Annotated in this window: 52 protein-coding genes, 1 tRNA gene and 1 pseudogene (1 of these 54 running past the window's edge); 30 read left to right on the forward strand and 24 right to left on the reverse strand. The window is 64.2% G+C overall.

The features are described 5' to 3' along the window. Window positions 1–90 precede the first annotated feature (90 nt). Window positions 91–1,302: an MFS transporter gene (locus ACIGGF_RS18600; protein ID WP_397522638.1), complete on the forward strand. Its 1,212-nt coding sequence runs from the start codon at window positions 91–93 to the stop codon at window positions 1,300–1,302. A 43-nt stretch (window positions 1,303–1,345) separates the two neighbouring features. Further along, window positions 1,346–2,830 (forward strand): amidase, encoded by a 1,485-nt coding sequence (locus ACIGGF_RS18605; RefSeq protein ID WP_397522639.1) that lies wholly within the window; start codon window positions 1,346–1,348, stop codon window positions 2,828–2,830. On the opposite strand, the gene ACIGGF_RS18610 is transcribed toward ACIGGF_RS18605, so the two are convergent. Continuing rightward, window positions 2,827–3,879 (reverse strand): NAD(P)H-binding protein, encoded by a 1,053-nt coding sequence (locus ACIGGF_RS18610; RefSeq protein ID WP_397522640.1) that lies wholly within the window; start codon window positions 3,877–3,879, stop codon window positions 2,827–2,829. The two genes, ACIGGF_RS18605 and ACIGGF_RS18610, sit on opposite strands and share 4 nt — an antisense overlap. A gap of 87 nt (window positions 3,880–3,966) precedes the next feature. On the opposite strand from ACIGGF_RS18610, the gene ACIGGF_RS18615 reads away from it, so the two are divergent. Beyond that, window positions 3,967–4,767 carry an alpha/beta fold hydrolase gene (locus ACIGGF_RS18615; RefSeq protein ID WP_397522641.1) on the forward strand — a complete coding sequence of 267 codons (801 nt, stop codon included), beginning with the start codon at window positions 3,967–3,969 and terminating at the stop codon, window positions 4,765–4,767. After that, window positions 4,767–5,897 carry a PP2C family protein-serine/threonine phosphatase gene (locus tag ACIGGF_RS18620; protein WP_397522687.1) on the forward strand — a complete coding sequence of 377 codons (1,131 nt, stop codon included), beginning with the start codon at window positions 4,767–4,769 and terminating at the stop codon, window positions 5,895–5,897. The genes ACIGGF_RS18615 and ACIGGF_RS18620 overlap by 1 nt, the downstream gene beginning before the upstream one ends. Here the strand turns inward: ACIGGF_RS18620 and ACIGGF_RS18625 are convergent. The 3 genes from ACIGGF_RS18625 to ACIGGF_RS18635 all read right to left on the reverse strand — a co-directional run bounded on the left by ACIGGF_RS18625 (window position 5,889) and on the right by ACIGGF_RS18635 (window position 8,865). Continuing rightward, complete coding sequence (locus tag ACIGGF_RS18625) at window positions 5,889–6,245, reverse strand: STAS domain-containing protein (RefSeq protein WP_397522642.1); 357 nt, start codon at window positions 6,243–6,245, stop codon at window positions 5,889–5,891. The two genes, ACIGGF_RS18620 and ACIGGF_RS18625, sit on opposite strands and share 9 nt — an antisense overlap. Window positions 6,246–6,311: 66 nt before the next feature. After that, window positions 6,312–7,643, reverse strand: a complete 1,332-nt coding sequence (locus tag ACIGGF_RS18630; RefSeq protein ID WP_397522643.1) for an MCE family protein — start codon at window positions 7,641–7,643, stop codon at window positions 6,312–6,314. A 238-nt stretch (window positions 7,644–7,881) separates the two neighbouring features. Further along, window positions 7,882–8,865, reverse strand: a complete 984-nt coding sequence (locus ACIGGF_RS18635; protein WP_397522644.1) for a sugar-binding transcriptional regulator — start codon at window positions 8,863–8,865, stop codon at window positions 7,882–7,884. Window positions 8,866–8,987: 122 nt separating this feature from the next. Here ACIGGF_RS18635 and ACIGGF_RS18640 point away from each other — a divergent pair, with 122 nt between their 5' ends. Genes ACIGGF_RS18640 through ACIGGF_RS18650 form a run of 3 tightly spaced genes read left to right on the forward strand, consistent with a single transcriptional unit; the run spans window position 8,988 to window position 13,059 of the window. Further along, window positions 8,988–9,842 carry an MIP/aquaporin family protein gene (locus ACIGGF_RS18640; RefSeq protein ID WP_397522645.1) on the forward strand — a complete coding sequence of 285 codons (855 nt, stop codon included), beginning with the start codon at window positions 8,988–8,990 and terminating at the stop codon, window positions 9,840–9,842. After that, a complete protein-coding gene (gene glpK / locus ACIGGF_RS18645; RefSeq protein WP_397522646.1) occupies window positions 9,839–11,356 on the forward strand; it encodes a glycerol kinase GlpK in 1,518 nt (505 codons plus the stop codon). Before ACIGGF_RS18640 ends, glpK begins: the two co-directional genes overlap by 4 nt. After that, entirely contained in the window at window positions 11,353–13,059 is a 1,707-nt protein-coding gene (locus ACIGGF_RS18650) for a glycerol-3-phosphate dehydrogenase/oxidase (protein WP_397522647.1), read from the forward strand. Before glpK ends, ACIGGF_RS18650 begins: the two co-directional genes overlap by 4 nt. 378 nt (window positions 13,060–13,437) lie before the next feature. On the opposite strand, the gene glgX is transcribed toward ACIGGF_RS18650, so the two are convergent. Beyond that, window positions 13,438–15,480: a glycogen debranching protein GlgX gene (gene glgX / locus ACIGGF_RS18655; RefSeq protein ID WP_397522648.1), complete on the reverse strand. Its 2,043-nt coding sequence runs from the start codon at window positions 15,478–15,480 to the stop codon at window positions 13,438–13,440. Between the two features lie 125 nt (window positions 15,481–15,605). Between glgX and ACIGGF_RS18660 the strand changes: the two genes are divergently transcribed. Beyond that, a complete protein-coding gene (locus ACIGGF_RS18660) occupies window positions 15,606–17,993 on the forward strand; it encodes an ATP-binding protein (RefSeq protein WP_397522649.1) in 2,388 nt (795 codons plus the stop codon). On the opposite strand, the gene ACIGGF_RS18665 is transcribed toward ACIGGF_RS18660, so the two are convergent. Further along, the gene (locus ACIGGF_RS18665) at window positions 17,987–18,367 is read right to left on the reverse strand and encodes a DUF5313 family protein (RefSeq protein ID WP_397522650.1); all 381 of its coding nucleotides are present in this window, start codon (window positions 18,365–18,367) and stop codon (window positions 17,987–17,989) included. The genes ACIGGF_RS18660 and ACIGGF_RS18665 overlap by 7 nt on opposite strands. After that, window positions 18,364–18,816: a MarR family winged helix-turn-helix transcriptional regulator gene (locus ACIGGF_RS18670; protein ID WP_397522651.1), complete on the reverse strand. Its 453-nt coding sequence runs from the start codon at window positions 18,814–18,816 to the stop codon at window positions 18,364–18,366. The genes ACIGGF_RS18665 and ACIGGF_RS18670 overlap by 4 nt, the downstream gene beginning before the upstream one ends. Before the next feature lie 243 nt (window positions 18,817–19,059). Here ACIGGF_RS18670 and ACIGGF_RS18675 point away from each other — a divergent pair, with 243 nt between their 5' ends. Beyond that, the gene (locus ACIGGF_RS18675) at window positions 19,060–20,049 is read left to right on the forward strand and encodes an alpha/beta hydrolase (protein WP_397522688.1); all 990 of its coding nucleotides are present in this window, start codon (window positions 19,060–19,062) and stop codon (window positions 20,047–20,049) included. Between the two features lie 11 nt (window positions 20,050–20,060). Here the strand turns inward: ACIGGF_RS18675 and ACIGGF_RS18680 are convergent. Continuing rightward, window positions 20,061–20,258: pseudogene (locus ACIGGF_RS18680) on the reverse strand (aminocyclopropane-1-carboxylate deaminase/D-cysteine desulfhydrase family protein); the annotation flags it as partial. A gap of 800 nt (window positions 20,259–21,058) precedes the next feature. Between ACIGGF_RS18680 and ACIGGF_RS18685 the strand changes: the two are divergent. Next, entirely contained in the window at window positions 21,059–23,323 is a 2,265-nt protein-coding gene (locus tag ACIGGF_RS18685) for an MMPL family transporter (protein ID WP_397522652.1), read from the forward strand. A gap of 81 nt (window positions 23,324–23,404) precedes the next feature. Here the strand turns inward: ACIGGF_RS18685 and ACIGGF_RS18690 are convergent, their stop codons facing one another. Further along, window positions 23,405–24,193 (reverse strand): hypothetical protein, encoded by a 789-nt coding sequence (locus ACIGGF_RS18690; RefSeq protein WP_397522653.1) that lies wholly within the window; start codon window positions 24,191–24,193, stop codon window positions 23,405–23,407. Window positions 24,194–24,288: 95 nt separating this feature from the next. Here ACIGGF_RS18690 and ACIGGF_RS18695 point away from each other — a divergent pair, with 95 nt between their 5' ends. Next, window positions 24,289–24,498, forward strand: a complete 210-nt coding sequence (locus ACIGGF_RS18695; RefSeq protein ID WP_094678404.1) for a hypothetical protein — start codon at window positions 24,289–24,291, stop codon at window positions 24,496–24,498. Here the strand turns inward: ACIGGF_RS18695 and ACIGGF_RS18700 are convergent. After that, window positions 24,470–24,874 (reverse strand): GAF domain-containing protein, encoded by a 405-nt coding sequence (locus ACIGGF_RS18700; protein ID WP_397522689.1) that lies wholly within the window; start codon window positions 24,872–24,874, stop codon window positions 24,470–24,472. The genes ACIGGF_RS18695 and ACIGGF_RS18700 overlap by 29 nt on opposite strands. Window positions 24,875–24,894: 20 nt before the next feature. Then, complete coding sequence (locus tag ACIGGF_RS18705; RefSeq protein WP_397522654.1) at window positions 24,895–25,824, reverse strand: pyridoxal-phosphate dependent enzyme; 930 nt, start codon at window positions 25,822–25,824, stop codon at window positions 24,895–24,897. Between the two features lie 89 nt (window positions 25,825–25,913). Here ACIGGF_RS18705 and ACIGGF_RS18710 point away from each other — a divergent pair, with 89 nt between their 5' ends. The 4 genes from ACIGGF_RS18710 (at window position 25,914) to ACIGGF_RS18725 (ending at window position 30,246) form a co-directional block, all read left to right on the forward strand. After that, entirely contained in the window at window positions 25,914–26,795 is an 882-nt protein-coding gene (locus tag ACIGGF_RS18710) for a dioxygenase (RefSeq protein ID WP_397522655.1), read from the forward strand. Window positions 26,796–27,069: 274 nt separating this feature from the next. Next, window positions 27,070–28,410 (forward strand): lipase family protein, encoded by a 1,341-nt coding sequence (locus ACIGGF_RS18715; RefSeq protein WP_397522690.1) that lies wholly within the window; start codon window positions 27,070–27,072, stop codon window positions 28,408–28,410. Between the two features lie 53 nt (window positions 28,411–28,463). Then, the gene (locus tag ACIGGF_RS18720) at window positions 28,464–29,105 is read left to right on the forward strand and encodes a TetR/AcrR family transcriptional regulator (protein WP_397522656.1); all 642 of its coding nucleotides are present in this window, start codon (window positions 28,464–28,466) and stop codon (window positions 29,103–29,105) included. Window positions 29,106–29,136: 31 nt separating this feature from the next. Beyond that, window positions 29,137–30,246, forward strand: a complete 1,110-nt coding sequence (locus ACIGGF_RS18725; RefSeq protein WP_397522657.1) for a CaiB/BaiF CoA transferase family protein — start codon at window positions 29,137–29,139, stop codon at window positions 30,244–30,246. A gap of 84 nt (window positions 30,247–30,330) precedes the next feature. Here ACIGGF_RS18725 and ACIGGF_RS18730 read toward each other — a convergent pair whose 3' ends face one another. Together ACIGGF_RS18730 and ACIGGF_RS18735 are read right to left on the reverse strand one after the other, a co-directional pair. Beyond that, on the reverse strand, window positions 30,331–31,059 hold the full coding sequence (locus ACIGGF_RS18730; protein ID WP_397522658.1) for an SIMPL domain-containing protein: 729 nt from the start codon (window positions 31,057–31,059) through the stop codon (window positions 30,331–30,333). Between the two features lie 54 nt (window positions 31,060–31,113). After that, on the reverse strand, window positions 31,114–31,665 hold the full coding sequence (locus ACIGGF_RS18735; RefSeq protein ID WP_397522659.1) for a YceI family protein: 552 nt from the start codon (window positions 31,663–31,665) through the stop codon (window positions 31,114–31,116). An 86-nt stretch (window positions 31,666–31,751) separates the two neighbouring features. On the opposite strand from ACIGGF_RS18735, the gene ACIGGF_RS18740 reads away from it, so the two are divergent. After that, complete coding sequence (locus ACIGGF_RS18740) at window positions 31,752–33,410, forward strand: dihydroxyacetone kinase family protein (RefSeq protein ID WP_397522660.1); 1,659 nt, start codon at window positions 31,752–31,754, stop codon at window positions 33,408–33,410. Here ACIGGF_RS18740 and ACIGGF_RS18745 read toward each other — a convergent pair. From ACIGGF_RS18745 to ACIGGF_RS18765, 5 genes are read right to left on the reverse strand one after another with little or no spacing between them, the layout of a single operon-like run. Beyond that, the gene (locus ACIGGF_RS18745) at window positions 33,394–33,879 is read right to left on the reverse strand and encodes a GAF domain-containing protein (RefSeq protein ID WP_397522661.1); all 486 of its coding nucleotides are present in this window, start codon (window positions 33,877–33,879) and stop codon (window positions 33,394–33,396) included. The genes ACIGGF_RS18740 and ACIGGF_RS18745 overlap by 17 nt on opposite strands. Next, window positions 33,840–34,544 (reverse strand): DUF998 domain-containing protein, encoded by a 705-nt coding sequence (locus tag ACIGGF_RS18750; protein WP_397522662.1) that lies wholly within the window; start codon window positions 34,542–34,544, stop codon window positions 33,840–33,842. The genes ACIGGF_RS18745 and ACIGGF_RS18750 overlap by 40 nt, the downstream gene beginning before the upstream one ends. A 9-nt stretch (window positions 34,545–34,553) precedes the next feature. Further along, window positions 34,554–35,603 carry a hypothetical protein gene (locus ACIGGF_RS18755; protein WP_397522663.1) on the reverse strand — a complete coding sequence of 350 codons (1,050 nt, stop codon included), beginning with the start codon at window positions 35,601–35,603 and terminating at the stop codon, window positions 34,554–34,556. Between the two features lie 58 nt (window positions 35,604–35,661). Then, entirely contained in the window at window positions 35,662–36,093 is a 432-nt protein-coding gene (locus ACIGGF_RS18760; protein WP_397522664.1) for a very short patch repair endonuclease, read from the reverse strand. Beyond that, on the reverse strand, window positions 36,090–37,238 hold the full coding sequence (locus ACIGGF_RS18765) for a DNA cytosine methyltransferase (RefSeq protein ID WP_397522691.1): 1,149 nt from the start codon (window positions 37,236–37,238) through the stop codon (window positions 36,090–36,092). Before ACIGGF_RS18765 ends, ACIGGF_RS18760 begins: the two co-directional genes overlap by 4 nt. Before the next feature lie 180 nt (window positions 37,239–37,418). Here ACIGGF_RS18765 and ACIGGF_RS18770 point away from each other — a divergent pair, with 180 nt between their 5' ends. Both ACIGGF_RS18770 and ACIGGF_RS18775 read left to right on the forward strand, forming a co-directional pair. Further along, the gene (locus ACIGGF_RS18770) at window positions 37,419–39,212 is read left to right on the forward strand and encodes an ABC transporter ATP-binding protein (RefSeq protein WP_397522665.1); all 1,794 of its coding nucleotides are present in this window, start codon (window positions 37,419–37,421) and stop codon (window positions 39,210–39,212) included. After that, window positions 39,205–41,028: an ABC transporter ATP-binding protein gene (locus ACIGGF_RS18775; RefSeq protein WP_397522666.1), complete on the forward strand. Its 1,824-nt coding sequence runs from the start codon at window positions 39,205–39,207 to the stop codon at window positions 41,026–41,028. Before ACIGGF_RS18770 ends, ACIGGF_RS18775 begins: the two co-directional genes overlap by 8 nt. Here the strand turns inward: ACIGGF_RS18775 and ACIGGF_RS18780 are convergent. Then, on the reverse strand, window positions 41,025–41,366 hold the full coding sequence (locus ACIGGF_RS18780; protein ID WP_397522667.1) for a hypothetical protein: 342 nt from the start codon (window positions 41,364–41,366) through the stop codon (window positions 41,025–41,027). The genes ACIGGF_RS18775 and ACIGGF_RS18780 overlap by 4 nt on opposite strands. Window positions 41,367–41,554: 188 nt before the next feature. Between ACIGGF_RS18780 and ACIGGF_RS18785 the strand changes: the two genes are divergently transcribed. Next, the gene (locus tag ACIGGF_RS18785; protein ID WP_397522692.1) at window positions 41,555–42,070 is read left to right on the forward strand and encodes a putative glycolipid-binding domain-containing protein; all 516 of its coding nucleotides are present in this window, start codon (window positions 41,555–41,557) and stop codon (window positions 42,068–42,070) included. On the opposite strand, the gene ACIGGF_RS18790 is transcribed toward ACIGGF_RS18785, so the two are convergent. Then, window positions 42,043–43,020: a prephenate dehydrogenase gene (locus ACIGGF_RS18790; RefSeq protein ID WP_397522668.1), complete on the reverse strand. Its 978-nt coding sequence runs from the start codon at window positions 43,018–43,020 to the stop codon at window positions 42,043–42,045. The genes ACIGGF_RS18785 and ACIGGF_RS18790 overlap by 28 nt on opposite strands. A 57-nt stretch (window positions 43,021–43,077) precedes the next feature. Here ACIGGF_RS18790 and ACIGGF_RS18795 point away from each other — a divergent pair, with 57 nt between their 5' ends. The 4 genes from ACIGGF_RS18795 to ACIGGF_RS18810 all read left to right on the forward strand — a co-directional run bounded on the left by ACIGGF_RS18795 (window position 43,078) and on the right by ACIGGF_RS18810 (window position 44,586). Next, window positions 43,078–43,617 carry a tRNA adenosine deaminase-associated protein gene (locus ACIGGF_RS18795; protein WP_397522669.1) on the forward strand — a complete coding sequence of 180 codons (540 nt, stop codon included), beginning with the start codon at window positions 43,078–43,080 and terminating at the stop codon, window positions 43,615–43,617. A 3-nt stretch (window positions 43,618–43,620) separates the two neighbouring features. Further along, window positions 43,621–44,076 (forward strand): nucleoside deaminase, encoded by a 456-nt coding sequence (locus ACIGGF_RS18800; protein ID WP_397522670.1) that lies wholly within the window; start codon window positions 43,621–43,623, stop codon window positions 44,074–44,076. 93 nt (window positions 44,077–44,169) lie between these two features. After that, window positions 44,170–44,367, forward strand: a complete 198-nt coding sequence (locus ACIGGF_RS18805; RefSeq protein WP_397522671.1) for a CsbD family protein — start codon at window positions 44,170–44,172, stop codon at window positions 44,365–44,367. 129 nt (window positions 44,368–44,496) lie between these two features. Next, window positions 44,497–44,586, forward strand: a tRNA-Ser gene (locus ACIGGF_RS18810). Between the two features lie 170 nt (window positions 44,587–44,756). On the opposite strand, the gene ACIGGF_RS18815 is transcribed toward ACIGGF_RS18810, so the two are convergent. The 3 genes from ACIGGF_RS18815 to ACIGGF_RS18825 are packed head-to-tail and all read right to left on the reverse strand — an operon-like array spanning window position 44,757 to window position 47,199. Further along, window positions 44,757–45,242: a hypothetical protein gene (locus ACIGGF_RS18815; RefSeq protein WP_397522672.1), complete on the reverse strand. Its 486-nt coding sequence runs from the start codon at window positions 45,240–45,242 to the stop codon at window positions 44,757–44,759. A gap of 35 nt (window positions 45,243–45,277) precedes the next feature. Next, complete coding sequence (locus tag ACIGGF_RS18820) at window positions 45,278–46,192, reverse strand: alpha/beta hydrolase family protein (RefSeq protein WP_397522673.1); 915 nt, start codon at window positions 46,190–46,192, stop codon at window positions 45,278–45,280. Continuing rightward, window positions 46,189–47,199, reverse strand: a complete 1,011-nt coding sequence (locus ACIGGF_RS18825) for a PHP domain-containing protein (RefSeq protein WP_397522674.1) — start codon at window positions 47,197–47,199, stop codon at window positions 46,189–46,191. Before ACIGGF_RS18825 ends, ACIGGF_RS18820 begins: the two co-directional genes overlap by 4 nt. Before the next feature lie 120 nt (window positions 47,200–47,319). Here ACIGGF_RS18825 and ACIGGF_RS18830 point away from each other — a divergent pair, with 120 nt between their 5' ends. Then, window positions 47,320–48,009, forward strand: coding sequence for a YceI family protein (locus ACIGGF_RS18830; RefSeq protein ID WP_397522675.1), 690 nt, complete (start codon window positions 47,320–47,322; stop codon window positions 48,007–48,009). On the opposite strand, the gene ACIGGF_RS18835 is transcribed toward ACIGGF_RS18830, so the two are convergent. Beyond that, the gene (locus tag ACIGGF_RS18835; protein WP_397522676.1) at window positions 47,990–48,895 is read right to left on the reverse strand and encodes a sterol desaturase family protein; all 906 of its coding nucleotides are present in this window, start codon (window positions 48,893–48,895) and stop codon (window positions 47,990–47,992) included. The two genes, ACIGGF_RS18830 and ACIGGF_RS18835, sit on opposite strands and share 20 nt — an antisense overlap. A gap of 107 nt (window positions 48,896–49,002) precedes the next feature. On the opposite strand from ACIGGF_RS18835, the gene ACIGGF_RS18840 reads away from it, so the two are divergent. From ACIGGF_RS18840 to tgt, 6 genes are all read left to right on the forward strand, one after another. After that, complete coding sequence (locus tag ACIGGF_RS18840) at window positions 49,003–49,461, forward strand: RrF2 family transcriptional regulator (protein ID WP_397522677.1); 459 nt, start codon at window positions 49,003–49,005, stop codon at window positions 49,459–49,461. 86 nt (window positions 49,462–49,547) lie between these two features. Then, window positions 49,548–50,198, forward strand: a complete 651-nt coding sequence (locus ACIGGF_RS18845; RefSeq protein WP_397522678.1) for a TetR family transcriptional regulator — start codon at window positions 49,548–49,550, stop codon at window positions 50,196–50,198. A gap of 2 nt (window positions 50,199–50,200) precedes the next feature. Further along, entirely contained in the window at window positions 50,201–52,501 is a 2,301-nt protein-coding gene (locus ACIGGF_RS18850) for an MMPL family transporter (RefSeq protein ID WP_397522679.1), read from the forward strand. A gap of 80 nt (window positions 52,502–52,581) precedes the next feature. Then, window positions 52,582–54,315 (forward strand): ABC transporter ATP-binding protein, encoded by a 1,734-nt coding sequence (locus tag ACIGGF_RS18855; RefSeq protein ID WP_397522680.1) that lies wholly within the window; start codon window positions 52,582–52,584, stop codon window positions 54,313–54,315. Between the two features lie 8 nt (window positions 54,316–54,323). Next, window positions 54,324–56,270 carry an ABC transporter ATP-binding protein gene (locus ACIGGF_RS18860; RefSeq protein WP_397522693.1) on the forward strand — a complete coding sequence of 649 codons (1,947 nt, stop codon included), beginning with the start codon at window positions 54,324–54,326 and terminating at the stop codon, window positions 56,268–56,270. A 34-nt stretch (window positions 56,271–56,304) separates the two neighbouring features. Next, window positions 56,305–56,890, forward strand: the 5' portion of a protein-coding gene (gene tgt, locus ACIGGF_RS18865; protein ID WP_397522681.1) for a tRNA guanosine(34) transglycosylase Tgt. 653 nt of this gene lie beyond the right edge of the window; 586 of the gene's 1,239 nt are visible here — the first part of the coding sequence; it begins with the start codon at window positions 56,305–56,307; the stop codon falls past the right edge of the window.

Below are 56,890 nucleotides of genomic sequence, written 5' to 3' on the forward strand. Positions count from 1 at the left end.
CGTCCATAACTTCGAGTTCGGCGGGCACGGAGGCGTCGACCCTGTCATTCGTTACCCTTGCGGGACAGCGAGAGAACAGGGTCATTCACAGTGTCAGATATCGACGCCACGTCGGCGCGGACGGCCGTCGCAGTGCGCGCGACCTATACGGCGTTCATCGCGGCCGGTTTCGCCTTCGCCAGTTGGGCTTCTCGGATTCCGCAGGTGCGTGATCGGCTGGAACTGACCTCGTCCCAGCTCGGTATCGTGCTGCTCGCCATTGCAGTCGGGTCTCTGCTTGCGCTACCGATGTCGGGAATCATCATAGGCCGCTTCGGATCTCGGCTCACGGTCACCGTGATGTCCCTCGTTCTCGCGGCCGGTCTGACGATCATCGCCACCGGATATCTCGTGGGTGTGGTGCCGTTGCTCATCGGTCTGTTCGTGCTCGGCTTCGCCAACGGTGCGTGGGATGTTGCCATGAACGTGCACGGTGCGGTGGCCGAACGTCGGCTCGGACGCTCGATCATGCCGCGGTTTCACGCGGGTTTCAGCGCCGGCACCGTGGTCGGAGCTCTGATCGGCACGCTGATGGTGGCGCTGAACGTCTCGGTCATGGCGCATCTGCTGGCGGTTGCAGCCGTCGTCGTCGGGGTTGTTCCACGGGGAGTGCGCCACTTCCTTGACGAATCCGACGCCGAACCCGAACAGTCGACCTCCGAGGCATCCGATACCCCCCGGCCGCACGCTCTTGCGCGGTGGAAGGAGCCGCGGACCCTACTGATTGGCGTCGTCGCATTGTCGTTCGCGTTCGCCGAGGGCAGCGGGAACGACTGGCTCAACATCGCCTTGATCGACGGCTATGCCGCGTCGGCCGTGGCCGGGACTCTGGCGTTCACCACGTTCCTGGTCGCCATGACCGCTGTGCGGTGGTACGGAAACGGGCTCCTCGATCGCTACGGCAGAGTCGTGGTGCTGCGAGGATTAGCCGGCGTGTCGGTCGTCGGAGTGCTGCTGTTCGTGTTCAGTGCGGTTGCGCCGCTGGCCTTTCTGGGAGCGTTCCTGTGGGGATCGGGGGTGTCGCTCGGGTTCCCCGTGGCCATGAGCGCGGCCGCTGACGAGCCCGCAGCCGCGGCCGCACGCGTGAGTGTGGTGGCCTCCATCGGGTACTTCGCCTTCCTCGGCGGCCCGCCCCTCATCGGCTTCCTCGGCGGTCATGGTGACGTGCTCCAGGCACTGCTCGTCGTGGCCGGCCTGCTTGCGACTTCGATGCTGGTGATGGGGGCGTTGCGACCGCTGGCCGGGTCGAACTCTCGACACTGAATTCGTAGTCGCGGCGCAGAAAATCTCGGATACTGTGGCCGGTATGCGCACCGACGAGTATCGGAAATACGACGGCCTCGGACTGGCCGAACTGGTATCGAACGGAGAGGTGACGCCGCGCGAACTGCTCGACTGTGCCTTGGGGCGCGCGAAATCGGCAGATCCGGCGCTCAATTCGATTGTCCGAACCATGTCGGATCAAGCCGACGATCAAGTGACGCGGCCGCTGCAGGGACCGTTCGCCGGCGTGCCGTTTCTGATCAAGGACCTCTCGCAGGACTATGCGGGCCTGCCTACCTCCAGCGGATCGCGTTCGTTGACGCAGCTGCCGATGCCCGAGCACTCCACGGTGGTGCAGCGTTGGCTCGATGCAGGATTGGTGATCTTCGGAAAGACCAACACCCCGGAATTCGGGGCGAAGGGAATCACCGAACCAGTGGTCCACGGCGCGACTCGAAACCCGTGGGATCGCAGTAGAACTCCCGGTGGCTCGTCCGGGGGATCGGCCGCCGCGGTCGCGGCCGGCATCGTTCCGGTGGCCGGAGCCAACGACGGCGGCGGGTCCATCAGGATTCCGGCGTCGTGCTGTGGGCTCGTCGGCCTCAAGCCGGGACGCGGTCTGGTGCCGTCCGGCCCTACCTTCGGTGAAGCCATGCACGGGGCGGCGGTACACGGCGTCGTGTCGCGATCGGTACGCGATACCGCCGCGATGCTGGACGTGTTGGCGGGCGGTGAGGCGACGTCCGGCTACTCGTCCGCGCGTCCGGACGGCACCTTTCTTTCTCGAACGCACCAGGACCCCAAGCCTTTACGTATAGGGATGTACGCACGCACATCGGTGAACCCGAATCCCGCTCCGCAGGCCGTCGCCGCACTGGAAGAGGCAGCGAAGCTACTGACCGACCTCGGCCACACCGTCGAACTTCTCGACGCCGCGCCGTACGACGACACAGCCCTCAATCGCGAATTCCTGCTGGCCTGGTTCACCTACCTGGCGTGGGAGATGGAGGAGGTCAAGCGTAGAACCGGCTGCGGCGACGACGCATTCGAGCGTGACACCCGAATCATGGCTGCTCTGGGCAGATCCGCCAGCGGAGTCGACTATCTGGATGCAGTGGAGGGTCGCCACGTTCACGTTCGTGCGCTGGCCACCTACTTCGAGACCTACGATCTCCTGCTCACGCCTACTCTTGCCGAGCTACCGCCGAAGATCGGGGCCTTCGATCTCGCGAAGCCGCTGCAGCTGGCCTCGGACTTGTTGATACGCAGCAGAACTGCGGGAATGCTGCGCTACACCGGCATCGTGGATCAGATGGTCGACGACAACATCTCGTGGATTCCCTACACTCAGCTGGCCAACGTCACCGGCCGTCCTGCGCTGTCGGTTCCGGTGCACTGGACCTCCGAGGGACTACCGATGGGCGCGCACTTCACCGCGCCGCTCGGCGGGGAGGCGCTGCTCGTCCAACTCGCCGGCCAGATCGAACGTGCAGCGCCCTGGGCGCATCGCTACGACACCCTCGGCTAGCGGGTCGCTCCCAACTGAGCCTTCCCCATGATTCCCGACGGCCGTTGCCGCACTCGGCCGTCGACGATGTCGACGACGCCACCGGCCCAGTCGGGGTCGGTGTCTGCGGCGGCTTGGGGATCGGCGTGGGTGTCGGTGCCTTCCTCGGCGACCACGGTGATGGACCGTTGCAAGGCCTCTCGGACACTCATCAGTGTGGTGTCCGGCTCGGCGAATACCTCCGTTGCGGCGTTGCCTCGGCGTACCACCATGTCGTGAGTGAGGCTGTCCACCAACGAGATCACCGTGCCGGGAGGCATGCCGGTGATGGTCGCGACGGCGCGGCCGACCAATCCGGTCGGCAGCAGCGGGACCGGAATCTGGGCACGGCGCAGACCGGCGACGCTTCCGTAGGCCTGCAGCAGTTCGGGGTAGCTCATTGTCTCGGTGCCGCCGATGTCGAACGAACCCGGGCGCGCCGTCTCGCCGAGGGCGCGAGCGATGATGGCGACCACATCGACGACGGCAATAGGCTGGACCTGCCTGCGCATCCACGTCGGAATGGGCGTGACCGGCAGGCGCTCGGTCATGCGTCGTACCAGTTCGAACGAGGTCGATCCGGAACCGAGGATGATTGCCGCCCGCAGCACGGTGGCGTCGACGGAACTGTTCATGAACGTCTCTTCGACCTGAAGTCGTGAGCGCAGATGATCCGAGAGAGGCGTGCCGTCGTCGGGGATGAGACCGGAGAGGTACACGATCCGCTGCAGACCGTTCCGTTCCGCCGCCGCAGCCATGGACTGAGCAGCGTGCCGATCCTTCTCGACGAAGTCTCCCTCGTCCATCGAGTGCACCAGGTAGACGACAGCGTCGACGTTCGCCGTCGCGGTGTCGAAGGTCTCGTGGTCGTCGAGGTCGAAGTGCACGGCGGTGACCTGGGCACCCCAGGCGAAACGCGACTTCTTGGCGGGATCTCGCATGGCCGCGTGAACGTCGTGGCCCTGCTCGAGGAGCACGGGGATCAGCCGAGACCCGATGTATCCGGTTGCGCCGGTGACCAGCACTCGCATGGTAGTTCTCGATTCTGTAGGAAAGGGCGATACCCGATCGGAGCAGTCTCACTCCATACCGTCGGGAGCAGATGACAGACTGTGCGGGTGAATGTGCGAACCAGGAACAACGTGAGGGTGGTCGGGGCTACCGGCGGTCCGGTGGTGATGCTTGCGCATGGCTTCGGGTGCGACCAGACATTGTGGCGTTCGGTGACCGAAATCCTGGCCCCACAGTTCCGAGTCGTCCTGTTCGATCACGTAGGGGCAGGTGCCGCGGACCCAGCGGCCTGGGACCCGGAGAAGTACGCCCACATGAGCGCTTTCGCGGCCGACATCGTCGACATCGCTCGGGAGCTCGAGCTGGAGAACGTCACGTTGGTCGGTCACTCGGTGGCGTCCATGATGGGCGTCCTTGCTGCCACTGCTGCACCCGAGGTGTTCACCAAGTTGATCCTGCTGACACCGTCTCCCCGCTACATCGACGAGGGCGATTATCGCGGCGGGTTCACTGCCGAGGACATCGACGAACTGCTCGAATCGTTGGACAGCAACTACCTCGGCTGGTCTGCCTCGATGGCGTCGGTGGTCGTGAACTCACCGGATCGACCTGACCTCGAGAATCTCTGGACCGCGAGTGTGTGCCGAACCGATCCGGCCTGCGCTCGGGTCTTCGCCCGCACCACCTTCCTGTCCGACAATCGCGCGGACCTGCCGGCGGTGCCGGTGCCCACGTTGATCATCGACAGTGCACGCGACACACTGGCCCCACCCCAGGTCGGCAAGTACGTACACGAGCACATCGCGGGGAGCGTGCGGGTGACGCTCGACGTGAGTGGCCATTGCCCGCAGATCACCGCACCCGAGGTGACCGCTCGGACCATCGCGGACTTCGTGGCACCATCGTGATCGATGACCTCGACGTCGAGGATCTCTACGAGAATGCACCGTGTGGGTATCTGTCCGTGCTCCCGGACATGCGCATCGCGCGTCTGAACGCGACGTTGGCCACCTGGTTGGGCTTCGAGGTGGACGGTCTGCTCGGTACCGACTTCGGCGAGCTGCTCACCGTCGGGGGCCGAATCCACTTCGAGACCCACTTCGGTCCGATGCTCTTGATGAACGGCAAGCTCGACGGCATCGCACTGGATCTGGTGACCTCGGATCGCCGCCGGTTACCGGTGTTCATGACCGCGAACGTCAAGATCGACGACGCGGGCAGGCCGGTGCTGATCCGCATCACCGCGCTCGACGCCCGAGATCGGCGTACGTACGAGCGCGAACTGCTCGAATCCCGCACGCGGGCAGAACTGCTGGCGAAGACACTGCAGCGGTCGCTGCTGCCCCCGAGTCTGCTACCGCCGTCGGGAATGACCGCGGCTGCGCACTACCACGCGGCATCGAGCGACGAGGTGGGCGGCGATTTCTACGATCTGTTTCCCCTCTCGGACGACCGGTGGGGTTTCTTCCTCGGCGACGTGTGCGGAAAAGGGGCATCGGCCGCAGCCGTCACATCGCTGACGCGGTACACGTTGCGTGCGGCCGCGGTATACGACCACGATCCGGTCGCAGTGTTGCACAACTTGGATTCGGTTCTGCGGCAGGAGTTTCGAGAGAACAACGCGCAGTTCTGCACGGCGGTGTTCGGCGTCCTCGGCCGCAGCGCCGACGGATTCCAGGTGTGCATGGCCAGTGGTGGCCATCCGCCTCCACTGGTGATTCGCGCCGACGGCAGCGCGGACTACGTGCACATGACCGGTGGGCAGCTCGTGGGAATTCTGCGTAACGCACGCTTCGTGTCGGCGACGGTGACACTCGGTGCCGGCGACACCTTGATGCTCTACACCGACGGACTCACCGAGGCGCGGGTCGACGTAGGTCGCTACGACGACGACGGTGCCCTGTTGGACTTCGCGACCGAGCACGCTCCCGCCGCTCCGGCAGACCTGATCGACCACCTGCGAAGGCTGCTGAACAGCTTCGGCGACGGTCTGGTCGACGACGCGGCGGTCATGGCATTGGGAGTCTCGTCAGCCTAGAGCGGCGCGTGCGGACGCCAGGTCCGAATGCAGTGCGAATTCCTGATCCAGGCCCATCAGCTTGATCGGGCGGCTGGTGGTCGGTCCGTCGGCGACGACCGAGAACGCGAGCGTGTCGCCGTGATCCTTCTGCGTCGTCGCCAGCACTGTCATAGCGGCCGAGGCCAGGAAGGAGACTGCCGAGAGATCGATGATCAACGCCGAGGGCGCAGATTCGATCTGTGCGTCGACAGCAGTGGCGAGGGCCGGCGCGGTGGTGACATCGAGTTCGCCGGACACCGCAATGACGGCCACTCGGCCATCGTTGCTGGACTGAATCGAAAAACCGGCGTTCGTATCGGCAGACATATGTACTCCTGGATCGTGACCCGCCGCGCTCGTCGACGGGGATGCGCACTATTCAATCAGTAGGGACTACTGGAAGGTGACCTGCGTTCCTCTGAGCGCGGGAGCACCGACCGTCGTCGTCCAAGACGGCACCGCATCGGGCTCGGTTCCGGTGGCCCCACCGTAGATGACGGCCAAAGTCTGCTGCTCGGTGACCGAGCCTGCGTACGAGGCCGGCACCGGCGAGAGTTGCGGGGCCGCAAGAGCCGGAAGGTTCTGCTCACCCGGGTTTCGTGTGGGCACCTGATAGGAGCCGTCGTTGGGTGCGCCGCCCGCATACTGGGGGAAGTACTCGCCGCCGGAGCGATCCAACGGGCTCGGGCAGCTCGGTGGACGGTTCTGCTCGAACAGTCTGGGTTCGTCCTGGTTCGGCAGATAACGTCCCTTCGGGTTGACGAAAGGCATGGAGACGTTGATGCCGGGATACTCGTCGCCGTCGCCGAGCAGAATTTTGCCGCGCCTGGCACCCTCGGCGAACTGTGAGACGGTGCAACCGAGAGCGGGCGAGAATTCGGCGAACACCTCGAGCGCCTCGCGTGAATTCGCGGCCAAGCCGATCAGCTGTGCGGAGTTCGCCTCCAGAAAGCCACCGGTCGTGTTCGAGGCCGAGATGACCGAGGAGTACAGCGTCTCGAGGGCCGGACGCCTCTCGACGACGGTGTTGCCGGTGGTCCTCAGGTTGTCCAACGCGTTGATCAATTCGGGTGCGGCATCGGAGTAGGTCTGCGAGAAGTCGGCGAGTCCGCGTAGGTCCTGCTGGATAGCCGGCAGCTCGGTGTTGAGCTCGGAAAAGATGTTCTCGAGTCGGTCGATGGTGAGACCGAGTTTTTCGCCGCGCCCGCTCAATCCCTGTGCCAGCGCACCGAGGGTGTTGGAGAGGTCCTCCGGCGGTACCGCCTGCAGCAACGGTAGGAGGCCGTCGAGCAGTTCCCCCACTTCGATGGCGTTGCCACTGCGATCCTGCTCGAGCACGGTACCGTCGCCGATCGGTGAGGCCGGTGCGCCATCCGGAAGAATCAGCGACACGTACCGCTCGCCGAACAACGTCTTGGGGAGCAGCCGCGCGGTGGCGTTGGACGGAATCATCGGGGCCATGTCCGGCTGGATCGCCAATTCCGAGGTGACGACGCCACCGTTGGTCGTCGCGGACCGGACTTCGCCGACGATCATGCCGCGCACCTTCACATCGGCATTGCGAGGGAGGGAGTTGCCGACGCTGTCGGTCTCCAGCGACACGGTGACGACGTCCTGGAAAGTCTTGTTGTACGAGGTGACGCTCCACCCCACGAAGACGACGATGAGTACGACGAGAGCAATTCCGAGGAGCCGGTTCTGCATCGGCGAGGGGGCGCCGGTCACGGGAAGCACGGATCGAGAGCGTCAACCATGCCGCGAACATTAGTGGTACATGACGTCACACTTACTACTGTGCGACTGGTTATGAGATGCACGTATCACCGGCGAAAACATGAGATGTAGCTCACATTCCAGTGGCCTGACTGAGAGTGCGCGCCCCGATTGTCGAGTGCGCGCCTGTGCTCGCGTCCGAGAACATGCGCGCACCCCACAAAAAGGGTGATCGGTTCCCCGATACGGCTCACGTACGCGAGCGCAACACCAGGTTCGCGGCGCTGATGTCGTCGATCACCAGATCGGTGATCAGGCCACCGCGCAGAGCCGCGGTGAGGGCGTCGAGTTTCGACTCGCCGGCCACGATGGCGACCCTGCGGGGAACGGCTTTGAGTCGGTCGAGACTGGGTCCACTCGACCTGTCGTTCAACGCGATGCGGTCGTAACTGCCGTCGGAGCGTAGGAACACGGTGGCGATGTCTCCCACGACACCGTCGCGTCGGAGTTCGGCACCGTCCTCGGGCTCGAGGTAGCCGGCGCTGTAGACGTGGCTCGGCACGGCGCCGCTCATGACGCCGATGCTGAACACCGCCAGGTCCATCCGATCCTGCAACTCGAGTACGCGCTTGATGCTGCGTTCACGCCACAGGTGTCGACGGGTCTCGGGGTAGTCGAAGAATGCAGGTACCGGAAAGCCCTGCGCCGCAGCGCCATAGGCGTCGGCGAACGTCCTGATGATGTCGCTGGCGTAGGACACTCCGGTGGTGCGAGTGTTGGCTGCACCGTTGAGCTGAACGACGGTGGAGTTGTGCGTTCTCTTGGGTGCCAGCTTGCGGCTGACGGCACTGACGGTGGTTCCCCAGGCCACGCCCATCACCATGTCGGACTCGAAGAACGATGTCAGTAGTCGACCGGCGAACGTGGCGACCCGATCGAGGCGCTGCAATTCGTCCACCGTCTCCGAGACGGGTACGACGTGTGCACGGATGTCGTACAGATCGGCGAATGCGCGCTCGATCCGCGGTGCCTGACCGAGCGGTGTCGAGATCTTGATTTCCACCAGTCCCGATGCCCGCGCGAAGGTGATCAGTCGTGAGACCGTCGAGCGGGATACCCCCAGCTCACGGCCGATCGCCGCCATCGTCATGTCCTGGAAGTAGTACAGGCGGGCCGCTTGGGTGGCATGGCCGGTCCGCAAGTCGGATTCGGGAGTGATGTCGGGGTCCGTCACCGGCTCCAGTGTACGACCGATTTGCACATATGTGCACCAGCTGTGCAACGCAGTGCAGGACGTCTACCGTGGCAAACAGCACGCAATGTGGCGTGCATCACCAACTTTGCGGAGGCTACACAATGGCTCGTAAGGAACCGGAATGGGGATTGCCGGCGCACATGGCCGCCGAATTCGCCGGAACCATGATTCTCATACTGTTCGGCGTCGGCGTCGTCGCGCAGGTCGTCTCGGGCGGTGAATCGGGCAGTCTCGGAGACCACGACTCGATCGCCTGGGCATGGGGGCTGGGCGTGATGTTCGGCATCTACGTCGCAGGTCGTATCACCGGCGCACACCTCAACCCCGCGGTCACCATCACGTTCGCACTCTTCCGTGGCTTCGACTGGAAGATGGTTGCGCCGTACATCCTCGCGCAGACTGCAGGTGCCTTCGTGGCCGCGCTGCTGGTCCGCTGGAACTACAACGACATGATCAACGCTGTGGACCCCGGGCACACCACCGCCACTCAGACGATCTTCTCGACGCTCCCCGGAAACGGAACGTTGCCCGTCAGTGTGTCCTCGGCGTTGATCGATCAGATCATCGGCACCGCGATCCTGCTGTTCCTCATTGTGGCAGTGACCGATTCACTCGGCACCGCACCGATGGCCAACATGGCACCACTCATCGTCGGCCTCATCGTCGTCGCCATCGGGTTCGCCTGGGCCACCAACGCCGGATACGCGATCAATCCGGCTCGAGATTTCGGACCTCGCCTGGCGTCGTACATCACCGGATACGGTGGAGCCTGGCGTGATCAATACGGCGGCCTGTACTTCTGGGTCCCGATCGTCGGACCTCTCGTAGGCGGACCGATAGGAGTGATCTTGTACGACTTGCTCATCGGAAAGAACCTGCGCAAACAAGACGGTGCGACGCCCGAGCCGCCATCACGACTCCCAGCCGACACCCAGACCACAGGAGAAAAGTCATGACGGAGTTCGAGGGAAAGTACGTCGCCGCAATCGATCAGGGAACCACGTCCTCGCGGTGCATGATCTTCGATCACGCGGGCACGGTCGTCGCGGTCGATCAGAAGGAACACCAACAGATCTTTCCTCAGGCCGGCTGGGTCGAGCACGACGCGTCGGAGATCTGGGACAACGTTCGCGCGGTCGCGGCCGGTGCCATGGCCGCGGCCGACCTGACGCGCGAGGACATCGCCGCGGTGGGCATCACCAATCAGCGTGAAACGGCGCTGGTGTGGGACCGCGAGACCGGTAAGCCGATCTACAACGCCATCGTCTGGCAGGACACCCGCACCGACCGCATCGCCACCGCGCTGGGTGGAGGCGACGCTAACAAGTACACCGCCACGACAGGCCTTCCCCTGGCCACCTATTTCTCCGGTCCCAAAATCAAGTGGATCCTCGACAACGTCGACGGTGCCCGCGCGAAAGCCGAAGCGGGAGAACTGTGTTTCGGCAACATGGACACCTGGGTGCTGTGGAACATGACCGGCGGTACCGACGGCGGATTGCACTACACCGATCCCACCAACGCCTCGCGCACCCTGCTGATGGATCTCGATACCCTGGCGTGGGACGAGGGCATCTGCGAAGACATGGGCATCCCGATGTCGATGCTGCCCGAGATCCGTTCGAGCTCCGAGGTGTACGGCACCGGCCGCGAGCGCGGTCCGTTCCGTGGAGTGCCGATCTCCGGCATCCTCGGCGATCAGCAGGCAGCGACCTTCGGGCAGGCCTGCCTGTCTCCCGGTGAGGCCAAGAATACCTACGGCACAGGCAATTTCGTCCTGCTCAACACCGGCACCGAAAAAGTCATGAGCAAGAACGGATTGCTGACCACGGTCTGCTACAAGATCGGCGACCAGCCGACGATCTACGCGCTCGAAGGCTCCATCGCCGTGACGGGCTCGCTCGTGCAGTGGCTCCGGGACAACCTCGGCATGATCTCCTCCGCCGCGGACATCGAGACCGATGCGCGTTCGGTGGACGACAACGGCGGCGCGTACTTCGTGCCCGCGTTCTCGGGTCTGTTCGCTCCGCATTGGCGTGCGGACGCGCGCGGTGCCATCGTGGGATTGACGCGATTCGTCAACAAGGGACATCTGGCCCGTGCCGTACTCGAAGCCACTGCGTACCAGACGCGTGAGGTCATCGAGGCGATGAACGCAGACTCCGGCGTCGACCTCGAAGTCCTCAAGGTCGACGGCGGAATGGTCGTCAACGAGCTGCTCATGCAGTTCCAGTCCGACATCTTGAACGTCGATGTCGTGCGGCCCGTCGTTGCCGAAACCACCGCTCTCGGAGCGGCATACGCGGCCGGACTCGCCGTCGGGTATTGGGAGAGCGAGGACGACATCCGCCAGAACTGGGCGGAAGACAAGACGTGGACCCCGTCCATGGACGAGGACCAGCGGGCCAAGCTCTACGCCGGTTGGAAGAAAGCAGTAACACGTACTCTCGATTGGGTTGATGAAGAATGAGTTCCACCACAACGGCTTTGAGTCCCACCGCGCGCGCCGATGCGATTGCGCGAATGGAAACCGAGGAGCTGGACATCCTGGTGATCGGCGGCGGCGTCGTCGGTGCCGGAACAGCGTTGGACGCAGTGACCCGCGGATTGAAAGTGGGCCTGCTCGAAGCTCGGGACTACGCGGCCGGCACGTCCAGCCGCTCCAGCAAACTGTTCCATGGCGGGCTGCGCTATCTCGAACAGTTCAACTTCGCGTTGGTGTTCGAGGCGCTCAAGGAGCGCTCACTGGTACTGAACACGCTGTGCCCGCACCTCGCTCGTCCCGTGCCGTTCATCTATCCGCTCGAGAAGGTGATCGATCGTCCGTACGTCGGGCTCGGCATCGGTGTGTACGACGTCATGGGTGCCGGACGCGGCGTACCGAGTCACCACAAGCACCTCGGCAAGAAGAAGACGCTCGAGTCCTTCCCGTCGGGTAAGAGGTCTGCAATCCGCGGTGCGGTGAAGTTCTACGAGGGCCAGGTGGACGACGCTCGGCACACGATGATGATCGCTCGTACCGCGGCTGCTTATGGTGCGTTGTGCGCCAACAGCACTCGTGTCACCGGCTTCCTTCGGGAAGACGACAAAGTGGTCGGGGTCGTGGCCAGCGACCTCGAAACGGGCCGCTCCTTCGAGGTTCGCGCCAAGCAGGTCATCAACGCAGCGGGTGTCTGGACCGACGAGGTGCAGCAGATGGTCGGTGGTCGTGGACAATTCCAGGTTCGCGCCTCCAAGGGCGTGCACTTGGTGGTGCCGCGTAACCGCATCAACAGCAGCACCGGCATCATCACGCGGACCGAGAAGAGCTTGCTGTTCGTCATCCCGTGGGGCAGTCATTGGATCATCGGCACCACCGATACCGACTGGAAGCTCGATCTGGCGCACCCGGCGGCGAGCCAAAGCGACATCGACTACATCCTCGGTCACGTCAACAAGCTGTTGGCCGATCCGCTGGACCGGACCGACGTGGTCGGTGTGTACGCAGGACTGCGGCCGCTGCTGTACGGCGAATCCGATTCCACCAGCACGCTCTCTCGTGAGCATGCGGTGTCCAGTCCGGTTCGTGGCCTGACCGTGATCGCCGGCGGCAAGTACACCACCTACCGCGTGATGGCGAAGGACGCAGTCGATTCCGCGGTGCACGGACTCGAACGCACGGTACCGAAGTGCGTCACCGAGAACATTCCGCTCGTCGGTGCCGACGGGTATCTCGGTGCGTTCAACTCGCGTGCTCTCACGGCCGAGCGCACCGGCATGCGGGTCTCGCGCATCGAGCATCTGCTCGGTCGGTACGGCACTCTGATGGGCGAACTCCTCGATATGATCGATGCCGATCCGACACTCGGCGAGCCACTGGAGAGTGCACCGGAGTACCTCAAGGCCGAGGTGGTCTACGCCGCGAGCCATGAAGGCGCGCAGCATCTCGAGGACATCCTGACTCGGCGCACCCGCATCTCCATCGAGGTCCCCGATCGTGGTGAAGCGGCCGCCGACGAGGTGGCCCGGCTGGTTGCACCCATCCTCGGGTGGGACGACCAACACGTGGCCGAGGAGATCGAGCACTACCGGCTTCGTGTTCTGGCAGAACGGGATTCGCAGGAGCAGCCCGATGACGACACTGCCGATGCGGCACGGCTCGGAGCGCCCGATGTGCGCGCCGGGGTGAGCTGAGCTTATCGGTCGAGTGGTTCGGTGAGGTAGCGCCGTAGCGTCGGTGCTATCTCACCGGGCCCGATCCAAAGTGCGCGCCCCTATTGCAGAGTGCGCGCCTGTTTTCGCCTCCGAAAGCATGCGCTCACCCGGCAAAAAGGGTGTGAGGTCCCCGGCGCACGCCCGCAATCCGAAGTGCGCGCCCCCAATCCGAAGTGCGCGCCCCGATTACAGAGTGCGCGCCTGTTCTCGCCTCCGAAAGCATGCGCTCACCCGGCAAAAAGGGTGTGAGGTCCCCGGCGCACGCCCGCAATCCGAAGTGCGCGCCCCTGTTGCCGAGTGTGAGCGAATGCGCTCGAAGTCGCCGACGCTAGCAACATCTTTCGAACGATGGACCGATCAGCCTTGCAGCAACGTGAACGAATGCTCGCGAATCAGAATCGACGGACCGCCTGCCTCGTAGGCTTGATCTGGGTCACTCGAGGTGGACTGAGTCCAATTTCCCTCCGGTAGAGTGAATTCGACGGTTGCCGGCGAGGCGTTGACCATCCACGCGAACGACGCGTCTGTTTCACCGGCGCGCATGAGAACCAGAATGCTGTGTGCGTTGCCGTCGGACCAATCCTCGTCGGCCATCTTCTGGCCGTCGGCGCGGTAGAAGTCCACCGTATCGGGTCCGGCCCCGTCTTCATCGGAATCGCTGTCGTGCCGGAACCACGTCGGGCGCAGAGCCGGATGCTCGTCGCGTAGCGCGATCAAGTGGGTGGTGAAGTCGATCAAATCCTGATCGGCTGTGCTCCAATCGAACCAGGAGACCTCGTTGTCCTGGCAGTACGCGTTGTTGTTGCCGTTCTGCGTCCGGCCCAGTTCATCGCCGCCGAGGATCATCGGGACACCGGCCGAAAGGAGCAGTGTCGCAAGGTGGTTGCGCTGCTGCCGGGCACGCAGGGCGTTGATGCCCTCATCGTCGGTCGGTCCCTCCGCTCCGCAACCCCATGAGCGGTTGTCGGACTCACCGTCCTGGCTGTCCTCGCCGTTCTCCTCGTTGTGCTTCTCGTCGTACGAGTTGAGGTCGGCCAAGGTGAATCCATCGTGCGCGGTGATGAAGTTGACGCTCGCCAACGTGGGGCGACGAGTGCTCTCGTAGACATCGGGACTGCCGGTGACGCGCTGCGCCAGTGCCGACAGCGCCCCGCTCTCGCCACGCCAGAAGTCACGGACGTCGTCGCGGAACTTGCCGTTCCACTCCGACCAACGGGCCGGGAAGCCGCCCACCTGGTAGCCCTGGGTATCCCAGGGCTCGGCGATGAGCTTGACCGGGGCGAGCGTCGGGTCCTGATGTACAAGACTGAGGAAGGCGCTGTGCACGTCGAGATCGGAATCCTGGCGCGTCAGTGTGCTCGCGAGGTCGAAGCGGAAACCGTCGACGTGCATCTCGGTTACCCAGTACCGCAACGAGTCCAGAATCAGAGCCAGTGCGGCAGGGTGTCCGACGTTGAGGCTGTTGCCGGTGCCGGTCGTGTCGTAGTAGGCGCTGCGGTCGTCGTCGACGAGTCGGTAGTGCGAGCCGTTGTCGATTCCTTTGAGCGAGAGAGTCGGTCCCAGATGGTTGCCCTCGGCGGTGTGGTTGTAGACGACGTCGAGGATGACCTCGATACCGTTCTCGTGCATCGCCTTGACCAGAGCCTTGAACTCGTCGACCTGTCCACCGGTGTCGCCACTGCTGCTGTACTCGTTGTGCGGAGCGAAGAAGCCGATGGAGTTGTAGCCCCAGTAGTTTCGGCGGCCTTCCTCGAGCAGGTGCGAATCCTGGACGAACTGGTGGATCGGCAGCAATTCCACCGCGGTGACGCCGATTCGCTTCAGATGCGCAATGGCCGCGGGATGCGCCAGGCCGGCGTAGGTACCCCGAATATCCTCGGGCACATCCGGATTGGTGGCAGTGAAGCCCTTGACGTGCACCTCGTACACCACTGTTCGGTCCAACGGTGTGCGCGGCGATTCGTCGCCGGACCAATCGAAGTTCGATTGCACGGCAACGGAATACGGCATGAACGGAGCCGAGTCCGCGTCGTTGCGGGTCTCGGGCTCCTCGTGCAGGTGCGAGAACACCGCTTCGTTCCAGTCGACCTGACCGGTGACGGCGGTGGCATACGGATCCAGCAGCAGCTTCGCCGCATTGTGTCGCAGGCCCGAGGCAGGATCCCACGGACCGTCGACGCGGAGGCCGTAGCGGACTCCCGGCGTCACGTCGGGCACGAAGTCGTGGAACACGTGTCCGGTTCGTAGCGCCAATTGTGTTGTACTGCGCTCTGTTCCGTCGTCGTTCAGTACGACCACGGATACCGAGTCCGCTGTTTCGGAGTAGACGGCAAGGTTGGCACCGTCGTCGGACAGACGCGAGACGCCCAAGGGGTACGGGAGACTGGATGTGGAGGGCATGATCGGCTCATTACCCCTCTGAGGGGTGCGCGAAACGCCTGCGTATCGGGCGTTCGGTTAGTATCGACGACGAGATCGGTCCCGCCGCGTGTGCCTGTGGGACGCGGGTAGCGAAGGACGATGCGATGAATTCCCCCGAAACCGAGAACAGTTCCGCTCGGTTGGAAGAGCTGTTTCCGGGTGCCAACACGACGGACGCCCGGTTCCGCGAGCTCGACTGGAGCGCGACTCCACTCGGGCCGGTGGAGCAGTGGCCGGAAGAATTGGTGACGGCCATCCGTACCGTCATGCCGTCGACGATCCCGATGCTCATCTGGTGGGGACCGCACCTGGTGCAGATCTTCAATCATTCGTACACCGATTTCCTAGGTGACAAGTTCCCGGACGCCGCGGGTCAGCATGCCCGCGACTGCTGGTCCGAGATCTGGGATCACGTCGGCGCACTGTGCGCGGAGGTGGTAGAAGGTCGGAGGGCGGTGAACGGGGTACGCGACCGGTTCGTCATGGAGCGGTACGGCTACCCCGAAGAGACGTACTTCACGTTCTCCTACAGTCCGATCTTCGGGTCCGGGGATGCCGTACTCGGCGTGTTCGTGGCCACGACCGAGGTGACGATGCAGGTGCTGGGGGAGCGCCGTATGCAGGCGCTGCTGGCCCTCGGGTCGCTGACCGGAGACGACAGCGGGGGCCCGGTCGGCATCTCTCGCACCGCTGTCGACACCCTGGGCAAGGAATCCAGCGAATTCCCCCTGGTGGCGGCCTACCTACGACAAGATCTGGCCGACGACGGCGAACTGGACCACATCGCAACAGCAGCGGCCGTCGGCTGGGAGCCGGCAACCTGGGACAGGGCAGCCGTGGTCGAGGTCTCGAACGGACAGGTGCCACGCGCGAGCGTCGACGTCGATCTCGACGGGACCCGCGGGACTGCGGTCGTCATTCCGCTGACGCTGGCCGGCCGCGTGCGCCCCATCGGAGCTTTGCTTGTCGGGCTGGGCGCGTATCGATCCCTGGACGACGCCGCCATCTCGTTCTTCGTCGCCGTCGCCGAGCGGATGTCCACGGCTCTGACGGCTTCGCACGCCTTCGACATGGAGAGACGCCGGGTCGCGGCGCTGGCCGAGGCCGACGCGGCCAAGACTCGACTGCTGGAGAACGTCGGACACGAGTTCCGCACTCCGCTCACCCTGCTCACCGGCCCGTTGGACTCCGTGCGCGAAAGCACCACGTCGACTCTGACCGACTCCGACCGCCAATCGCTCGACGTCGTCCATCGCGCGTCGACGCGGCTTCGACGTCTCGTCGACGATCTGCTCGACGTCGTCAGCGCCGACGCCGGGCAGCTGCGCGCGCGCGTCGAACCCACAGATGTGGCAGCGGTGACGCGGGATTGCGCATCGATGTTCGCGGCAGTCGCGTCGGACAAGGGACTGGAGCTGATCGTCGACGCGGACGAGAACGTCGTCGTTCTCACCGACGGCGAGATGTGGGCGAAGGTTGTGTTCAACCTCGTCGCGAACGCGGTCAAATACAGCCCGGCCGGCCGAATTTCCGTTCGCCTCGTCACCGACGTCGACACGGTTCGGCTGGTCGTAGCGGACACCGGTCTGGGCATCCCCGAAGACGATCTGCCCCGGATATTCGATCGGTTCCACCGTGTCGAGCGGTCCGGTGCGCACAGCATCGAGGGGTCGGGAATCGGCCTTGCGTTGGTCTCGGACCTGATCACGGCCCTGGACGGACGGATCGACGTCGACAGCGAGGTGGGCATCGGCAGTACCTTCACCGTGGTGGTACCTCGGGTGCCCGTCGAGGCGATCGGCACCGTCGATCGGCCGGTCGTGACCGCGGACTCGGTGTCGGCGATCTTTGCGCCGCAGGAACTGCCCGTGGCCACCCTCGACCGCGCGGACATCCTGCTCGTCGAGGACAACATCGACATGTCCAACTATCTCGTCCGACTGCTCGCCGACGAAGGCTGGTCCATCGCGGTCGCAGGTGACGTGGAAACCGCGCTCGATCGCGCGCGGTCGACGGTTCCGGGGCTGGTGCTCACCGACGTGATGCTGCCGGGCCGCAGCGGCCTGGAACTGGTCGACGACCTTCGCAGCGACGGCGCACTGAAGCGGGTGCCGGTGATCCTGCTGACTGCCCGAGCGGGAACCGACTTCGTGCTCGACGGTCTGGGCCGAGGTGCGGATGACTACATCGTCAAGCCGTTCCACGACCGCGAGTTGGTGGCTCGGGTTCGGGTGCACCTCGAACTCTCCCGCATGCGCGAACAATTGATCGAGGAGAGCCAAAGCCAGACGGCGACTCTTCGCACTGCGCTCGATACCCGCGCAGCCATCGGCCGCGCCGTCGGGATTCTGATGTCGGTGTACCGCCTCGACGCCGACGCGGCTTTCACAAAACTGACCGAACTGTCGCAGAACACCAACCGCAAGACCCGTGACCTGGCGACGATGATCGCCGACGATTTCACGGCCGGGCTCGGCCGAGAGAATCAGTGATTGCGGCGGTAGATCTCTCGCTCGCGCTCCATCTCGGCCGTCTTCTTCTCGCTCTTCAGATCGGGCGGTAACCCGTGGATCTCGAGACGACGGGCGCGGTTCTGGTCCATGTAGGCGGCGGTGTAGAACAGCGCAAGCAGCAGACTGAGCAGCACCATCGACGCGCGTAGCCAGATCGCTCCAGGGAACAGAACGAAGAAGCCGATGAAGATGGGTAGGAAGGGAATCATCGACCGCAGGATGTGACGCGGCGTCGCTCCCGGCCCGACGAGGTCACGTCGCACCCAGTCCTGTTGTGAATCCGGCAGTTTGCGGCCGAGGACGGCGTAGCCGAGCCATTGGCCGAAGGACGGACGGTTGCGGCCCTTTTTCATGACAGTGCTCCTGCTGCGATGGCCGCGTCATTGACGCGGGTGAGGACGCGGCGCAGCTCGTCCAATTCGGTCAGAGACGCTCCGAGTTTCTGTACGACGGCGGGCGGAATCTTCTCGGCTTTCTTGCGGAGCGCGGCCCCGGCAGGGGTGAGCGAGACGAGGAGTACCCGTTCGTCCTCGGGGCTGCGACTGCGAGTGAGCATTCCCATCGACTCCAGACGCTTGAGCAGCGGTGACAGCGTGGGGGAATCGAGTTGCAACGCCGATCCGATGGCTTTCACCGACATCGGCGACTCGCCCCACAGCGCCAGCATCACCAGATACTGCGGATGCGTCAGCCCCATGGGCTCGAGCAATGGCCGATACACCGACAGCACTGCACGATTGGCGACGGCGAGTGCGAAACAGACCTGCCGATCGAGTGCGAGCGGATCTTCGGTGGTGGTCACGAGATTCAGGCTAGCAGATTTCGTTAGTGCACGAATAATTAGTGCACTAACTATATTTGAGAATCCGAATTTTGGACTCGAAAGGTGTTGTGAAACAGGGGTTTGTCTTGCTTTGAAGATAATCACAAAGTTCCGGTCGGTCCGATTTTACGAGCATGGCGTTCGACGTTTCATCCCGTCCGAACGTGTGCGATGCTCCGTGTCGATTCGCTGTTTCTCACGACACATCCCGAAAGGATCGCCATGCGTCGTCGACGCATCTTCACCCCGTTCGTCGTCGCCGCGGCGCTGTCGTTGTCCTCCGTCGGCGTGGCGGTCGCCGAGCCCGTCGACTCTGCTGGCATCGTCTCGGCTCGCATCGTCGATACCGCGATCGCGTCCGACACCCTGCGCACGCTGAGCGTGGACTCGCCTGCCATGGGTGGCATCGTCGAGGTGCAGGTGCTCACTCCGGCGGTGAAGACAGGACCGAGGCCGACGCTGTACATGCTCAGCGGCATCGGCGAGGAAGACCCGAACAACAGCATGTGGCTGCGCAAGGGTGGAGCGGCCGAATTCTTCGCCGACAAGAACGTCAACGTCGTGCTCCCGCTGGCCGGGCCGGGCAGCTTCTACACCGACTGGCAACGCGACGATCCGAAGCTCGGCCGGTACCAGTGGGAGACGTTTCTGACCGAGGAACTGCCGCCGCTGATCGATGCCGCAGTGGAGGGCAACGGGCGCAATGCAATTGCGGGACTGTCGATGGGGGCGCAGTCGGCCATGATGCTGGCCGCGCGTAACCCGGACGTCTATTCCGGGGTGGCGTCGTACAGCGGTTGCTTCGCGTCCTCGGAGCCGCTGGGCCAGGCGAGCATCAGGGCGATCGTCGGAGCCTTCGGTGGCAACGCCGACAACATGTGGGGCGGACCTCTCGACCCGGCGTGGGTGGAGCATGACTCGGTCGTCAACGCCGAGAGTCTGCGCGGCACCGACGTGTACGTGTCGGTGGGAACCGGAGCGCCGGGGCAGTACGAAAGTTTCGATACCGTAGAAGCTTTGGATGTGGTGGTGATCGGCGGAATCATCGAGGTGGGCGCCAACTACTGCACCCACCGACTCGCGGATCGATTGGGACAGTTGAACATTCCTGCAACATTCGACTTCACCGAAACCGGGACGCACTCGTGGCCCTACTGGGTGGACCAGTTGCCCAAGAGTTGGCCGACCTTGGCAGGGTCGCTGGGGATCTGAGTTCGCCGCCCTCAGAAAATTCCGCAGTAGGCGTTCAGGGTGGGTCGGCCGCCGAGGTGTGTGTAGAGGACGTTCGAGTCCTTGCCGATCTCGCCCTGCCCAACCAGATCGATCAGACCCGCCATCGACTTTCCCTCGTACACGGGGTCGATGATGACGCCCGCCAATCGGCCGGTCAGCTCGATTGCCTCGACGGTGGACTCGGCAGGTGTGGTCGGAGCCACCCGCCGGGAACGCGTACGGCCGAAATATAAATCTGCCCAGCATGATTGCTTCTATCGTTCGCTTTCAGTGGGCTCTTTGACGGTGCCATCATTGCCTCACCGAGTGCCTCGTTCTGCGTGGGGTGGGAATGCACGAAGCCACCGACCTCCGACGGCAATGCTTCCCACGCGACCGACGAAGATCACCGGATACGGATCCGCAATGGCGTCGCGCATCAGTGAGTACGCGCCGGCCACGGTAGACGGGGGAGACGACCTTCGGGCCCGGTGTGTGGGCGTAGTAAGCATCGGGCAAATCGCCCGGCCCTCGAGTGCGCGTCCGAATCGATCTGCTCGGGCATGGGCGAATACTGTGCGACCGGAAGGATTCGGCATCGAACCAGGGGTGGTTCGCCAATTTCCTTTGCAAGGCTCGAAGAAGATTGCATTAGTTCTATTCGCGGTCCCCCACACACTCGAAAAGCGCGCCGAACCATTGACGATGTTGCGACATCCCCGATAAGGTTCCTCACCAGCCGCGACAGGGGTAGTGGTTTGGGGGAATCGAGGGGCGGGCCTCAGGGGCAACGACTTTCGCCAGCATCGTGAACAGTGAATCCGTAAGACGGGCCTCGTCGAAGGCGTGGCTTCAAGTGGATCGTTTGCCTACTGAGCGCTGAAACTGCAGAGGAAGCCATGTCTTCACTATTGAACGTATTCGGTCATTTCTTCCTTCAGATATCCAAGTTGGGGTGCACGTTCGGCCCGTCCGAGGAGCAGTCACCGAACGAGACAGTGAGCCGACCATGCTGACATGGTGTGCGCGCCTCACTGCCTACGCGCCACGCTCGGTACTGGTTGCCGCGCTTCTGGTGGCAGTGGTCGCCGGAATATTCGGCATCCCGGTCGCAGGACATCTGTCGGCGGGCGGACAGCGGGATCCGTCGTCGGCCTCCTCCCGTGTAGCCGACATTCTCGTCGAGGATTACGGCATCAGCGAGCAGTCGCTGGTATTCGTTCTCAGCAGCGAAGACGGGGCGAGGAGCCCGGCGGTGACCCGGGTTGCGGAACAACTCGAAAGGGATTTGCTCGGCTCCGGGGTGGTCCTCGATTTCGTCTCCGCCTGGCAAGCTACACCGATGCTGGCCTCCCGATTGTTCAGCGTCGACGGGACATCGGGGTTGATTGTTGCGGGAATTGCCGGTGACGAGGACGAAGCGCAACAACGGGCGGCCGCACTGGTCTCGAGCATCGAACAAGACCGTGATGGAGTCACCGTCCGAGCGGGTGGCCTGGCTGTCGCGTCGGATGAAATAAACGCCGCGACCCAGCGAGTCCTGATAGTCGCCGAATTGATCGCCGTTCCGTTGATATTCGTGGCGCTGGTGTGGATCTTCGGCGGACTGTATGCGGCGGCACTTCCCCTTCTGGTCGGAGTCTTCTCGATCCTGTGTTCGCTGTCGATATTGCGTGCACTGACATCGGTGACCAGTGTGTCGATTTTCTCACTGAATTTGGCGACCGCACTGGGGCTCGGTCTGGCGGTGGACTACTCGCTACTGATCATCAACAGGTATCGCGAGGAGGTGACCTTCGGACGCGGCCGTGCGGACGCGCTCGAGCGTGCAATGGCAAGCGCGGGCCGAACCGTCCTGTTCGCGGCCCTGACCGTCGCCCTGTCACTCGGTTGTATGACGTTGTTCCCCATGTATTTTCTCAGGTCGTTCGCCTATGCCGGTGTGGCAGTTGTGGTGATGAGCGCGCTGGCTGCACTGTTCGTAGTCCCCGCGGTCATCACGGTGCTGGGCGACCGTATCGATGCTCTCGACGTACGGGCGGCACTGCGGCGCGCCACGGGCCGTTCGCAGCCGGAACCGGTGGCCATTACCGACACCTTCTTCTATCGGGTCGCACGAACCGCGATGGCGCACGCGGTGCCCATCGCGGGGGTCGCGGTGGCGTCGTTGCTGTTCCTCGGATTGCCGTTTCTCGACGTCAAGCTCGGTTTCCCCGACGACCGCGCGTTGCCTGCGTCGACCTCGGCCCGACAGGTGGGGGACGAGCTACGCGCGAACTACGCCGACGACGCGGCGACCACGCTGTATCTGGTTTTGCGGGATGCGTCGACTCTCACCGAGGCAGACCTGGGCAACTACGCCTCGGGCCTGTCGCGTGTCGCCGACGTCACCGCGGTGTCGGCACCTTCCGGTACCTTTGTCGCCGGTATCAGAATCGGCCCTCCGCTCACTGCGACAGGAATGAACGGCGGAACGGCGCTCGTCACCGTCCAGACCCGAGCAGTACGCTACAGCGATTCTGCGGATGCACAGTTGGATGCTCTGCGCGGGGTGCCCGTCCCCGCGGGCGCTTCGTCGTTGTCGATCGGTGGCGGAGCGCAATTGGACCGCGACGCGGTGGCAGGCATCATGTCCCGGTTGCCCTGGGTCATCGGCATCATTGCCCTCGTCACCTTTGTGCTGTTGTTCATGTTGACCGGGTCGGTCCTGTTGCCCATCAAGGCTCTTGTCCTCAACTTCCTCTCTCTGACAGCAACTTTCGGGGCGCTCGTGTGGATATTCGGCCAGGGCCACCTCGATGCCCTTGGCACGACGCCTACCGGCGTGATCGCCTCCAACATCCCAGTATTGATGTTCTGCATCGCATTTGGGCTCTCGATGGACTACGAGGTGTTCTTGATGTCTCGGATACGGGAGTTCTGGGCTGCGTCGGGTGGTACCCCCGAAGACAGCCGCGAGGCAATTGCACTCGGGGTCGCTCGGACCGGGCGTGTCATCACAGCAGCTGCGGTGATCCTGTCCATCTCGTTCGCCGCGCTCATTTCCGCCGAGGTGTCATTCATCCGGATGTTCGGAGTGGGTCTGACCATCGCGATCCTGGTGGACACCACCGTCATCCGCATGTTGCTGGTGCCCGCATTCATGCGAATCCTCGGCCGCGGGAACTGGTGGGCACCGGCACCGCTCGCTCGGTGGCACGACCGTTTCGCGATGAGGGATGAACCCGTAGCCGGCCCATCGGCTCACGCGGGTAGGGACGGGTTGCGTCACTAGATGTCGACCGCTTCATCGAGCAGCTTGCCGAGATCAACCTCGTGGAGCTGTTCAGCTGGCGAAGCTGACCGGCGCTTGTCTCTACTGCGGCGGGACGAGTCCGAGACCTACGAGTTCGTCGAGGGAGTCGCGGATGCTGGTGGTGCCGAACGAGGCGAAGGCTCGCTGTCCCTCGATTCCGGCCACCAGCCCCGCGAGGGCGTCCGCGTCTCGGATCGCCAGGATCTTCTCCAGCTCACCGGCGCGAGCGCCACTGTGTGCGGCCTGCGCCGCGAGCATGACGTTGAGAAAACCGTGTTGCTCGAACCCGTTGTGCGGGTCCGTGTTACGGGCCGCAAAGTGCAGACCCCCAGTGGTTTTGAAGTGAACCTCACGCTGCGCCGCCTCGTAGATGGACGCGGCGAGTTCCCGCTCGTCTAGGTGCGAGTCCGCGGTGACGCCGCCGGTTTTGAAGGTGGCGCGGTACCCGAACTCGTCGACGGCGTCGAAGATGGCGTCACGTCGCGCATCGCGGGGGATTTCGACGTAGATGTCGAGGTCTTGGGTGATGGTGCGCAGTACATCGATGTTCGTGCCGTCGGGTACTGCGACCTCGATGGCAACGACGGTGACCCCTGCCGTGTGGTCGGCAGCGCGCAGACCTGCCTCCACGCTGCTGGGTCCGGTGGACGCGGTCAGTGTCACCTCTATCCGAGCAGTGAGGTCGAGTTCTGTCACTCGATCCATGGGCACGACCAGCGGCCCCACCAGATCCGAGAACGGGCTGGCTCGGTACTCGAGATGGTGCTGCACAGCGACATCGAGCGGCGCGTTGCCCGGTGGAAAGAGGGCCGCGTCGTCGCAGAGACGACGGAACAGAGGAGGGATCATCGGGGCCAACTGTAGTCAGAAATCTTGCGGTCGAATACCTGAGTCGAGTCGACCGCGCGGTTCGGGCTCGGTGCCGGATGGGCCATGATGGACCTATGAGCTCGAAGAACCTGTTCGGTGGTCCACGGACCCTGCTGATCGTGGCTGCGGTGGTCATCGTGATCGCACTGGTCGCTGCCGCCGCGACGCTGATCGTCCGCGCCGTGTTGGGGCCGCCCGAGGGTGAGAACAAGTTCGAGATCGAGGGCTACTCGGTCGTGCAGGTCGATCCCCAGGTCAGCGACCTCGCGCTCGCCACACGCTAGCCGATTCCGCCGCGACATGAGGGTCGTGGGTCTGCTGAAAGTTTCGCCCGCCGCGGGCGAACGTCCGCAGAGTGGCTGCCGGCACTTCAGGTTCGGGAACGGGCTCACTCGTCCACTCACAGTCTCGGACGAACACCATGTTCGACGCGACCGCGTCGGCGCTGAGATCCTCACGCAGTGGGCCGGAAATTCGGCCGAGAAAGAACTCGCCGCGAGCGGTGCGCGTCCAGACGAAGGATCCGTCCGGCACCTGCTCGAATCGTTCGACCCGTCGTAGCGAACGTTCGTCGTCGGCCGCCATGCCGCAGAGACCGAACGTCAGGGCGCGCTCGACGCCGTCCGGCATGGGTGCGCGATAGACGGCAGCGGGCAGCAGGTGAGAATGAAACCGTGGGTTCACATCCCTGCTTCGCGTAGGCCGAATGCGACTGCACCCCGATGGCCGAACAATCCTGGTAGACCGCCGGAGTGCAGGAGGACGGTTCGTTCGCCCGCCTTGATCGTCGAATCCTGAACGGCAGCAACGAGTCCGGCAGCAGCACGCCCGGAGTAGACGGGGTCCAGCACGAGCCCCTCGGTGCGGGCGACCAGGGCCATCGCTGCGGAGACGGCGTCCGACAACACTGCGTAGCCCTCGCCGACGAGATCGTGCCGCACGCGCAACTGTTCCCGATCGATCGGCCGATTGGCGAAATGTAGGACGCGATCCACTGGGTCCGAGACCGCACCACAGTCGACGCCGAGGACGCGTTCGGCACCGAGTCGGCGGACGAGCCCCGCCATCGTTCCTCCTGATCCCACCGCCGCGACGATGGTGCTCACCGCGGGAATCTCGGCCAGGATCTCGTCGGCGCAGGTGACGTACCCCTCGACGCTGTCCAGCGAGGTGCCCCCGAACGGAATCAACGCTGCCCCCGCGCCCACGTCGGCGACCGTCGCGGCGGCTCGTTCGTCCAATGAATCTGCGCCCGCCCAGACGATGCGCGCTCCGAGCAGCCCGTCGAGCACGATGTTGCCGCTGTCGGCGGGGTCGGGTTCTCCGGCCAGGACGAGGACCACATCGAGGCCCAGGCGTGCGCCGGCGGCAGCGGTGAGCCGGGCGTGGTTGCTCTGGGCTGCGCCGCTGGTGACGAGGGTGGTGGCCCCGGCCTCGATCGCCGCCCCGCACAGCCATTCGAGCTTGCGAATCTTGTTTCCGCCCCCGCCGGGACCGAGCAGGTCGTCTCGTTTGATCCACAGATCTTCCGGGCCCAGCCCCAACGCGGCAGCCAGACGTGGCGCGCATTCGAGAGGGGTGGGGTACTGCGACAGGGTCACCTTGGGCACCTGGTCACTGTAAGTCGTGAGTGGCATTGGCGTCCGTCGACGGAAGTGTTAAGTTGAAGGTTCAACTTAGCTCAATCGAAGGACCCGCCATGACATCAGTGATCAACCCGCCGGTCGCGGGCGCAGCGTTCGACGCGTTTCTCGCCGGCACCGCACCCACGAGTCGATCGCAGCAGATGTGGACCCCGAACGACGGGCCGATGCCCGCGCTGTACTTCAGCCACGGCGCACCACCGGTATTCGACGACGCACTGTGGATGGACGAACTCTTCACGTGGTCGCAGTCGATGCCCAAGCCCAAGGCGATTCTCATCGTCAGCGCGCACTGGGAAGAGGCTCCGCTGAGTCTGTCCGCCGCGGCGGCCGCGACCCCGCTGGTCTACGACTTCGGCGGCTTCGCCCAGCGGTACTTCTCGATGGAATACCGCACGCCCGACGCGCAGGCGCTGGCCGCGCGGGTGGCCGCGGCCATTCCGGCATCGGAGAACCTGCATCAGCACACCGCCCGGGGGCTCGATCACGGTGCCTGGGTGCCGCTGAAGGTCATGTATCCGTACGCGGATATCCCGGTTCTTCAATTGAGCCTGCCGACGCATGCGCCCGATCGGTTGATGGCGATCGGAGGTGCGTTGAAGGAACTTCGCGCCGAGGGGGTTCTGGTCATCGGCTCCGGTTTCATGACGCACGGACTGCCGTTCCTGTCGCGCGAGAATTTCGTCACCAACACCGTCCCGACCTGGTCCGAGGACTTCGACCTCTGGGCGGCCGACGCCTTGTCTCGTGGTGACGTGAGCACGCTCGCCGACTTCCGTGATGCCGCTCCGGGAATGCCGTACGCGCACCCCACCGTCGAACATTTCACTCCGCTCTTCGTCACCCTGGGTGCCGCCGAGAATCCGGAAGCGCCGGTGACCACCACCATCACCGGCTTCCAATTCGGCTTGGCGAAGAGGTCGTTCGCGGTCGCATGACGGACAGGCGCGCACCTGCGCAGTTGGAATCCGTTCAGTACTGAGTCTTTTCGATTCGGGGATTGTTATCCACGCCACTTCGCTCTACAGTTCTGAGCACCATCTCGGACATTGGTGTCCAAGATTGTCGGATGCGCTGTACGAACTGTCGCCGGGGCGCGCGTCTGCGGACCTCCGTTGTCCGGCGCGAAGGAGTTCAACCGTGTCTTCTGCTCGATCTTGGACGCTCCGGATAGCGATCAGTGTGGTGACCGCCGCTGCGGCTTTCGCCGCCATGACAACTCCCGCTGCAGCCGCACCCGATGCGAGCGAGGTGGACATTCAGCCGCCGCTGCCGCCGTTCATCTGGCCGACGATTCCGGAGTTCGACACCGACTTCTACCTCCCACCCGCCGAGGTGGTGGCCGCGGCCGCACCGGGCCAGATCATCGCTGCTCGGCCCGTCGAGCTGGCCACTCTCAACCTCATCCCCACCCAGGTCGACGCATGGCAGCTGTCCTTCCGATCCAACAACGGACGCGACGAGCCGATAGCCGCCGTCACCACGGTCATCAAGCCACGCGGTGTGGCCACGGCACCACGGCCGTTGATCTCCATCCAGTTGGCCGAGGATTCCCTCGCTGCGTATTGCGCTCCGTCGTACGCGATGCGAGCAGGTGCCATTCCCTGGCCGGTGACAGGCGCAGTGACGTCGGGTGCTCAATTCCTCGAAGTGCAGGCAGCGTTGGCGCAGGGGTGGGCGGTGTCGGTGCCCGATCATCAGGGACCGAACAACTCGTTCGCTGCCGGTCCGGTCGCCGGTCGCATCACGCTCGACGGCATCCGAGCTGCCGAGAGCTTCGCGCCGATGCAATTGGCAGGGGAGGCCACCAAGGTGGGGATGAGCGGCTACTCCGGTGGCGCGATCGCCACCGGGCACGCAGCCGAATTGGCCGAAAGCTACGCCCCTGAGCTCGATATCGTCGGAGTCACCGAGGGCGGCACCCCGGCCGAACTCGGGGCCCTGGTCGACAACGCCAACAACACCCTCGGCTCGGGCATCGTCGCGGCCGGCGTCATCGGTGCCAGTCGTGAAGACCCCGAGTTGGCCGCCTTCATCGACGAACACATCGACCCGTTCGGTCGCGCGCTGTTCGCAGCCAAGAACAATCTGTGTGTCGGTTACTCGTCGGTGCTGCTGCCGTTCGTCAACCTGAAGGGCTTCCTGCATACCGAGGGCGACCCGATCCAACATCCAGTGGTGCAGAAGGCGCTCTCTGCGATGAAGCTGGGTGACACCACTCCGAACATGCCGCTCTACGTCTACCACTCCAACCCGGACTGGTTGGTGCCGATCGGGCCGGTCAACGCGATGGTCGACTCGTACTGCAGCCGTCCCGGTGCCGATGTCACCTACACCCGTGACCACTTCAGCGAACACATCACCCTCGAGCTGATCGCCTTCCCGAGCGCTGTGCTGTGGATGCGCGACCGTTTTGCCGGTGTTTCGGTGGAATCGGGCTGCCGAACCAACGATGTCGGCTCGATGGCACTCGACACCCGTGCACATCCGCTCTTCGTCGACGCCGTCGGCGACATCATCGCCGGGCTGTTCGGTAAGCCGATCGGCGAGTGAGGGACCGATCGGCACCAGGGCGGTGAGGGGCATGCCGACTGTAGACTTCCTCGGTGACTGTCGCCGATGGCCAAGGCCGCGTCTACGCCGGGCGATCCTCCGCCGCGCGAAAAGCCGATCGTCGTGCACGGTTCTTGCACGCCGGGATCGAGGTCATCGGGGTACGCGGGTACGCCGCCACCTCGGTGGCGGACATCTGCACTGCCGCCGGGCTGGCGCGCAGTCAGTTCTACAGCGAGTTCGCCAACCGTGAGGCGCTGCTGGTGGACATCTACGACTTGATCCAAGACGACGCGCTGGCCGCAGTCGTTGCCGCGCTCGACGGCCACACCGACCGAGATCGCCGCGCGCTGGTCGCCGCTGCGATGACGGCGCTGGTGGGGTCGATCGGGGGTGACCCGCGCCGAGCGCGTATCTCGTACCTGGAGATGCTGGGTGTCAGCGACGGCGTCGAACAGCACCGGACGCGCCGTCGCGCACAATGGGTCGAATTCTTCGAGGCCACCCTCCGTACCGAAATCGGGTCCGATTTCGTCCCCCCGGGTGGATACCATTTGGCCGCAACAGCATTCCTCGGTGCGCTTACCGAGATCGTCTCCGACTGGTCGCGCACTGCTCCGCCTCGCCCGCCCATCGAGCTCATCGTGGAGACGATGGTTGCGGTCCTGGGGGCGTTCGTTCCCGACCTCAACTGAACTGCAGCCTGCCGGGCAATACAGTGGACCGATGACAGACGCCACCGGTCCACTGGCCGGCCTCGTGGTCGCGGATTTCTCCCGCGTCCTTGCCGGCCCGTACGCGACGATGATGCTGGGCGACATGGGCGCAGACGTGATCAAGATCGAGCGACCCGGAGTCGGTGACGACACCCGATCGTGGGGCCCGCCGTACGACTCCGCCGGTACCGCAACCTATTTCAACTCGGTCAATCGGAACAAGATATCCAGGTTCATCGACCTGCAGTCCGAAAGCGGCATCGTCGAGGCGCAGGAGATCGTCTCCGGAGCGGACATCGTGATCGAAAACTTCCGGGCCGGGACGATGGATCGCCTCGGCCTGGGCTATTCGGCTGCGGCGCAGTCCAATCCCGGTCTGATCTACTGCTCGATCACCGGTTTCGGTACCGGCGGAGGTGCTGCTCTCCCGGGATACGATCTGGTGGTGCAGGCAGTCGGTGGGCTGATGAGCGTCACCGGTCCCGACGCGTCGACACCGACCAAGGTGGGCGTGGCGATGGTAGACATCGTCACCGGTTTGCATGCACTCAGCGGAATCCTTGCCGCACTGCATCATCGAACGAAGACCGGCCGGGGTCAGCAGGTGCACACCTCACTGATGGCGTCGGTGTTGTCCGCGTTGAGCAATCAGTCGTCGGCCTATCTCGGGGCCGGCGCCGTGCCCGTGCCGATGGGTAACAAGCATCCCTCGTTGGTGCCGTACGAGGTGTTCGAGACCGCCGACCGACCGTTGGCATTGGCCGTGGGAAACGACCGACAGTTCTCGGAATTGACCGACGTGCTCGGGATGCCGAACTTGGCTGCGGATGATCGCTTCTCGTCCAACTCCGCGCGCGTCGAGCATCGAGATCAGTTGGTCGACATTCTGACTGCGACGTTGCGCACGCGTACGGCGGACGAGTGGTATCGAGAACTGATGGCCCGCAACGTTCCCGCGGGACCGGTCAATTCCGTCGAGGAGGCATTCGCGTTTGCCGAGTCGTTGGGGCTCGAACCGCGGGTGCAGGTGCCGGGTGCCGCGTCCGAGGGCGTCCGGAATCCGCTGGATTTCTCGGCCACCCCGGTGAACTATCGGCTACCACCGCCCACGGTCGGGTAGTCGACCTGCAACTTGTGCTCCACTCCGGGCCCTCTGTCAGTGAAACCCCGGACTGCCGCTGTGGAGTGGAGCAACCGTCGCCGCCTAGTTCAACGCCCACTTCACCTGTACGGACACGCTGACGGTCTGCTGTCCCGGTTCGATGGGCACTGCCGTGTCGAACGAAGCGGAGTCGCGGAAGGACGCCGGCTGCTCCTGGCCGGTGATCGACTCGGTGATCGACAGAACGTCACCGAGTTCGCCGCCTGCCAGGTTCGCGTACTGCTCGGCTCTACCACGGGCGTCGGCGAACGCCCTGGACCGAGCATCGGTGATCAGCTGCGAATCGTCGTCGATCTCGAACGAGACCCCGGAAATTCGGGTCGCGTTGCCACCGGCGGCCGCGGCGTCGCCCAGGACCGCCGACGCCGTCGACAGGTCGCGCACCGTGACCTGCAAGGTGTTGGTGGCCTGGTATCCGGAGATGGTCGAGTTGCCGCCCGGCAGTGCGCCGGAGTACTGCGGATCGATCGACACCTGCTGCGTCTGGATGTCCTCACGAGCGACGCCGGCGGCGATCACCGCGTCCGTCACCTCGGTGACCGCAGCATTGGCTTCTTCGATGGCGGCGGTGACGTCCTCGGCCATGGCCTGCACACCGATCTGCGTTGTCAACGTATCCGGTGCGCCTTGTACTTCCCCCACGCCGTTGACGTTCACTCCGGGAGGTCCATCGGGGGACGTGGTCGCCGGGCTGCTGCAGCCCGCGGTCAATGCCACGGTCAGCGCCAGGGCCGATGCGCAGGATCCGATCATCCATCTGTTTCGACTCACCGCCGTAGTGTCCACCATTGCAGGTGAATTGAAAAGGCTGCGATTTCGAAAGACTCAGGGTTTGGCGTACTCGGCGTCGAACGTCACGGTCACCTCGTCCACCACCTTCATGGCTCCGAACATCTGTGAATACGGAGTGATCTTGTAATCGGATTGACGCACAATGGTTTCGGAGCCGATACGCCATCGATCTTCGGAGTCAGTGACGTTCACCTCCACAACGATCTCCTTCGACACGCCGTGAATCTCGACCGTGCCTGTCACCCGGAATCCGGGGTCGACGGCAGCGATCTCCGACGAGCGGAATGTAATCGTTGGATACTTGTCGGCATCGAATGTCTTGAGCGCGTTGGCTTTCGCCACGATCTTCTCCGGCCCTATCAAGGGCGTCAGTCCACCCTCGCCGTGGACGACGTCGAGTGAACTCACTTCGGCGCTCAGGGCCACCGCGGTCGGTGCGCCCTCGGACCACTCGACGCTCGCAGTCCACGAGGTCATGTCGATCGTGAGGCGATGACCCATCTTGGCTGCCCTACCGGTGACATCCGTCCGAACAGCCAACTGCCCGCCGTTCGATGCGTCCAGCGTCCAGGTCTCGGTACTCATGCCTCGACTGTATCCGTCCGGCAGAAGCTGTACCGGTGTGGCAAAACCGGCGACGGGACTCAGGTGCTGGTGGTTAGGGTGGAGGTATGTTCTCCAATTCCCCTCGAACATTCGTTGCCGACGCTCTCCGCGGCTTCGTGGCCGCCACCGACGACATCGCCTGGCATGCCGACCCCGGATACCTGACGCGTCGCTATCGCATCTCCGACGGCCAGGTTGCCTTGCTCTCCGGTGGAGGATCGGGCCACGAGCCGCTGCACGCGGGATTCATCGGCCGCGGCATGCTCACCGGCGCGTGCCCCGGCCTGGTGTTCACCTCACCCAACGCCCTCCAGGTGCACGAGGCATCCAAGGCCGTGGACTCGGGCGGCGGCGTGCTGCACATCGTGAAGAATTACACCGGCGACGTGATGAACTTCAAGATCGCCCGAGAGTTGTTGCAGGAGGACGGCATTGTTGCCGACGTCGTTCTCGTGGACGACGACGTGGCGAGCGAGAGCGAAGACGGCCCGGGTCGACGCGGCACCGCAGCGACCATTGTCGTCGAAAAGCTCTGTGGCGCAGCGGCAGAACGTGGCGACAGCCTGCAGGCGGTAGTCGCGCTGGGGCGTCGAACAGTGGAGAACGCGCGCAGCATGGCCGTGGCTCTGCACCCGCCGACGCTGCCCGGCGCGAACGAACCGTCGTTCGATCTACCTGCCGGCGAGATGGAATTCGGCATCGGAATCCACGGCGAGCGCGGCACCGAACGTGTCTCCGAACTGCCCGCCAGTGAGACCGTTGCCAAGCTGACCGAACCAATCGTGAACTCGCTGGGCTTGAAGACGGGTGAATCGGTGATCGCCGTCGTCAACGGACTCGGTGCCACGCATCCTCTCGAGTTGCACCTACTGTTCGGCGAGCTCTCGGAGTTTTTGTCCGACAAGGGAATCGAGATCGCTCGATCGCTGGTCGGCAGTGTCGTCACGGCCCTGAACATGGGCGGAGCCTCGATCACCTTGGTGCGTGCCGACGACGAGATGCTCGAACTCTGGGACGCACCCACCGACGCACCCGGTTGGCCCAACGCGTCCAGTCGTGACGTGACAGCGGTGGGCGAACGCGGCGGATTCGGCCCCACGTTCGAGCCGTCCGATGCAGGCGAGAAATCGGCCTTCGTTTCGGAATGGATCGGGTCGTGGGTACAGCGCGTGCTCGACGAGGAGCCCGCCCTGACCGAGCTGGATCGCAAGGCGGGTGACGGCGATTTCGGAACGAACATGGTGGCCGCACTCGGACAGCTCGATCTTGCTGCAGTTCGGGAAAACTATTCGGCCGCAACAGTATTCGAGGCGGTCAGTGAGGCCTACCTGGGTCACGCCGGTGGTACGTCCGGCGCACTGTTCGGCATCTGGTTCCGCCAGTTCTACCGGACGATGCTGGAGTCGGAGCCCGGTGTCGGGGCTATCGGACAGGCCTCGCGAGCCGGACTGGACAGCATCACCGAACTCGGTGGCGCACGGGTGGGCGACAAGACGATGGTCGACGCCATCGCCCCGGCCGTCGAGGCGTTCGAGAAGGACGGCGGCACCCTGCAACAGGCTGCCGACGCCGCGAAGACCGGAGCGGAATCGACGAAGGACATCACCGCGAACCGCGGTCGAGCCAGCTATGTCGGTGAGGCCGCGCGAGGCGTCGTCGACCCCGGTGCGTTGGTCATGGCCTGGTTCTTCGAGGCGGCTGCGAGTTCTACCCCAGAGAGTTGAGAAACACCTCCGCGATTGCTTCGAGGCCGGCCTGATCGTCGGCGTCGAAGCGATCCGGCACCGGGCTGTCCAGATCGAACACCCCGATCAGGGTCTCGCCCTGGTACAGCGGTACGACGACCTCGGAGCGGGTGTTGGCATCGCACGCGATGTGACCGGGGAAGGCGTGGACGTCGGCCACTCGCTGCGTCTCGCGGGTGGTGGCCGCTGCGCCGCACACGCCTTTGTCCAGGGCGATGCGGACGCAGGCAGGCTGGCCCTGGAACGGCCCGACCACCAGTTCGGTGCCGTCGAACAGGTAGAACCCGACCCAATTGACCTCGGGCAGAGCGTTATACACCAGCGCAGACAGATTGGCGGCGTTGGCGATCAGGTTCGGTTCCTCGAACACGAGGCCACGGGCCTGCTCGGTGAGCTGCTGGTACTGCTCTACCTTGGACCCGTCGAGTTCGGTCGCGGTGAAAGACATCTGCCGAGTCTAAGCGCACACCCCAGCACCACCAGATACAAGGACATACCGCCCACCTGAATTCGCTGGGCGATTCCGAGACCGTAGTCGCCGGGCAGATTGTCGGCGATCAACAGCCAGGCCGTGGCCAGGGTCGTGACGATCAGGACAGCCGAGCCGAGTGTGCGAAGCAGCGGGTAAATGCGATAGCGGAACGCGGCCACCGTGAACGCGAGCATGACGGTGAAGATCGCGAACACCGCGACGGTGCTGGTGAGTGCGTGCAGGTGATGGAGTTGCGGGAACATTTCGCTGGGCTCGATCGGGCAACTCGGATCGTCGGCGGCGACGCACTCGAGGGGAAGTTTCGCGTCGGCGATGGTGGCGATACCGAAGATGCCCGACGCCACCCAGCCGGTGACGACGAGCCGTCGACGCGGGGTTGCGAGGAAGCCCAACCCGGCGGCAACAACCATCAGCGATCCCGTGACAACGTCTGCGGTGGAGAAGATTTCGCGATACGGCTGATCGCGGGCGTCGAGCTCGCTGAGAAACGATCGCGCGGGATCGAGACCGGTGTCGAGGAAGAACTCGGCAACCCACGCCGAGTACAGCAGGCCGGCGACGACCAGGCACAGTGCCGCAACGACTCGGGGGATATCCACGCCCTCAGGTCTCGAACGCACCGATCAAGGCTAGCCAGTGAGCTCGTCCGCAGCTGCCACTGCCAGTGCAATTGCGGACTCGCAGCCGTCCGCCATGACGGACACAGTGGGCACCGTGCGGGCGTCGCGCGCGGCGGAGTCGTCTATCTCGGGCATGCCGAGTACGGGGTTGCCCACCTCGATGTCTGCGGTGCAGGTCGAAGCCAGTTCGCGCGTGTAGACGGAGTAATCGCCCTGCCGGACGGTATCGGTGTCTTTGGCGCGAGTGTCGCCGGAGACATATTCGAGCGATACGTCTAGCATGACGAGGTTTTCGTCCAACGATGCCGAGGACGCGGTGAAGGTGCACCCGTATGGATCCGAATCAGGACTCCACCGGTCGACTGTCCACGTGGCGGGCAGGTGCTCGAGGACTCCGCACGGATCTTTGGTGGCGAGGGGAAGGTTGTACTTGGAGTCGGCACGGAGCGGGGGGTCGTCCAGTAGACCAAGGGCTGACTGCGCGAATGGTGTCGCCGCGGGGCACGCATCCTCGTAGGGGCGATAGACCTCGATGCGGGCGTAGCTGCGACCGGACTTGGTGCGGAAGCCGTCCATGATCCCCGAGTCGGCACCGTCGAACACCTCGCGCAGCGGGAAGGTGATGTTGCACGAGGAGGTCGAAAGGTTGTTCACGTACACCTGCCGGCCGCCGATCGTGACCTCCTCGATGTCCGGATCGTCGGGGTCTGGTGCGTATGCGTCGAGATTGATCGTGACGGAGTCGGTGACCGTCGACTGCCCGGTGATCAGCTCGGCTGTGCACGTGCTCAACTCGCCGTCGGGGCGGAGCTGCACCACTGTGCCGAGGGCGGTCAGATCGTCCTCGGTGAGAAAGCCGCAGGGATCGAGACTGCGTACGAAGGCCGCAGAGTCGGCGAGATAATGGTCTGCCTCCGACATCTCGAATCCGTACCTGTTCTGCGGCGACGAACTGCCTGCCGGGAACGCACTGCCGACCACTACTGCCGCACATCCGGTCGTCGAGAACGCCGTCGCCAGCGCCATCGCTGCGAACATCCAATTTCTACGCACTGTCATTCTCCCCGACTCGAATCGACCGATCATGGGGTTGGACGCGCGGGGAGCGTCGGAGGTTTCAGTCTGCGGCAAGTTCCTCGACTACGCGGTCGGCGGCGAGGGCGGGCTCCTCGTGTTCCCAGATTCGTACGACGCGCCAACCCTCGTCGATCAGTCGTCGGTCGGTATCGCGATCTCGGGCGACGTTGGCGGCCAGTTTGTCGGCCCACCACTGCGCGTTGTTGCGGGGCTTGGTGGCGTGGATCGGGCAGCTGTGCCAGAAGCAACCGTCGACGTAGACCGCGACCTTGCGTTTGGGAAAGACCACATCTGCTCGACGCCGCATGCCCTTCAACGGAGCGCGATCGACGAAATAACGCAAACCTCGGCGGTGCAATGCTTGTCGCAGCGCCACCTCGGGTTTGGTGTCGCGGCGTTTCTGCTTGCTCAGCCGCGCACTGGTCTTGGCGTCGGTGCCTGGGCGGTCGGCGGCTGGGCGGTCGGCGCTCACACCGGAACCCGCTCGGCGTACCCGCCCATGCGCTCGAGGTGGGCGTCGAGGTCGTCGAGAAATCCTGGGGCGAAACGCAGACTGCCGGCTCGGGCTCGCTTGAGGAACCCGGCCGTCGCCCGCGCCGACAGCAGCTTCGAATCGTCCAGAAAGCCGATCAGATCCTCGTACGGTTCGTGCACCGGCATGGTCGATATCGCCACCTTGTACGTCGTCCGATCACGTCCCCACGCTGCTGTGGGCCAGGCCTGACCAGGTAGTAGAGCCAGATCGTTCGATGCGTCGTACGGCTGTGGATCGTCGAGCGCTCGGGCTGCCCACGACGCCATCCGCACACTGACGGCATTGCCGACGAGCTTCCACCGATGCCCAGTTCGGACGCCGGCCCGCTGGACGGCAGGCGACGTCCAGTCCGGATCGAAGCCCTGCAGGCGCTCGGCCCCGATGATGCCGGGCGTGACGATTTCCCCGGACGGCAATCGGACCGCCGGGGGACTGGCGATGCCGAGGGACGACCCGCCCTTGAGTGTCGGCACTGCGTTGACGGCCCAGCCGAGGCCGCGGATGCCCTCGGTCCAGTAGAACCCGCACGGCTGGGTGCTCGGGTCGCCGTCCGGCAACGGGCCCGCGTCCTGGGCGAACAGCACCTCGCGCGGATCGTCGGTGCGCGAGGCCAGCATCACCACTCGCTGCCGACGCTGGGGCAATCCGAACGCCCGGGCGTCGACCACGCGGTAGGCCCACATGTACCCGAGGTCCTCGAGCGCGTCGGTGATGTGCCGCATCGCGGCTCCGCGGCCGAGCTGAAGCATGAACGGCACGTTCTCCATCAGCAGCCAGCGTGGTCCGCGTTGCCGCGAGACCAGTCGGAACACCTCGTCGACCAGTCCGGATCGCGCGCCGGTGATGCCTGCGGTGCGTCCGGCCTGAGACAGGTCCTGGCACGGGAAGCCGGCCGCGACGAGTTCGGTGCCGGTGGGCAGGCTTCGCAGTGTCGTGACGTCGGTGTGCAGCGGAACGTCCGGCATTCTGGTCGACAGCACGGCACCGGCACCCGGATCGATTTCGCACAGCAACTGCGTCGACCATCCCGCCTCGGCCAACCCCAGCTCGAGCCCACCGATTCCGGCGAACAACCCGACCATCGACCGTGCGCTCACGTATGCCCTTCTCTCGCCCGACGGTCCTACGGTACTCGAGACCCAGTCGGCCTTGACCTCTACCGAACTCGAGGTTTCACACTGGAATGCACGCGGCCGAAAATCGGTTGGAAACTGAGCCTGTGCAATGAAATCATTCGGGCACAGCACTAAGGAGAACAACACGTGTCCACGGGAGTGCTCGATCCCGAAACCCGAACAGTCGATCAGCCGAACCCGAAAGTCGTGCGCACGCCGACCTCACTGCAGAGGTTCGCGCCATTCCTGGCCCCGTACAAGTGGTTCTACATCGGCTCCATCGTGGTCTCGCTCATCGCAACCATGACCGGTCTGATCATCCCGCTGGTGATGCAACGCGTCATCGACGGTCCCATCACCGACGGTGATTTTTCCGCGGTGTGGTGGCCCGCCGCGTTGATCCTTTCGCTCGGTACCATCGACGCACTCGGCATCTGGGTGCGACGCTACCTGGTGTCCCGCCCGTCGAGTCAGTTCGAGATCACGGCTCGGGCAACGGTATTCGACAAGCTGCAGCGACTCTCGGTTGCTGCGCACGAAAGTTGGGAATCGGGTCAGCTGCTCTCTCGTGCCATCGCGGACCTCGGTTCGCTGCGGCGATTCATGGCGTTCATCGGCCCGTTCATCATCATCAACGCCGTCACGCTCGTCGCGGGTATCGGTGTATTGCTGGTCCAGTCATGGCAATTGGGGTTGATCATGCTGGTGACGTCGGTGCCGTTGCTGATTGCCTGTACCAAGTTCGAGACGCTGTATCGCGTCGTTGCGCGTGACGCTCAGGATCAGGCGGGCGATGTCACGACGACGGTCGAGGAATCCATCCAGGGTATTCGCGTTCTGAAGGCTTTCGGTCGAAGTGCGCACCTGGGCAAGCAGTTTCTGCGCCAGGCTCGTACTCTGCGCGGCACCGAGCTGAAAAAGGTGCGCTACCTTGCGATCATCTGGGCGGTGATCGTCGGGCTGCAACCGATCACCATCGGCGCGATTCTGGCCGTCGGGACGTACTCGATCGTCCAGGGCACGATGACGGTCGGCACGTTGGTCGCCGCGATCGCCATCGTCACCTTCCTGTTGTGGCCCATCGAATCGTTCGGCTACCTGTTGGCCGAACTGAACAATGCACGCACGGCAGCGGATCGGTACTGGGAGATCATGGACACTCCCGAGACCGTCACCGATCCGAAGAATCCCGTCCAATTGCCCGACAAGGTGCACGGCAGAATTCGGTTCGACCGCGTCGGATTCACCTTTCCCGACGCGTCCTCGCCGCTGCTGGAGAACGTCGATTTCGTCGTCGAGCCGGGGGAGACCGTCGCGCTCGTCGGAAACACTGGCAGCGGAAAAACCGCGCTCACCAACCTGATTCCCCGGTTGTTCGACGTCACCGAGGGATCCATCACGATCGACGGCATCGACGTGGCGTCGATGAGATTGTCGGATCTGCGCTCCATCGTGTCGGTGGCCTTCGAGGATCCGGTGCTGTTCTCGGCCAGTGCGCGAGAGAACATCGCGCTCGGTTCTCCCGGAGCCTCCGATGCCGAGATCGTCGAGGCGTTGGAGATCGCGCACGCAACCGATTTCGTCGAGCAGTTGCCGTGGGGCCTCGCCACGCGCATCGGCGAGCAGGGCATGAGCCTGTCCGGTGGACAGCGGCAGCGACTCGCGTTGGCGCGTGCGGTGCTGGGCAGGCCTCGGGTGTTGGTGCTCGACGACCCGCTGTCCGCACTGGATGTGGACACCGAAGCGAAAGTGCAGAAGGAGCTGCGGCGTGTGCTGGCGCATTCGACGACAGTGCTGGTGGCACATCGGCCGTCGACCGCTGCGTTGGCCGACCGAGTGCTCTATCTCGAGAACGGAACAATTGTGGAGCAGGGAACGCACGAGGGACTGTTGGCGTCGTCGCCGCGGTACCGCGAGGTGATGGGGTCGATCGATGGCTGAGCAGACCGCAGCTGCGGACTGGCGCGGCGTCGGCGGCGAGGATTCCGAAGTCGATGCCACCGGAAACCTGGTGTTGGCCGGGCGTTCTCGACGGTTGCTGGCCTCGCTGGTGCGTCCGTACAAGAAGCAGGCCCTGCTCTCGTTCCTGATCATTCTGGTCGACAACATCACCTATGTGGCCGGACCGCTGTTCGTCGCCTATGCCTTGGACAGCGGCGTCGGTGCTGCGGGGCAGGGTGATTGGGGCCCGCTCCTGTGGGCGGTCGGCGGTTACATCGGGTTCGGGCTGCTCGGAATGTTCACCACCTATGCCTTCCTGACGGTCTCGGGACGATTGAGCCAGAACATTTTGTACGACTTGCGCGGTCGAGTGTTCGACCATGCTCAGAAGCTGAGTCTGTCCTTCCACGAGAAATACACCTCGGGACGGTTGATCTCTCGACTGACCAGCGACGTCGAGTCGCTGCAGACCCTGCTCGAGAGTGCCCTCAACGATGCGCTGACGGCCATTCTGTCGATGGTGTCGATCGCGATCATTCTGGTGTATCTCGATGTGCCGATGGCGATGATCGTGCTGGCCGGCTTCGTTCCGCTGGTGCTCGTCACCCGGTGGTCGCAGCGGCGGCAACGCCAGGGATACCGTCGAACACGGGTGGCCATCGCGCGCGTGGTGGTCCACTTCGTCGAGTCGATGGGCGGAATCCGTGCCGTACAGGTGTTCCGGCGCGAGGGTCGCAACGATGCGATTCTGAGCACCGAGGACTCGGAGTACCGGGACGCCACCACGGCAGCACTACGCGGCATGGCCAGCTACACCGGCATCGTGCGCTGGATCGGCAACGTCACGCTCGCGATTATCCTGGTGTTCGGTAGCTGGCGAGTGATCAACGGCCACATGGACATCGGAGTACTCGCGGCGTACGTGTTGTATCTGCGACGGTTCTACGGTCCGCTCGACGAGCTGGCAATGGTGTTCAACGCCTACCAGTCCGCCGCGGCCGCACTCGAGAAGATCTCCGGTGTGCTCGAAGAGGAGCCGTCGGTGACAGCACCGAAGAATCCGGTGCAGATGGGGACGGTGAAGGGCGACATCACGTTCGACGGCGTGCATTTCTCCTACGGGTCCGAGCGCGTCGTGCTGCCGGAGTTCTCGTTGCATGTGCCCGCCGGTCAGGTGGTCGCGATGGTCGGGGCGACCGGGGCCGGAAAGTCCACACTGGCAAAACTGTTGGCGCGCTTCTACGACCCCACAGCCGGGGCCGTGCGACTCGACGGCATCGACATGCGGGACATTGCCGACGAGGACCTACGTCGCAACGTCGTCATGGTGACGCAGGAATCGTTCCTGTTCTCCGGTTCGGTGGCCGACAACATTCGGCTCGGACGTCCCGACGCGACGGACGCCGAGGTGCGGGCGGCCGCGGACGCCGTCGGACTGACGGAGTTCATCGCGTCGCTACCGGAGGGAATCGACACCGATGTGCGCAAGCGCGGAGGCCGATTGTCCTCGGGTCAAAGGCAATTGGTGGCTTTCGCGCGAGTGTTCCTCGCGGCGCCGTCGGTGATCGTGTTGGACGAGGCCACCTCGAGCCTGGACATTCCGAGCGAGCGGCTGGTGCAGCGGGCACTCGAAACGATCCTGCAGGGACGGACGGCGTTGATCATCGCGCACCGCCTGTCGACGGTGGCCATCGCCGATCGGGTACTCGTCATGGCCGACGGGAACATCGTCGAGGACGGAACGCCCGCGGACCTCATCGCGGGGGAGGGGCGATTCGCGCATCTGCACGAGGCGTGGGAGGACTCTCTCGTTTAAGTCCAGGGCGTGATGGGCGGCTTGACCCACATGATCTTCTCGTCGGCGTGTAGGGGCGTCGCGCCGTCGTGACCGGGGTGTTCGGCTGCCCAGGCGGATTTACGGTCGAGCAGCTCGGCCACGATGGTCCACGTCTCCATCGTGCTCGGTGGATGCAGGTCGGCGGCGCGGGCGAGTTTTCGGCGGACGGCGTCGGTGAGGTCGAGGAGTTCGGCACCGGTGATGCCGCGATCCCAGACATAGCGTGCCAGGGCCGTCGCCTTGTCCTGTCGACTCTTCGCGGCCTGTTCTGAATGTGCGAAATCGAACTGCCCGCCGCCCGTGTTCTCTGTCGTCACGGGGATCACCTTAGTAATCTGCGATAAAAGTTGCGTCCGCTTGTTCTCGAGGGGGGCTCGTCGCCTACCGTAGGTGGGTGATCACTCAAGCATCGGGTGCAGAGCACGCCTCCGTCCCCGCAACCGGCACTACCGACGCGAAAACCTGGCCCTCGATCCTGACGTGGCGAGCGCACGACGTTTCCCGCATGGAATCCGTACGGGTGCAGCTCTCCGGCAACCGAATCAAAGCTGCCGGACGCATCATCGGTGCCGCGTGCAGCGATCATCCCGCCTTCAGTGCGTCCTACGACCTGGTCACCGACGAGTACGGCGTCACCAAGCGCCTCTCGGTGCGCACCTCCCTCGCCTCCGGCGATCGGCAGGCGTCCGTCAGCCGAGACGACGAGGGCTACTGGATGGTGGAGAACAGTGCCAGCCATCAGCGCTCGACCTACGGCGGCGCACTCGATGTGGATATGGTGCTCAGCCCGTTCTTCAACACCCTGCCGATCCGCCGCTTCGGACTGCACACGCAGGTCCAGGACCTCGAGGTCCCCACGGTCTACGTCAATCTGCTGGACCTCAGCATTCAGGAAGCCACGCTGACCTACAGCAGTGGTTCCGAGGGTATCCACGTCATCTCGCCGGTGTCGACGTCGTCGGTCACGGTCGATCCCGATGGATTCGTTCTCGACTACCCGGGGTTGGCCGAAAGGATCTGACGTACGACGCCACCGCGTCGACCCGCGTCCTGCAGTGCCTCTCGCCACCCCGGCTCACCCGGGGTAATGCCGGTGATGTCGAATCGCTGATGCTGTTCGTACTGCATCCGCGCTGCGTGGCCGTCGTCGACGAGTGTTCTCGTCGAGTTCTGGTCCAGTTCCTCGCGCGCAGCGATGAGCGCTTGTAGAGCCTCGTCCAGCGCGGTTCGCAGAGCGGCAGCGTTGCCCTCGGTCATCGCCCGAACCAGATTCGGCGACGACGACGCCACCCGCGTCCCGTCCCGGAACGAGCCCGCAGCCAGGCCCAACGCCAGTGGGCCACCCGCGGCCCCGACGATCGCCAGTGCCTCGGCCAGCAGATGCGGCAGATGGGAGATTCGGGCGACGGCGCGATCGTGCTCGACGCTCTCGGCCGGAATCACCACCGACCCGCAATCCAATGCGAGCCGGGCCACCCGGACCCACACGTCGGCGTCGACTCCCGGGTCCGTTGTCACCACCCACACCGCGTCGACGAACAACGTGGGGTCGGTAGCCGACCAGCCGGAGTGATTGGTACCCGCCATCGGATGCCCGCCGACATACCGGTCCTGCAGTCCGCGAGCAGCGACGGCGGCGGCAACCTCGGCCTTGACGCTGACGACATCGGTGATCGGGGCGGTCGGTGCATGCTCGGCGATGGCACTCAAGACCGAGTCGACGGCCGGCATCGGAACGGCGATGACGATCAGCGCATTTTCATCGGATGCCCTGGTCAGAGCGGCCGTCAGATCGGTGCCGACATCGTATCCGTCGGCGGCCGCCCCGGAGATCGAGTCGGCCGATCGGTTCCATCCCCACACCGGCCGGCCGGCGTCGTGAGCGGCCCGCAGGATCGAGCCGCCGATCAGTCCGAGACCGAGAACGCACACCGAGGAAGAAGTCACCCGATCAGATTGGCACAGGTGCATGCCGTCGACGGGAGGTGGACTTCGAATACCGACCCCTACCGGACTACCGTTGCGCGCATGGCCGCACAGCGCGCGAAAGACAATCGTGCAACCGCATCGGAGTACGACGACCTCGAGGGATTCGGCGTTGCAGTTGTCCGAGAGGACGGCAAGTGGACGGTGACGCCGCTGTCCGACGACGCACTGACAAGCCTGTCGGCGGCAGAGACCGAATTGCGTGAACTGCGCAGCTCGGGCGCAGTGTTCGGCATGCTCGACGTGGACGAGGAATTCTTCGTGATCCTGCGTCCGGCGCCGAACGGCACGCGCCTGCTGCTGTCAGACGCGGTCGCCGCAGTGGACTACGAAATCGCCGCCGACGTGCTCGACGCGTTGAACATCGAAATCCCGGACGTCGACCCCGACGAACTCGACGACATCGAACCCTACGAAGAAGGCGACCTCGCCCTGCTCGCCGACCTCGGACTGCCCGAGGCCGTGCTGGGCATCATCGTCGCCGAGACCGACGACTACCCCGACGAGCAACTGCAATCCATCGCCGAACGCCTGGGCTTCGAGGACGAGTTCGCCGCAGCGGTGAACAAGCTGCGGCGGTAACCGATGGTCGTGTCCGACGCGGACATGATCCGCGCAGCGCTCGCGGCTGCGGCCGAGGCATCGGACGCCGATGTACCCGTCGGAGCCGTCGTGTTCGACGCCTCGGGACGTGAGATCGCCCGGGCCTGCAATGCGCGGGAGGCGTCGGGAGACCCCACCGGACACGCAGAAGTGCTCGCACTGCGTCGAGCAGCGGCCGTCCACGGCGACGGTTGGCGACTCGAGGGCTGCACCCTGGCCGTCACGTTGGAACCCTGCACGATGTGCGCCGGAGCGCTGGTGCTGGCCCGCGTCGGAGCTGTGGTGTTCGGTGCTTGGGAACCCAAGACCGGAGCCGTCGGCTCGCTGTGGGACGTCGTACGAGACCGCCGTCTCACCCACCGGCCACAGGTTCGTGGGGGTGTGTTGGAAGCGGAATGCGCCGACGTGTTGACCCACTTCTTCGAGCGCCGAAGGTAACGATCCCATCACTCACTGGCCCCGAACCGCTTTTGCGGGGACTGTGGACGGCAGAGCGTAAAGCTGCGCTCCGAACTTGCGAAGGAGACACTCATGGGACTCGGCGACAAGATCTCGAACAAGAGCGAAGACCTCGGCGGCAAGGCGAAAGAAGCTGCAGGTTCGGCCACCGGAGACAAGGACCTCGAAGCAGAGGGCAAGGGCGACCAGACCTCGGCCGCCTTCAAAGACGGAGCCGAGAAGGTCAAGGACGCAGCCTCGAACATCAAGGACAAGCTCACCGGGAAGTAGCTTTTGCGCCCGGGAGTGAAGCCTGCGAAACGACCCGGTTGGTCCCGAAGTGAAGCCTGCGAAACGACCCAGTAGGTCCGCTGAGCAGGCGATTTAGCCTCAGGCCCGCATTCCGGTACAGTCTTCTGCGGTGGCGTGTCCGAGCGGCCTAAGGAGCACGCCTCGAAAGCGTGTGAGGGTTCACCCCCTCCGAGGGTTCAAATCCCTCCGCCACCGCCACAAGCTCCCCATCTGTTCACACAGGTGGGGAGCTTTTTTGCGTGCTGGGTGCGGCGGGGGTGCGCTCAGTGTCCACAATTTGCCTCATGAGACGGAATTCCGTCATCGGCGGAACACAGTGGACAGTGAGCGCACTCGGCTCCCGCGTATCGACCCCGCGACTCGGACGCTCAGCATTGCCCCGCACCGGCGGCGTCGAGTCCCCGCAGAATCTCGTTCTGATCGCCGGGCGGGACGGTGTTCCAACTCGGCGCGGTGGTCATTTCGCTGCGTAGACCTTCGACCGACTTGGCGCGATCAGAGATTCCGGTCTGCTCCAGCGCATCGATGGACGGTAGGAACTGCGTGCACGTCTGCTGGTAGAGCGCTTCACCAGTGACGCCCGAGGTCGGAGCCTGAGGAACTGCCGGATCTGCGGGATCTGCCGGATCAGCGGCAGGCGGAGTCTCGGGGACCGGAGTGTCGGCGGGGGCCGGCGCAGGCGCGTCGACGGTGGTGCCGGCGGGGACGGTCGTGGACATCGCCGCAGCGGAGGTGGTCGACGCCCCATCACTCGACGCCCCACCACTCGACTCACTCGACGCGTCGTCGCCGCAACCGGCCATCGATATGGCCACTATCAGCCCGAGCAGTCCGGTCGCGATTTTTCGATTCATCGCAAATGTGTACCACCCCGGCAGAACCCCAGAGATCAGAGCAGGGTCTGCGCACGCCCGGTGATGGTGCTCAGCGTCGTCGACCAGGCGCGGTCCGTCGGGTCGAGGAACGAGCCGTGTCCGGCTCCGGGGAGGACGACGAGCTCGGCGTCGGTGCTGCCCGCCTTGGTTGCCGCGTCGACGTAGACGCGGCTCTGATTCACCGACACCGTCCGGTCGGCATCACCGTGCAGTGCAGTGACCGGAATGTCGAGGGGGAGGTACTCGATGGGGGACGCGATCTTGTAGCGGCCGGGTACCTGGTTCGGCATGCCGCCGAGGAAAACCGGGACGAACTTGTCGCCGCCGAGTGTGACCGCCCGCTTCATGTCGAACACACCGGCCATGATGGTGGCGCTGCGTGGTCGGATCTTCGGTTCTGCGCCGGGCGCATCGACCGGCATCAGGTGTCGAGCCGCCACCCATGCCGCGAGCTGCCCGCCGGCCGAATGTCCGGTGACGTGGACGCGATTCAGATCGAGCCGCCCGCCGGCCGCGTCCTGTACGACGGTGGCGAGTGCCTCGGTGGCGTCGTCGACGTCGGTGAGGGTGTTGGCCCAGTTGTCGGGTCCACGCCGGTATTCGACGTTCCAGACGGCGATGCCCTCGTCGGCTATGGCGGCCGCCATCTGCCGGAAGTACGACAGGTCGAGATCCTGCTGCCATCCGCCGCCGTGAATCATCACCACTACCGGAAGCGAGGTGGCGTCGTTGTCGGGCAGGTAGAGATCGCCGATGTTGTCCGATTGGTATCCGTACTTCAACCGCACAGGGTCGCCGGCAGGTCCCGAAACTGGTTGCACAGCAGGTGAATACGTCTCGGCGGTATTCGGTGAGGAGTCGGTGTCGGTGGAAGTGCAGCCGACCAGTGCGACCGTCAGCAGACCGGAGAGGAAGTGGCGACGGTTCACGCGCGCCGGCCCGTCCAATCGAGTAGTTCTGCCAGCGGCCAGGTGTTGATCACGCGCTCGGCCGGCACACCCTGTGCCTCGGCGCGGATGCAGCCGTAGCCCTGCCAGTCGAGTTGGCCGGGTGCGTGCGCATCGGTGTCGATGGAGAACAGGCATTCGCGTTCGAGGGCGATGTCGATGAGGCGTTCGGGTGGATCCTGGCGCTCGGGGCGAGCGTTGATCTCCACCGCGGTGCCGAACTGGCGACAGCCCTCGAACACCACGGGTGCGTCGAACGTCGACTCGGGCCTGGTGCCGCGACCTCCCTCGACGAGCCGTCCGGTGCAATGACCGAGCACATCGACGTGCGGATTGGCGATCGCGGTGACCATGCGTTTGGTCATGGTCTTGGAGTCGGCGCGCAGATTGGAATGCACGCTCGCCACCACCACGTCCAGCTCGGCGAGCAAGCCCTCGTCCTGGTCGAGTGAACCGTCGTCGAGAATGTCGACCTCGATTCCAGTGAGGATGCGGAACGGTGCGAGGCGTTCGTTGAGCTCGGCGACGATGTCGAGTTGGCTGCGCAGGCGCTCGGCCGTGAGACCGTTCGCGACCTTCAGGCGCGGCGAATGATCGGTCAATGCGCAGTACTCGTGGCCGAGCCCGGCAGCGGTGCGCATCATCTCCTCGATGGGGCTACCACCGTCGGACCAATTGGAATGGGTGTGCAGATCACCCTTGAGTGCACCGCGGAGGGCGTTGTCTCCGATGGGTTCGGCGGCGTTTCGCTGCTCGACGAGATAATCCGGAACGTCCTGCGTGAGAGCCTGTCGAATGATCAGCGAGGTCTTTGCTCCGATGCCGGCCAGCGAGGACCAGCTGTCTGCCTTCTCGTGTTCGGATCGTTGTGCGGGAGTAAGAGATTCGACGACATCAGCGGCCCGACGGTATGCCTTGACCCGGTGGGTGTCCGAGCGCGACCGTTCGAGCCAGAAACCGATCTCTCGAAGTGCGTCCACCGGATCCATGCGGTCCATTGTGCCTCGCGGCACCGACACGTGCGCACAGGGTAAACGGACAAAACTCTCAGGCAGTTGCCAGGTCTCTCGTCCCCCATCGCCTTGAAGCTGCAACTACCATCGGCAGTCATGACCAAGAAATGGTGGATCGTAGGCGTCGTTGTCGTTGTTCTCGTCGCGCTCGGGCTGTACTTCGGCCCCAAGATCTACGCCTCGCTGCAGGAGGACGACGCACCGGCAGCCACGGTATCGACATCCGGTGCCCAAGCGGCCACGGTCGTGGACATCAACGGACGGTGGGTCGTCACCCCAGGTGACGAGACCAACACCACGGCCGCGGGCTATACCGTCGACGAGTTGCTCAACGGTTCCGACGTGACGGTGGTCGGATCGACGACCGAGGTGGCCGGCAATGTGACCATCGCCGACGACAGTCTCACCGAGGGGCAGATCGTGGTGCTGACGAATTCGATCAGTACCGACAGTGACCGTCGCGACAATCAGTTCCGCGGCAACATCTTCGATACCGCCACTTATCCGACGGCGACGTTCAGCATCGACTCGCCCATCGATCTGTCCGACCTCCCTCGAGACGGAACCAGCACGACGGTCACCGCCGACGGCACGTTGACGCTCAAGGATCAGACCCGTCCGGTCTCGGTCGAGATGGAGGTGCTGCTGTCCGGTGACACGCTCATCGCGTCGGGTGCCATCCCGACGACGTGGACCGACTACGAGATCGAACCGCCCTCGCTCGGCTTCGTGACGGTCGATCCGACCGGGACCATCGATTTCCTGATCAATCTGAGTCAGCAGTAGCGCGTTCTCGTGGACCGGCCGGCGTCCATCCCGGCGGTCCGACGAGATATCCGACGCGTTCTTTCCACGACTGCGATGCCGCAACATCCCGCGCGATGTTGCGGTATTCGTGTGTCTGGAGGGTCCAGATGTTGAACGTGTCGACGGGCTTGGTGAGGCCGTAGTGCGGGCGCTCGACCTCCTCGGCGTAGGTGCCGAACAGTCGGTCCCAGATGATGAGAATGCCGCCGTAGTTCTTGTCGAGATACTGAGGATCGCGGCCGTGATGGACGCGGTGATGTGAGGGCGTGTTGAAGACGAACTCGAACGGACGCGGCAGCCGGTCGATGCGCTCGGTGTGTACCCAGAACTGGTAGACGAGATTGATCGAGAAGCCGACGAACACCATCCACGGCGGCATCCCCAGCAAGGGAAGCGGTAGCCACATGATTACCTCGCCGCTGTTGTTCCACTTCTGGCGCAACGCCGCCGCGAAGTTGAAGTACTCGCTCGAATGGTGGGCCTGATGCGTCGCCCAGATAAGTCGGGTTCGATGCGCGATGCGGTGGTAGCCGTAGAACAGCAGGTCGACGCCCAGGATCAGGATCACCCAGGTGTACCAGGCGTCGGCGGGCAGATGCCACGGCGCGATGTAGACGTAGATCGCCGTGTAGCCGACGAGAGCGAGCGCCTTCCATGCGGTGGTGGTGGCGATCGAGACCAGGCCCATCCCGAGGCTGGCCCGCGCATCTCGGGCGGAGTAACTGCCCTGCGAGCCGTCTTCGAGTTTCGCGGCTGTGATCCATTCGATTGCCAGCAGCAGCGCGAACGCGGGGATGGCCAGGGCGACGGGGTCGCGCAGCGGTTCGGGCAGTGCATTCCACGCCGAACCGATCCATTCGTTCATCGAACCTCCCGCGTGACATTTGAAGGTTGAGTGTAACGCCGAATCGGGCCGCGGCATATGGCGTCGACTGCTCGCTTATTTCCTATCAAAATGATAGGAATTGAAACGTGCACATCACGGCGAGGGCTGACTATGCAGTGCGGACGCTCGTCGAACTGGCGGCGGTGGGCGAGCAAGGCCCCGCGAAAGCCGAGGCGCTGGCCACCGCGCAAGGTATTCCGCACAAGTTCCTCGAGTCGGTGCTCGCGGATCTACGTCGCGCGGACTTGGTGTGCAGCCGGCGAGGTCCCGACGGCGGGTACTGGCTGGCGCGGGAGGCGTCGGACATTTCTGTCGCCGATGTGATCAGGGCTGTCGAGGGGCCGTTGGCGTCGGTGCGCGGTCAACGACCCGAGGATGCGGAGTACGCCGGCCCTGCCGAGCCACTCACTCGTGTGTGGCTGGCGGTGCGCGTCAATCTGCGTGCAGTACTCGAGGCGGTCTCGCTGAAAGACATCGTCGACGATGATCTGCCCGAATTCGTGAAACAGCTGGTCAGCGAGCCGGCGGCTTGGGCGCGTCGATGATCTGAGTCACACTCGTCACGAGGTGTGGTGCAGTCGACAATTTTGCACGTCTTTGCAAACTTGCAGAACCGTGCAAGTTCCGTACGTTGGTAATCGTGACTTCTCCGACGGGCCTTCGCGATCTCAAGAAGGCCGCAACCCGCGACGCTCTCGGTCAGGCGGCCGTGCGTCTGGGAAAGCAGCTCGGCTTCGATGCGGTCACCGCCGACGCCATCGCCCACGAGGCGGGCGTTTCCACCCGTACGTTCCACAACTACTTCTCCAACAAGGAAGAAGCGGTTCTGCACCACATCGAGGTCTCGGCCCTCGAATGGTTCGAGCTGCTGCGCGCCCGGCCGGCGACGGAACCCATCTGGGATTCACTGCGGCACATAGCCCTTGATCTCGTCGCAGATCCCGGCCGGGACCTGGAGGACACCTTCGCTGCGGCCCGCCTCATCGAAGCCAACCCCGCGCTGATGGCCCGCAAGCTAGAAATGCACCATTCGCTGACCCGAAAACTCGGCGAGGCCATCGCCGAGCGAACCGGCACCGATATCGACACCGACCTATACCCGAACCTGCTGCAGATGGCAGTCGGAGGTGCCGTGACATCGGCACTGAACATCTGGATCACCGACCCTGCGGGTGCGTCCACCCCCCGGGCGCTGATCGAAGACGCCTTCGACCAACTGCGCGCGGGTCTACCTGAGCCTCATCCCCATCCCGACATGTCCGAACCCAACCGAGGAGCTTGACAGTGGCCACCTATCTCTACCGAATCGGAAGATTCGCGTACCGACGCAAGGGCGTAGTCCTCGGACTGTGGCTGGCGATTCTGATTGCAGCCGGCGTGGGCGCAGCAACGCTGTCCGCGCCGACGGTCAACTCGTTCAGCATTCCGGGAACACCCGCCCAGGCCGCGCTCGACTTGCAGGAGGAACGGTTCGGCGGAGCCGAGGATCCACTGCAAGCGGTCAACGCCGAGTACGTCTTCCAAGCGCCGGACGGCCAGTCGCTCGACAACCCGCAGTACACCTCGGCCATCGACGCGACCATCGCCGAGATCGAGAAGATCGATGCGGCGAAACCTGCGGAAGGTGCTCCGCCACTGGCTAATCCGGTCGCGGCCTACCAGTCGATCGTCGAGCAGTACACCGAAGCGGCAGCCGAGGCCGGCACGCCGGCCGACCAGGTAGCAGCGGATGCGGCCGCAACCTCACCGCTGAGTCCTGACGGCAACGTCGGTACCGTCACCGCGCCGATCAACGTCGACCTTGCCGACGTCACCGACCAGATTCGTAGCGATCTCGATGCCGCGGCGCAGCCCGCCCGCGATGCAGGCTTGAACGTCATCCTCGGCGGCACCGTCGCGCAGGAGAACCCATCGCCCGGTGGAACATCGGAGATCGTCGGTCTTGCCGTCGCCGCCGTCGTGCTGCTCATCATGTTCGGATCGGCCGCCGCCGCCAGCCTCCCGCTGATCACCGCAATCGTCGGCATCGGCATCTCGAGCCTGGCGATCACCACGGCATCCGGTTTCGCAAGCTTGTCCTCGTTCACCCCGATCCTCGCGATCATGATCGGACTCGCAGTCGCGATCGACTATTCGCTGTTCATCCTGGCGAGATACCGGCACGAGCTCACGTTGACCGACGACCGCGAAGAAGCCGTCGGACGGTCGGTCGGAACCGCCGGTTCCGCCGTCGTGTTCGCGGGCGCAACGGTGCTCATCGCCCTCGTCGCGTTGCGCGTCGTCGGCATTCCGTTCCTGTCTCAGATGGGTCTGGCCGCGGGCTTCGCGGTGTTCGTTGCCGTCTTGATCGCATTGACGTTCCTGCCCGCCATGCTCGGCGTCTACAAGGGCAAGGCCTTCGCGGGCAAGCTCAAGTTCGTCAACACCACCGACCCGGAGGATCCGAACGCCTCTCCCACCAACGGACTTCGGTGGGCTCGATTCCTGGTCAAGAAGCCGATCCTCGGACTCGTCGGCGGCATCGTGCTCCTCGGTGTCATCGCAGGCCCGACCACCGGGTTGTCTCTGGCGCTTCCCTCGATCGCCACCTCGGACCCATCCACGCCTGCCCGCCAGGCCTATGACATCACCGAAGAGGCCTTCGGGCCGGGACGTAACGGTCCGCTGCTCGTCATCGCCGACGCCTCGGGCGTCGCAGAAGCAGACCGCACCGCGTCGTTCGGCAAGGTCGTCGAGACGATCACCGAGCAATCCGACGTCACCAATGCTCAGATCATCGCCGTCAACCCGGCGGGTGACACCGCTCAGATACTCGTGACCCCGTCGAGCACACCCAACAGTGATCAGACGAAGGCTCTGGTGACCAACCTGCGTGACGCCGAAAGTGGATTGCAGCAGAGCGAGGGCGTGTCCTACGGCGTCACCGGCGAGACCGCAATCGGGATCGACATCTCCGAGCGGCTGCAGAGTGCGCTGATTCCGTACCTGGCTGTGGTCGTCGGCCTGGCCTTCGTGTTGCTGATGCTGGTGTTCCGCTCCATCCTGGTTCCGCTGACCGCCACGCTCGGGTTCCTGCTCAGCGTGCTCGCGACCTTCGGTGCCACGGTGTTCATCTTCCAAGAGGGCGGGCTCGGCCTGATCTCCAACCCGCAGCCGATCGTCAGCTTCATGCCGATCTTCCTCATCGGTGTGGTGTTCGGTCTCGCGATGGATTACCAGGTGTTCCTCGTCTCGCGCATGCGAGAGGAGTTCGTCCACGGAGCCGCCGCGAAGGATGCCGTCGTCGACGGCTTCAAGTACGGCGCACGTGTGGTCACTTCGGCCGCGGTCATCATGATCTCGGTGTTCGCCGCGTTCATCGCCGAGCCGGACTCGTTCATCAAGTCCATCGGCTTCGCGCTCGCCGCGGCCGTGTTCTTCGACGCGTTCGTCGTGCGCATGGTGCTGATTCCGTCGGTGATGGCGCTGCTGGGAGACAAGGCCTGGTGGCTGCCGAAGTGGCTGGACAAGATCCTGCCCAACGTCGACATCGAAGGTGCCAAGCTGAAGACGGCTCCGGAGAAGGAAACGGTTCTGCAGGCATGAGCCGGTCGGCCGAAGATTACCCGCAACACTCGAAAAACGGAGAGACTGTCATCCATGTGTACGAGTAATCTTCGGCCATCATGCTGATTCCGCTGCTGCGGACGTATCTGGCTCCCTACAAGCTGCCGATCGTCGCGCTGATCCTGCTGCAACTCGTCGCGACCTTGGCGGCGCTGTTCCTGCCCAGCCTCAACGCCGACATCATCGACAAGGGCGTCACTACCGGCGACACGGGCTACATCCTCTCCGCCGGCGGCGTGATGCTCCTCGTGTCGGCGGTGCAGATCATCAGTTCCGTGGCCGCAGTGTTCATCGGTGCTCGTGCGGCGATGGGCGTCGGACGTGACCTGCGCGGTGCGATCCTGCACCGCGTCGGCACGTTCTCGGCTCGTGAGGTCGGCCAGTTCGGTGCGCCGTCATTGATCACCCGTAACACCAACGACGTCCAGCAGGTTCAGTTGGTGATCGTCATGGGATTCACCATCGTGGTGATGGCACCGATCATGTGCATCGGCGGCATCATCATGTCGTTGCGCGAGGACCTCGGCCTGTCCTGGATTCTCTTGATCGCGGTACCAGGTCTGGCGATCTCCATGGGCCTGATCATCATCAAGATGGTGCCGGCCTTCCGCTCGATGCAGAAGCGCATCGACGCCGTCAATCGTGTTCTACGTGAGCAGATCACCGGCATTCGGGTGGTGCGGGCGTTCGTCCGGGAGGACTTCGAGATCGATCGGTTCGGATCGGCCAACGCCGCGCTCACCGACACCGCCTTGCGCGTCGGGCGGTTGATGGCTCTGATGTTCCCGACGGTCATGCTCATCAGCAACCTGACCAGTGTGGCCGTCATCTGGTTCGGTGGCCATGCCATCGATCAGGGCACCATGCAGATCGGCTCTCTCACAGCTCTTCTGAGCTACATCATGCTCATTCTCATGTCGGTGATGATGGCATCGTTCATCGCGATGATGGTGCCCCGCGCGTCGGTGTGTGCCGATCGCATCAGTGAAGTACTCGCCACCGAATCGTCGGTCGTGTTGCCGGACAAGCCCAAGACGTTCGCATCCTCACCAGGCACGGTCGAGCTGGTCGATGCCAGATTTTCTTTCCCCGGTGCCGAGTATCCGGTGCTGTGCGGGGTGAACCTGAGGGCCGAGGCAGGCAAGGTCACCGCGATCATCGGCGGTACCGGTTCCGGAAAGTCGACGCTCGTCAACTTGATTCCTCGATTGATCGACGTCACCGGCGGCGAGGTACGCGTCGGGGGAGTCGATATCCGTGAACTCGATCTGGATTTGTTGCGTTCCGAAATCGGTTTGATCCCTCAGAAGCCGTATCTGTTCTCGGGCACCATCGCGAGCAATCTGCGGTACGGCAAATCCGACGCCACCGACGCGGAACTGTGGGAGGCACTCGAGATCGCGCAGGGTGCCGACTTCGTTCGCGCCATGCCCGAGGGACTGGAGACGCCCGTCGCCCAGGGTGGTACGACGGTGTCCGGTGGCCAGCGTCAACGACTGGCCATCGCCCGTGCGCTCGTACGCAAACCCAGCATCTACCTGTTCGACGATTCGTTCTCCGCACTGGATCTGACGACCGATGCCAATCTGCGTGCGGCACTCAAGCCGGTGACGCGTGATGCGTGCATGATCGTTGTCGCTCAACGCGTCTCGACCATCATCGACGCCGATCAGATACTCGTACTCGACGATGGAAAGCCGGTAGGTGTGGGTACCCACGACCAATTGTTGGCCGAGTGCCCCACCTACGCCGAGATCGTCGACTCGCAGCGCGCTGTGGTCGGTGCACTGTGACCGCGCAGGTGGAGAAGACGGAAGAGAAGGCCGACGCTCCCGTCGCCAAGGCTGTGGTGCCGGGAACGAAGGCCCGCAACTTCAAGGGCTCGTTGAAACGGCTGATCGGCCTGCTCGCTCCGGAGCGGCTGTTCCTGACGATCATGCTGACCTTCGGTATCGCCAGCACAATCCTGACCGTCGCAGCTCCCACCGTCCTCGGACATGCAACAGACCTCATCTTCAACGGCGTCGTCGGCCGCGAACTGGACCCGGGCCAGACCAAAGAGCAGGCCATCGAGCAGCTTCGGGCGGAAGGTAACGACTCCGTCGCCGACCTGCTGTCCGGGACGGATGTCACTCCCGGCGCGGGTATAGATTTCGGGGCGGTCAGAACCGTCCTGATGTGGGTATTGGTTCTGTATGTGCTGTCGTCCCTGTTCGCCTGGGCGCAGGGCTACATCCTCAACATCGCGCTGCAGCGCCGAATCCTGTTGCTGCGCGGCAGCGTCGAGGCCAAGGTGCACCGACTACCGTTGAAGTACTTCGACAACAATGCTCGCGGTGAGACGCTGAGCCGCGTCACCAACGACATCGACAACGTCTCGACCAGCTTGCAGCAGACGCTCAGTCAGCTGATCACCGGCATTCTCACCGTGCTCGGCATCCTGGGCGTGATGATCTGGATCTCGCCGCTGCTGGCTCTCGTTGCGGTGCTGACCATTCCGGCGTCGTTCGCGGTGACCGCCGTCATCGCCAAGCGCTCGCAGCCGCACTTCGTCGCACAGTGGAAGCACACCGGAAAGCTGAACGCCCAGATCGAGGAGACCTACACCGGCCACGAGATCGTCAAGGCTTTCGGTCGTCAGGAAGAGGTGGAGCGAGAGTTCGGCGAGCGCAACGAGAAGCTGTTCCAGTCCAGCTTCCGAGCACAGTTCATCTCCGGCATGATCATGCCCGTCATCATGTTCCTCGGGAACATCAACTATGTGGTCATCGCCGTCGTCGGTGGGCTGCGGGTGGCGTCGGGCACGCTCAGTCTCGGTGAGGTGCAGGCCTTCATCCAATACTCGCGTCAGTTCACCCAGCCGCTCACGCAGGTCGGTGCGATGGTGAACCTCATCCAGTCCGGTGTCGCGTCGGCCGAGCGCATCTTCGAGGTGCTCGACGCCGAGGAAGAGGATGCGGATCCAGCCGATGCGGTGCGCCCCATCGAGCGACGGGGTCGCGTCGAATTCGAGAATGTCTCCTTCGGCTACTCGCCCGACCGCCCGCTGATCGAGAACCTCTCGCTCGTCGCCGATCCCGGACACCTGGTCGCGATCGTCGGTCCCACCGGTGCAGGCAAGACCACATTGGTGAACCTCATCATGCGATTCTACGAGATCGATTCCGGCCGAATCACTCTCGACGGCGTCGACACCAGGAAGATGACCCGCGAGGAACTGCGTGCGCGGACAGGAATGGTGTTGCAGGACACCTGGCTGTTCGGCGGAACCATCCGCGACAACATCGCCTACGGTGACCCGAATGCCAGCGAAGAGGAAATCCTCGAAGCAGCACGGGTGAGCTACGTCGACCGCTTCGTGCACTCCTTGCCCGACGGTTACGACACGATCATCGACGGGGAGGGCAACAACGTCAGCGCCGGTGAGAAGCAGCTGATCACCATCGCCCGCGCCTTCCTGGCCAAGCCGCTGATTCTCATCCTCGACGAGGCCACCAGCTCCGTCGACACCCGAACCGAACTGCTGGTGCAGAAGGCGACCGCGAAGCTGCGCAGCGATCGCACCAGTTTCGTCATTGCACACAGGCTTTCGACCATCCGCGATGCGGACACCATCGTGGTGATGGAAAACGGCAGCATCGTCGAGCAGGGTAATCACGAGCAACTGCTCGCGGCCAAGGGTGCCTACTTCCGCCTGAATGCGGCTGGCGCCGCAGTGGCGGGAATAGGTGCCTCAGAGGGCACTTGACCGCACCACTGCCGCGCAGCGGCATACTGACGCGGTGAGTTCCTCCAGTTTCGGCTTCGATATCGGCACCCGGCTCGACGGTGAGCTCGGGCGCACCGGCACCATCCACACCCCGCACGGTGACATCGCCACCCCCGCGTTCATCGCGGTGGGTACCAAGGCGACCGTCAAAGCGGTGCTGCCGGAGGCGATGAAGGAACTCGGCGCGCAGGCGGTGCTCGCCAACGCGTATCACCTGTATCTGCAGCCGGGCTCGGACATCGTCGACGAGGCGGGTGGGCTGGGCAAGTTCATGAACTGGGACGGTCCGACGTTCACCGACAGTGGCGGATTCCAGGTCATGTCGCTCGGCGTCGGGTTCAAGAAGGTCATCTCGATGGACGCCACGCGCGTGCAGTCCGACGACGTCATCGCCGAGGGCAAGGAACGCCTCGCACACGTCGATGACGACGGCGTGACGTTCAAATCCCACCTCGACGGCTCGAAGCACCGATTCACTCCCGAGGTGTCGATGCAGATTCAGCATCGGCTCGGAGCCGACATCATGTTCGCGTTCGACGAGCTTACCACGTTGATGAATACCCGCGGCTACCAGGAGAAGTCGGTCGATCGGACGCAGG

Origin of the sequence: Rhodococcus sp. NPDC078407, assembly GCF_044542515.1 — a bacterium.
In the GTDB taxonomy this organism is placed as follows: domain Bacteria; phylum Actinomycetota; class Actinomycetes; order Mycobacteriales; family Mycobacteriaceae; genus Rhodococcoides.

Excerpts from the sequence above, each read along its gene's own strand:
- ACIGGF_RS18675 (WP_397522688.1), top strand. The coding sequence starts at position 19,060 with ATGCGTCGTCGACGCATCTTCACCCCGTTCGTCGTCGCCGCGGCGCTG.
- ACIGGF_RS18725 (WP_397522657.1), top strand. The coding sequence starts at position 29,137 with ATGACAGACGCCACCGGTCCACTGGCCGGCCTCGTGGTCGCGGATTTC.
- ACIGGF_RS18605 (WP_397522639.1), top strand. The coding sequence starts at position 1,346 with ATGCGCACCGACGAGTATCGGAAATACGACGGCCTCGGACTGGCCGAA.
- ACIGGF_RS18785 (WP_397522692.1), top strand. The coding sequence starts at position 41,555 with ATGGAATCCGTACGGGTGCAGCTCTCCGGCAACCGAATCAAAGCTGCC.
- ACIGGF_RS18640 (WP_397522645.1), top strand. The coding sequence starts at position 8,988 with ATGGCTCGTAAGGAACCGGAATGGGGATTGCCGGCGCACATGGCCGCC.
- ACIGGF_RS18685 (WP_397522652.1), top strand. The coding sequence starts at position 21,059 with ATGCTGACATGGTGTGCGCGCCTCACTGCCTACGCGCCACGCTCGGTA.
- ACIGGF_RS18650 (WP_397522647.1), top strand. The coding sequence starts at position 11,353 with ATGAGTTCCACCACAACGGCTTTGAGTCCCACCGCGCGCGCCGATGCG.
- ACIGGF_RS18830 (WP_397522675.1), top strand. The coding sequence starts at position 47,320 with ATGACCAAGAAATGGTGGATCGTAGGCGTCGTTGTCGTTGTTCTCGTC.
- ACIGGF_RS18665 (WP_397522650.1), bottom strand. The coding sequence starts at position 18,367 with ATGAAAAAGGGCCGCAACCGTCCGTCCTTCGGCCAATGGCTCGGCTAC.
- ACIGGF_RS18715 (WP_397522690.1), top strand. The coding sequence starts at position 27,070 with ATGACAACTCCCGCTGCAGCCGCACCCGATGCGAGCGAGGTGGACATT.
- ACIGGF_RS18855 (WP_397522680.1), top strand. The coding sequence starts at position 52,582 with ATGCTGATTCCGCTGCTGCGGACGTATCTGGCTCCCTACAAGCTGCCG.
- ACIGGF_RS18755 (WP_397522663.1), bottom strand. The coding sequence starts at position 35,603 with ATGACAGTGCGTAGAAATTGGATGTTCGCAGCGATGGCGCTGGCGACG.
- ACIGGF_RS18625 (WP_397522642.1), bottom strand. The coding sequence starts at position 6,245 with ATGTCTGCCGATACGAACGCCGGTTTTTCGATTCAGTCCAGCAACGAT.
- ACIGGF_RS18660 (WP_397522649.1), top strand. The coding sequence starts at position 15,606 with ATGAATTCCCCCGAAACCGAGAACAGTTCCGCTCGGTTGGAAGAGCTG.
- ACIGGF_RS18800 (WP_397522670.1), top strand. The coding sequence starts at position 43,621 with ATGGTCGTGTCCGACGCGGACATGATCCGCGCAGCGCTCGCGGCTGCG.
- ACIGGF_RS18690 (WP_397522653.1), bottom strand. The coding sequence starts at position 24,193 with ATGATCCCTCCTCTGTTCCGTCGTCTCTGCGACGACGCGGCCCTCTTT.
- ACIGGF_RS18805 (WP_397522671.1), top strand. The coding sequence starts at position 44,170 with ATGGGACTCGGCGACAAGATCTCGAACAAGAGCGAAGACCTCGGCGGC.
- glgX (WP_397522648.1), bottom strand. The coding sequence starts at position 15,480 with ATGCCCTCCACATCCAGTCTCCCGTACCCCTTGGGCGTCTCGCGTCTG.
- ACIGGF_RS18695 (WP_094678404.1), top strand. The coding sequence starts at position 24,289 with ATGAGCTCGAAGAACCTGTTCGGTGGTCCACGGACCCTGCTGATCGTG.
- ACIGGF_RS18835 (WP_397522676.1), bottom strand. The coding sequence starts at position 48,895 with ATGAACGAATGGATCGGTTCGGCGTGGAATGCACTGCCCGAACCGCTG.
- glpK (WP_397522646.1), top strand. The coding sequence starts at position 9,839 with ATGACGGAGTTCGAGGGAAAGTACGTCGCCGCAATCGATCAGGGAACC.
- ACIGGF_RS18740 (WP_397522660.1), top strand. The coding sequence starts at position 31,752 with ATGTTCTCCAATTCCCCTCGAACATTCGTTGCCGACGCTCTCCGCGGC.
- ACIGGF_RS18795 (WP_397522669.1), top strand. The coding sequence starts at position 43,078 with ATGGCCGCACAGCGCGCGAAAGACAATCGTGCAACCGCATCGGAGTAC.
- ACIGGF_RS18775 (WP_397522666.1), top strand. The coding sequence starts at position 39,205 with ATGGCTGAGCAGACCGCAGCTGCGGACTGGCGCGGCGTCGGCGGCGAG.
- ACIGGF_RS18710 (WP_397522655.1), top strand. The coding sequence starts at position 25,914 with ATGACATCAGTGATCAACCCGCCGGTCGCGGGCGCAGCGTTCGACGCG.
- ACIGGF_RS18735 (WP_397522659.1), bottom strand. The coding sequence starts at position 31,665 with ATGAGTACCGAGACCTGGACGCTGGACGCATCGAACGGCGGGCAGTTG.
- ACIGGF_RS18610 (WP_397522640.1), bottom strand. The coding sequence starts at position 3,879 with ATGCGAGTGCTGGTCACCGGCGCAACCGGATACATCGGGTCTCGGCTG.
- ACIGGF_RS18825 (WP_397522674.1), bottom strand. The coding sequence starts at position 47,199 with ATGGATCCGGTGGACGCACTTCGAGAGATCGGTTTCTGGCTCGAACGG.
- ACIGGF_RS18790 (WP_397522668.1), bottom strand. The coding sequence starts at position 43,020 with ATGCACCTGTGCCAATCTGATCGGGTGACTTCTTCCTCGGTGTGCGTT.
- ACIGGF_RS18765 (WP_397522691.1), bottom strand. The coding sequence starts at position 37,238 with ATGGTCGGGTTGTTCGCCGGAATCGGTGGGCTCGAGCTGGGGTTGGCC.
- ACIGGF_RS18815 (WP_397522672.1), bottom strand. The coding sequence starts at position 45,242 with ATGAATCGAAAAATCGCGACCGGACTGCTCGGGCTGATAGTGGCCATA.
- ACIGGF_RS18745 (WP_397522661.1), bottom strand. The coding sequence starts at position 33,879 with ATGTCTTTCACCGCGACCGAACTCGACGGGTCCAAGGTAGAGCAGTAC.